The organism is Citrobacter sp. Cf088, from assembly GCF_030334295.1.
Lineage (GTDB): Bacteria > Pseudomonadota > Gammaproteobacteria > Enterobacterales > Enterobacteriaceae > Citrobacter > Citrobacter freundii.
The window spans coordinates 57,672-103,796 of the sequence record NZ_JAOWEE010000015.1 but is presented as its reverse complement, the minus strand read 5'-3'; the positions used below and the strand labels follow the sequence as shown (position 1 = coordinate 103,796).

42 protein-coding genes and 1 pseudogene (1 of these 43 cut by a window edge) are annotated in these 46,125 nt (G+C 52.6%); 21 read left to right on the top strand and 22 right to left on the bottom strand.

What is annotated here, in order from left to right; translation table 11 throughout:
* Positions 1 to 164 precede the first annotated feature (164 nt).
* Positions 165 to 602, bottom strand: a complete 438-nt coding sequence (locus tag OGV71_RS00545; RefSeq protein WP_194858090.1) for an acetyltransferase — start codon at positions 600 to 602, stop codon at positions 165 to 167.
* Between the two features lie 156 nt (positions 603 to 758).
* On the opposite strand from OGV71_RS00545, the gene metA reads away from it, so the two are divergent.
* The 4 genes from metA to aceK all read left to right on the top strand — a co-directional run bounded on the left by metA (position 759) and on the right by aceK (position 6,745).
* Positions 759 to 1,688 (top strand): homoserine O-acetyltransferase MetA, encoded by a 930-nt coding sequence (metA, locus tag OGV71_RS00540; RefSeq protein WP_086504753.1) that lies wholly within the window; start codon positions 759 to 761, stop codon positions 1,686 to 1,688.
* 268 nt (positions 1,689 to 1,956) lie between these two features.
* A complete protein-coding gene (gene aceB / locus OGV71_RS00535) occupies positions 1,957 to 3,558 on the top strand; it encodes a malate synthase A (RefSeq protein ID WP_086504754.1) in 1,602 nt (533 codons plus the stop codon).
* Positions 3,559 to 3,589: 31 nt separating this feature from the next.
* Positions 3,590 to 4,894, top strand: a complete 1,305-nt coding sequence (gene aceA, locus OGV71_RS00530; RefSeq protein ID WP_003031609.1) for an isocitrate lyase — start codon at positions 3,590 to 3,592, stop codon at positions 4,892 to 4,894.
* 102 nt (positions 4,895 to 4,996) lie between these two features.
* On the top strand, positions 4,997 to 6,745 hold the full coding sequence (gene aceK / locus OGV71_RS00525; protein ID WP_003031611.1) for a bifunctional isocitrate dehydrogenase kinase/phosphatase: 1,749 nt from the start codon (positions 4,997 to 4,999) through the stop codon (positions 6,743 to 6,745).
* Between the two features lie 21 nt (positions 6,746 to 6,766).
* Here the strand turns inward: aceK and iclR are convergent, their stop codons facing one another.
* On the bottom strand, positions 6,767 to 7,591 hold the full coding sequence (gene iclR, locus OGV71_RS00520) for a glyoxylate bypass operon transcriptional repressor IclR (RefSeq protein WP_003844677.1): 825 nt from the start codon (positions 7,589 to 7,591) through the stop codon (positions 6,767 to 6,769).
* 195 nt (positions 7,592 to 7,786) lie between these two features.
* On the opposite strand from iclR, the gene metH reads away from it, so the two are divergent.
* Complete coding sequence (gene metH / locus OGV71_RS00515; protein WP_204584282.1) at positions 7,787 to 11,470, top strand: methionine synthase; 3,684 nt, start codon at positions 7,787 to 7,789, stop codon at positions 11,468 to 11,470.
* 239 nt (positions 11,471 to 11,709) lie between these two features.
* On the top strand, positions 11,710 to 13,341 hold the full coding sequence (locus OGV71_RS00510) for a Na/Pi cotransporter family protein (protein WP_204584280.1): 1,632 nt from the start codon (positions 11,710 to 11,712) through the stop codon (positions 13,339 to 13,341).
* A 65-nt stretch (positions 13,342 to 13,406) separates the two neighbouring features.
* On the opposite strand, the gene pepE is transcribed toward OGV71_RS00510, so the two are convergent.
* Positions 13,407 to 14,096 carry a dipeptidase PepE gene (pepE, locus tag OGV71_RS00505; RefSeq protein WP_003841421.1) on the bottom strand — a complete coding sequence of 230 codons (690 nt, stop codon included), beginning with the start codon at positions 14,094 to 14,096 and terminating at the stop codon, positions 13,407 to 13,409.
* Positions 14,097 to 14,309: 213 nt separating this feature from the next.
* On the opposite strand from pepE, the gene OGV71_RS00500 reads away from it, so the two are divergent.
* Together OGV71_RS00500 and OGV71_RS00495 are read left to right on the top strand one after the other, a co-directional pair.
* On the top strand, positions 14,310 to 14,669 hold the full coding sequence (locus OGV71_RS00500) for a type II toxin-antitoxin system RelE/ParE family toxin (protein WP_044702260.1): 360 nt from the start codon (positions 14,310 to 14,312) through the stop codon (positions 14,667 to 14,669).
* Positions 14,659 to 14,976: a helix-turn-helix domain-containing protein gene (locus OGV71_RS00495; protein WP_204584278.1), complete on the top strand. Its 318-nt coding sequence runs from the start codon at positions 14,659 to 14,661 to the stop codon at positions 14,974 to 14,976. Before OGV71_RS00500 ends, OGV71_RS00495 begins: the two co-directional genes overlap by 11 nt.
* A 9-nt stretch (positions 14,977 to 14,985) precedes the next feature.
* Here the strand turns inward: OGV71_RS00495 and OGV71_RS00490 are convergent, their stop codons facing one another.
* Both OGV71_RS00490 and OGV71_RS00485 read right to left on the bottom strand, forming a co-directional pair.
* Positions 14,986 to 15,264, bottom strand: a complete 279-nt coding sequence (locus tag OGV71_RS00490) for an addiction module antidote protein (RefSeq protein WP_032948293.1) — start codon at positions 15,262 to 15,264, stop codon at positions 14,986 to 14,988.
* Positions 15,265 to 15,667: 403 nt separating this feature from the next.
* On the bottom strand, positions 15,668 to 15,829 hold the full coding sequence (locus tag OGV71_RS00485; protein ID WP_005132808.1) for a hypothetical protein: 162 nt from the start codon (positions 15,827 to 15,829) through the stop codon (positions 15,668 to 15,670).
* Positions 15,830 to 15,970: 141 nt separating this feature from the next.
* Here OGV71_RS00485 and OGV71_RS00480 point away from each other — a divergent pair, with 141 nt between their 5' ends.
* Positions 15,971 to 16,327, top strand: coding sequence for a hypothetical protein (locus OGV71_RS00480; protein ID WP_204584276.1), 357 nt, complete (start codon positions 15,971 to 15,973; stop codon positions 16,325 to 16,327).
* A gap of 45 nt (positions 16,328 to 16,372) precedes the next feature.
* On the opposite strand, the gene OGV71_RS00475 is transcribed toward OGV71_RS00480, so the two are convergent.
* The 8 genes from OGV71_RS00475 to OGV71_RS00440 form a co-directional block, all read right to left on the bottom strand.
* On the bottom strand, positions 16,373 to 17,185 hold the full coding sequence (locus OGV71_RS00475; RefSeq protein WP_286532346.1) for a shikimate 5-dehydrogenase: 813 nt from the start codon (positions 17,183 to 17,185) through the stop codon (positions 16,373 to 16,375).
* A gap of 1 nt (position 17,186) precedes the next feature.
* On the bottom strand, positions 17,187 to 18,410 hold the full coding sequence (sorE, locus tag OGV71_RS00470; RefSeq protein WP_204584272.1) for a zinc-binding dehydrogenase: 1,224 nt from the start codon (positions 18,408 to 18,410) through the stop codon (positions 17,187 to 17,189).
* 67 nt (positions 18,411 to 18,477) lie between these two features.
* Positions 18,478 to 19,302 (bottom strand): PTS system mannose/fructose/sorbose family transporter subunit IID, encoded by an 825-nt coding sequence (locus OGV71_RS00465; RefSeq protein WP_003031641.1) that lies wholly within the window; start codon positions 19,300 to 19,302, stop codon positions 18,478 to 18,480.
* 11 nt (positions 19,303 to 19,313) lie between these two features.
* Positions 19,314 to 20,111 carry a PTS mannose/fructose/sorbose transporter subunit IIC gene (locus OGV71_RS00460; RefSeq protein ID WP_003841402.1) on the bottom strand — a complete coding sequence of 266 codons (798 nt, stop codon included), beginning with the start codon at positions 20,109 to 20,111 and terminating at the stop codon, positions 19,314 to 19,316.
* Positions 20,112 to 20,176: 65 nt separating this feature from the next.
* The gene (locus OGV71_RS00455) at positions 20,177 to 20,671 is read right to left on the bottom strand and encodes a PTS sugar transporter subunit IIB (RefSeq protein ID WP_003031646.1); all 495 of its coding nucleotides are present in this window, start codon (positions 20,669 to 20,671) and stop codon (positions 20,177 to 20,179) included.
* Positions 20,671 to 21,078, bottom strand: coding sequence for a mannose/fructose/sorbose PTS transporter subunit IIA (locus OGV71_RS00450; protein ID WP_003031647.1), 408 nt, complete (start codon positions 21,076 to 21,078; stop codon positions 20,671 to 20,673). The genes OGV71_RS00455 and OGV71_RS00450 overlap by 1 nt, the downstream gene beginning before the upstream one ends.
* A 9-nt stretch (positions 21,079 to 21,087) precedes the next feature.
* On the bottom strand, positions 21,088 to 21,894 hold the full coding sequence (locus OGV71_RS00445) for an SDR family oxidoreductase (protein ID WP_003031649.1): 807 nt from the start codon (positions 21,892 to 21,894) through the stop codon (positions 21,088 to 21,090).
* A 70-nt stretch (positions 21,895 to 21,964) separates the two neighbouring features.
* Positions 21,965 to 22,918 carry a sugar-binding transcriptional regulator gene (locus OGV71_RS00440; RefSeq protein WP_071696333.1) on the bottom strand — a complete coding sequence of 318 codons (954 nt, stop codon included), beginning with the start codon at positions 22,916 to 22,918 and terminating at the stop codon, positions 21,965 to 21,967.
* Positions 22,919 to 23,387: 469 nt separating this feature from the next.
* On the opposite strand from OGV71_RS00440, the gene rluF reads away from it, so the two are divergent.
* Positions 23,388 to 24,269, top strand: a complete 882-nt coding sequence (rluF, locus tag OGV71_RS00435; protein ID WP_257651907.1) for a 23S rRNA pseudouridine(2604) synthase RluF — start codon at positions 23,388 to 23,390, stop codon at positions 24,267 to 24,269.
* Here rluF and OGV71_RS00430 read toward each other — a convergent pair.
* Positions 24,266 to 24,538, bottom strand: a complete 273-nt coding sequence (locus tag OGV71_RS00430; protein ID WP_003031655.1) for a YjbD family protein — start codon at positions 24,536 to 24,538, stop codon at positions 24,266 to 24,268. The two genes, rluF and OGV71_RS00430, sit on opposite strands and share 4 nt — an antisense overlap.
* Positions 24,539 to 24,730: 192 nt before the next feature.
* On the opposite strand from OGV71_RS00430, the pseudogene OGV71_RS00425 reads away from it, so the two are divergent.
* Together OGV71_RS00425 and OGV71_RS00420 are read left to right on the top strand one after the other, a co-directional pair.
* Positions 24,731 to 25,062, top strand: a pseudogene (locus OGV71_RS00425) (type II toxin-antitoxin system RelE/ParE family toxin).
* Positions 25,063 to 25,079: 17 nt separating this feature from the next.
* Entirely contained in the window at positions 25,080 to 25,418 is a 339-nt protein-coding gene (locus OGV71_RS00420) for a helix-turn-helix domain-containing protein (protein WP_003841397.1), read from the top strand.
* A gap of 20 nt (positions 25,419 to 25,438) precedes the next feature.
* Here the strand turns inward: OGV71_RS00420 and rtcR are convergent, their stop codons facing one another.
* On the bottom strand, positions 25,439 to 27,025 hold the full coding sequence (gene rtcR / locus OGV71_RS00415) for an RNA repair transcriptional activator RtcR (protein WP_204584268.1): 1,587 nt from the start codon (positions 27,023 to 27,025) through the stop codon (positions 25,439 to 25,441).
* A 448-nt stretch (positions 27,026 to 27,473) separates the two neighbouring features.
* Between rtcR and OGV71_RS00410 the strand changes: the two genes are divergently transcribed.
* Positions 27,474 to 28,601, top strand: coding sequence for a slipin family protein (locus tag OGV71_RS00410; RefSeq protein ID WP_096890493.1), 1,128 nt, complete (start codon positions 27,474 to 27,476; stop codon positions 28,599 to 28,601).
* Between the two features lie 5 nt (positions 28,602 to 28,606).
* Positions 28,607 to 29,392 carry a nucleotidyltransferase domain-containing protein gene (locus OGV71_RS00405; RefSeq protein ID WP_204584264.1) on the top strand — a complete coding sequence of 262 codons (786 nt, stop codon included), beginning with the start codon at positions 28,607 to 28,609 and terminating at the stop codon, positions 29,390 to 29,392.
* Positions 29,393 to 29,434: 42 nt separating this feature from the next.
* Here OGV71_RS00405 and lysC read toward each other — a convergent pair whose 3' ends face one another.
* A complete protein-coding gene (gene lysC, locus OGV71_RS00400; RefSeq protein WP_003031667.1) occupies positions 29,435 to 30,784 on the bottom strand; it encodes a lysine-sensitive aspartokinase 3 in 1,350 nt (449 codons plus the stop codon).
* 314 nt (positions 30,785 to 31,098) lie between these two features.
* Between lysC and pgi the strand changes: the two genes are divergently transcribed.
* From pgi to OGV71_RS00375, 5 genes are all read left to right on the top strand, one after another.
* On the top strand, positions 31,099 to 32,748 hold the full coding sequence (gene pgi / locus OGV71_RS00395; protein WP_003031668.1) for a glucose-6-phosphate isomerase: 1,650 nt from the start codon (positions 31,099 to 31,101) through the stop codon (positions 32,746 to 32,748).
* A 418-nt stretch (positions 32,749 to 33,166) separates the two neighbouring features.
* Positions 33,167 to 33,409 (top strand): exopolysaccharide production protein YjbE, encoded by a 243-nt coding sequence (gene yjbE / locus OGV71_RS00390; protein WP_003826562.1) that lies wholly within the window; start codon positions 33,167 to 33,169, stop codon positions 33,407 to 33,409.
* Positions 33,410 to 33,528: 119 nt separating this feature from the next.
* Positions 33,529 to 34,167: a YjbF family lipoprotein gene (locus tag OGV71_RS00385; RefSeq protein ID WP_204584262.1), complete on the top strand. Its 639-nt coding sequence runs from the start codon at positions 33,529 to 33,531 to the stop codon at positions 34,165 to 34,167.
* A complete protein-coding gene (locus OGV71_RS00380) occupies positions 34,164 to 34,901 on the top strand; it encodes a capsule biosynthesis GfcC family protein (protein ID WP_204584260.1) in 738 nt (245 codons plus the stop codon). The genes OGV71_RS00385 and OGV71_RS00380 overlap by 4 nt, the downstream gene beginning before the upstream one ends.
* The gene (locus tag OGV71_RS00375; RefSeq protein WP_171858410.1) at positions 34,901 to 36,997 is read left to right on the top strand and encodes a YjbH domain-containing protein; all 2,097 of its coding nucleotides are present in this window, start codon (positions 34,901 to 34,903) and stop codon (positions 36,995 to 36,997) included. Before OGV71_RS00380 ends, OGV71_RS00375 begins: the two co-directional genes overlap by 1 nt.
* 97 nt (positions 36,998 to 37,094) lie before the next feature.
* On the opposite strand, the gene OGV71_RS00370 is transcribed toward OGV71_RS00375, so the two are convergent.
* The gene (locus OGV71_RS00370) at positions 37,095 to 37,547 is read right to left on the bottom strand and encodes an acyltransferase (protein WP_032938205.1); all 453 of its coding nucleotides are present in this window, start codon (positions 37,545 to 37,547) and stop codon (positions 37,095 to 37,097) included.
* A gap of 138 nt (positions 37,548 to 37,685) precedes the next feature.
* Between OGV71_RS00370 and psiE the strand changes: the two genes are divergently transcribed.
* Positions 37,686 to 38,096 carry a phosphate-starvation-inducible protein PsiE gene (gene psiE / locus OGV71_RS00365; protein WP_003031674.1) on the top strand — a complete coding sequence of 137 codons (411 nt, stop codon included), beginning with the start codon at positions 37,686 to 37,688 and terminating at the stop codon, positions 38,094 to 38,096.
* A 75-nt stretch (positions 38,097 to 38,171) separates the two neighbouring features.
* On the opposite strand, the gene nhaC is transcribed toward psiE, so the two are convergent.
* The 5 genes from nhaC to malE all read right to left on the bottom strand — a co-directional run bounded on the left by nhaC (position 38,172) and on the right by malE (position 44,923).
* Complete coding sequence (nhaC, locus tag OGV71_RS00360; protein WP_032938203.1) at positions 38,172 to 39,623, bottom strand: Na+/H+ antiporter NhaC; 1,452 nt, start codon at positions 39,621 to 39,623, stop codon at positions 38,172 to 38,174.
* Positions 39,616 to 40,794, bottom strand: a complete 1,179-nt coding sequence (locus tag OGV71_RS00355; RefSeq protein WP_204584258.1) for a MalY/PatB family protein — start codon at positions 40,792 to 40,794, stop codon at positions 39,616 to 39,618. Before OGV71_RS00355 ends, nhaC begins: the two co-directional genes overlap by 8 nt.
* Positions 40,795 to 41,096: 302 nt before the next feature.
* Positions 41,097 to 41,987: a maltose ABC transporter permease MalG gene (gene malG / locus OGV71_RS00350; RefSeq protein WP_003031677.1), complete on the bottom strand. Its 891-nt coding sequence runs from the start codon at positions 41,985 to 41,987 to the stop codon at positions 41,097 to 41,099.
* A 14-nt stretch (positions 41,988 to 42,001) separates the two neighbouring features.
* The gene (gene malF, locus OGV71_RS00345; protein WP_204584357.1) at positions 42,002 to 43,546 is read right to left on the bottom strand and encodes a maltose ABC transporter permease MalF; all 1,545 of its coding nucleotides are present in this window, start codon (positions 43,544 to 43,546) and stop codon (positions 42,002 to 42,004) included.
* Between the two features lie 186 nt (positions 43,547 to 43,732).
* Positions 43,733 to 44,923, bottom strand: coding sequence for a maltose/maltodextrin ABC transporter substrate-binding protein MalE (gene malE, locus OGV71_RS00340; protein ID WP_003031680.1), 1,191 nt, complete (start codon positions 44,921 to 44,923; stop codon positions 43,733 to 43,735).
* 360 nt (positions 44,924 to 45,283) lie between these two features.
* Here malE and malK point away from each other — a divergent pair, with 360 nt between their 5' ends.
* A protein-coding gene (gene malK, locus OGV71_RS00335; protein WP_003031682.1) for a maltose/maltodextrin ABC transporter ATP-binding protein MalK crosses the window boundary here: on the top strand, positions 45,284 to 46,125 show its 5' portion. The gene runs 268 nt beyond the window's last position; 842 of the gene's 1,110 nt are visible here — the first part of the coding sequence; its start codon is at positions 45,284 to 45,286; the stop codon falls past the right edge of the window.

Genomic DNA, 46,125 nt, shown 5'->3' with positions numbered 1-46,125 from the left:
GGAGGGTGGCGGGCAGGACGCCCGCCATAAACTGGCAGGCATCAAATAAAGTGAAGAAGCCCATCCTGACGGATGGGCTTCTTTGCGTGTGTGCGGGGTAAAACCGCCGGGCTGAACGTATTGTGCAGGCCTGATCAGTGCAGCGCATCAGGCAATAAGTACGGCTACCCGTGTACGAGGTTGAGTAACGGGTATGCTCGTCCGAGATCGTCCACCTCTGTACGTCCCGTCACAGTAAATCCCATCTTCTTATAGAATCCAACTGCCTGCTCATTCTGTTCATTAACGTTGGTTGTCAGCGTTGAACTCATTGATAAAGCATGTTCAATTAGCAGTTTACCAACGCCACTACCACGCACATCCGGATCGACAAACAACGCATCCATATGCTGATCGCTCAGAAGCATAAAGGCGACAGGCTCATCTTGTTCTGTCACTGCAACCCATAGCGGAGCTTCTGGTAAAAATGAACTTACCAGCTCTTCCAGCTCAATCCGATACTCCGCAGAGAGGAAATGGTGCGTCGCATCGACAGAACGACACCAAATAGATATGAGCTTATCGCCTTCGTCCTTACGCGAACGACGAATGGTAAAGGGCATAGCATTCTCCTTTTATCTTTACTGCACTATTCTACAGCAAGGGCCGTGAAACTTTCTCAACTTGAGGATGCAGGCTCGACATTCGCATGATTCCTGGGTATCTTCAGCTATCTGGATGTCTAAACGTTTAAACGTATGTAGTGAGGTTATCAGGTTATGCCAATTCGCGTGCAGGACGAGCTACCCGCCGTCAATTTCTTGCGTGAGGAAAACGTCTTTGTGATGACGACATCCCGCGCTTCCGGTCAGGAAATTCGACCACTGAAGGTGCTCATCCTCAACCTGATGCCCAAGAAGATTGAAACGGAAAACCAGTTCCTGCGCTTACTGTCTAACTCACCGCTACAGGTAGATGTTCAGCTATTGCGCATCGATGCTCGCGAGTCACGTAACACCCCTACGGAGCATCTGAATAACTTTTACTGTAATTTCGAGGATATCTGCGAGCAGAACTTTGACGGACTGATCGTGACCGGCGCGCCGTTGGGTCTGGTTGAATTTAATGACGTGGCTTACTGGCCGCAGATTCAACAAGTGCTTGAATGGGCGAAAGATCACGTTACCTCAACGCTATTTGTTTGTTGGGCGGTGCAGGCCGCGCTGAATATCCTGTACGGAATTCCTAAGCAAACCCGTACGGACAAACTCTCAGGCGTCTATGAGCACCATATTCTGCATCCTCATGCGCTGCTGACGCGTGGATTCGATGATGCGTTCCTGGCTCCGCATTCGCGCTATGCCGATTTTCCTGCTGCGATTATTCGCGACTACACCGATCTCGAGATTTTTGCTGAAACCGAAGAGGGAGATGCCTACCTGTTTGCCAGCAAAGATAAACGAATTGCCTTTGTGACGGGCCATCCGGAATATGATGCCCATACGCTCGGCAGTGAGTATTTTCGTGACGTCGAAGCGGGCCTAACGCCGGAAGTGCCCTATAACTACTTCCCGAAAGATGACCCGCAAAACAAACCGCGGGCAACCTGGCGTAGCCACGGTAATCTGTTGTTTACCAACTGGCTCAACTATTACGTCTACCAGATCACGCCATATGATCTGCGTCACATGAATCCAACGCTGGATTAATCTTCTGTAGCAGACGATCCTTAAGCGTTTCAGCATATTGAATCAGGCACCTTCGGGTGCCTTTTTTATTTCCGAAACGCACCTCACGGTGTAATTAAATTTTATTTATATTGTTATCAATAGGTTAATTGATAATTAAATTAAAAATGGAAATTGTTTTTGATTTTGAAATTTAAATGAGTAGTCTTAGTTGTGCTGAACGAAAAGCGCACAACGATCCTTCGTTCGCATTGGGGATGTGTTTGGATCAATGACGAGGAACTACGCAATGAATCAACAGGCAACGACAACCGATGAACTGGTCTTCACCAGGGCGCGTGGCGAACAGGAGCAACAAATTCTGACCGCTGAAGCAGTAGAGTTTCTGACTGAACTGGTGACAAGATTTACGCCAAAACGCAATAAACTTCTGGCTGCACGTATTCAGCAGCAGCAGGATATTGATGACGGTAAGTTGCCTGATTTTATTTCGGAAACAGCTTCCATTCGTGAGGGTGACTGGAAGATTCGCGGTATTCCTGATGATTTACTGGATCGTCGCGTAGAGATAACCGGACCCGTTGAGCGCAAGATGGTTATCAACGCGCTGAACGCGAACGTCAAAGTCTTTATGGCTGACTTCGAAGATTCGCTGGCTCCTGAGTGGAGCAAAGTTATCGACGGGCAGATAAACCTGCGCGATGCGGTCAATGGCACCATTAGCTATACCAACGAAGCGGGTAAAATTTACCAGCTCAAACCTAATCCGGCTCTGTTGGTATGCCGCGTTCGTGGTCTGCATCTGCCGGAAAAACACGTCACCTGGCGTGGCGAATCCATCCCGGGCAGCCTGTTCGATTTTGCCCTCTATTTCTTCCACAACTACAAAACGTTGCTGGCAAAAGGTAGCGGCCCTTACTTCTACCTGCCAAAAACGCAGGCCTGGCAAGAAGCAGCATGGTGGAGCGAAGTGTTCAGCTATGCAGAAGATCGCTTTAACCTGCCGCGCGGCACCATCAAAGCGACTCTGCTGATTGAAACGCTGCCGGCCGTCTTCCAGATGGACGAAATTCTGCACGCCCTGCGTGACCATATTGTGGGTCTGAACTGCGGTCGCTGGGACTACATTTTCAGCTATATCAAAACGCTGAAGAACCATCCGGATCGCGTGCTACCGGACCGTCAGGTGGTGACGATGGATAAGCCATTCCTCAGCGCCTATTCGCGTCTGCTGATTAAAACCTGTCATAAACGTGGCGCATTCGCGATGGGCGGCATGGCAGCGTTCATTCCCAGCAAAGATGCGGAACGTAACAATCAGGTTCTGACCAAGGTAAAAGCGGACAAAGCGCTGGAAGCCAATAACGGTCATGACGGCACATGGATTGCCCATCCGGGACTGGCAGATACCGCAATGGCGGTGTTCAACGACGTGCTCGGTGAAAACAAAAATCAGCTGTTCGTGACCCGTGAAGAAGATGCGCCGATTACCGCAGAACAACTGCTGGCGCCTTGTGAAGGTGAGCGTACTGAAGAAGGCATGCGCGCCAACATTCGTGTTGCGGTGCAGTACATCGAAGCGTGGATCTCCGGTAACGGCTGCGTACCGATTTACGGTCTGATGGAAGATGCGGCCACTGCCGAAATCTCCCGTACCTCCATCTGGCAGTGGATCCACCACCAGAAGACGCTCAGCAACGGCAAGCCGGTTACCAAACCGCTGTTCCGTCAGATGCTGGCCGAAGAGATGCTGGTGATTCAGGACGAGCTGGGCGAACACCGCTACAGCAGCGGGCGTTTTGACGATGCCGCGCGCCTGATGGAGCAAATCACTACCTCTGATGAATTGATCGATTTCTTGACCCTGCCAGGCTACCGCCTGCTGGCGTAATCCACCACATAACAATATGGAGCATCTGCACATGAAAACCCGTACTCAACAAATCGAAGAATTACAGAAAGAATGGACTCAACCGCGCTGGGAAGGCATCACCCGTCCATATAGCGCGGAGGAAGTGGTGAAATTACGTGGCTCGGTCAACCCGGAATGCACGCTGGCTCAGCTTGGCGCGGCGAAAATGTGGCGTCTGCTGCACGGCGAATCGAAGAAAGGTTATATCAACAGCCTCGGCGCGCTGACTGGCGGTCAGGCGCTGCAGCAGGCGAAAGCCGGTATTGAAGCGGTCTACCTTTCAGGCTGGCAGGTGGCGGCAGATGCCAACCTGGCATCTAGCATGTACCCGGACCAATCGCTGTATCCGGCGAACTCCGTCCCGGCAGTGGTGGATCGGATCAACAACACATTCCGTCGCGCCGATCAGATCCAATGGTCAACCGGTATTGAACCGAACGATCCGCGCTATGTGGATTACTTCCTGCCGATCGTTGCCGATGCGGAAGCGGGTTTTGGCGGCGTACTGAACGCGTTTGAACTGATGAAATCGATGATTGAGGCTGGTGCAGCGGCCGTTCACTTCGAAGATCAGCTCGCATCGGTAAAAAAATGTGGTCACATGGGCGGCAAAGTTCTGGTGCCGACTCAGGAAGCTATCCAGAAACTGGTGGCCGCCCGTCTGGCAGCCGACGTCATGGGTGTTCCGACGCTGGTTATTGCGCGTACTGATGCTGACGCAGCCGATCTGATAACGTCTGACTGCGACCCATACGACAGCGAGTTCATCACCGGCGAACGTACCAGCGAAGGGTTCTACCGTACGCATGCGGGTATTGAGCAGGCGATCAGCCGTGGTCTGGCCTATGCACCTTATGCGGATCTGGTGTGGTGTGAAACCTCCACGCCGGATCTCGAACTGGCGAAGCGCTTTGCCGATGCGATTCACGCGAAATTCCCCGGCAAACTGCTGGCCTACAACTGTTCGCCGTCATTTAACTGGCAGAAAAACCTGGACGACAAAACTATTGCCAGCTTCCAGCAGCAACTGTCGGATATGGGTTACAAATACCAGTTCATTACCCTGGCGGGCATCCACAGCATGTGGTTCAACATGTTCGACCTCGCACACTCCTATGCGCAGGGTGAAGGCATGCGCCACTATGTTGAGAAGGTTCAGCAGCCAGAATTTGCGGCGGCTAAAGACGGTTACACCTTCGTGTCCCATCAGCAGGAAGTGGGTACAGGCTACTTCGACAAAGTAACTACTATCATTCAGGGCGGCGCTTCCTCGGTGACCGCGCTGACCGGCTCGACCGAAGAATCGCAGTTTTGATTAATGCCCGGTGGCGCTGTGCTTACCGGGCCTACGAAGGGATGTAGGCCGGATAAGCGAACGCGCCATCCGGCATGACGTTGTGCCGGATGGGAGAAGTCGATGACGCGTGGCCTGGAATTACTGATTGCTCAGACGATTTTGCAAGGTTTCGACGCCCAGTACGGGCGTTTTCTGGAAGTCACCTCCGGCGCGCAGCAGCGTTTTGAACATGCCGACTGGCATGCGGTTCAGCAGGCGATGAAAAGCCGTATTCACCTTTACGATCATCACGTAGGTCTGGTGGTGGAGCAGTTGCGCTGCATTACAGACGGCAAAAGTACCGACGCGGATTTTTTACTTCGCGTAAAAGAGCATTACACCCGGCTACTGCCGGATTACCCGCGCTTCGAGATTGCGGAGAGCTTTTTTAACTCCGTTTACTGTCGGTTATTTGACCACCGCTCGCTGACTCCCGAGCGGCTGTTTATTTTCAGTTCTCAGCCAGAGCGTCGTTTCCGCACGATCCCACGCCCGTTGGCGAAAGACTTTTTTCCTGATACCGGCTGGGAGTGGCTGCTAACTCGCGTCCTTAGCGATCTTCCCCTACGTCTTCCATGGCAGAATAAACATCGTGATATCCACTACATCATCGAACACCTGACCGAAACCCTGGGAACGGATGTGTTGCCAGGCTGCCATTTACAGGTGGCGAATGAACTGTTTTATCGTAACAAGGCCGCCTGGCTGGTCGGTAAGCTGATTACCCCTTCTGGAACGCTGCCGTTTTTACTGCCAATCCACCGGACAGACGAAGGTGAGTTGTTTGTCGATACCTGCCTGACCACGACGGCGGAGGCGAGCATTGTGTTTGGCTTCGCCCGCTCCTACTTTATGGTGTATGCCCCGCTGCCCGCGGCACTGGTGGAGTGGTTGCGCGAGATCCTGCCCGGTAAAACCACCGCTGAATTGTATATGGCGATTGGCTGTCAGAAGCATGCAAAAACGGAAAGTTATCGGGAGTATCTGCTCTACCTGGCCAACTGTGATGAGCAGTTTATTGAAGCGCCGGGGATTCGCGGTATGGTGATGCTGGTGTTTACCCTGCCGGGCTTTGACCGGGTGTTTAAAATCATTAAAGACAAATTTGCGCCGCAAAAAGAGATGTCTGCCGCCCACGTCCGCGCCTGTTATCAACTGGTCAAAGAGCACGATCGTGTGGGGCGGATGGCTGACACCCAGGAGTTCGAGAATTTTGTGCTGGATAAACGGCAAATCGATCCGGCGCTGATGGCGCTGTTATTGCAGGAAGCCCCGGAAAAAATTACCGATCTTGGCGATCAGATTGTCATTCGCCATCTGTATATCGAACGACGGATGGTGCCGCTGAATATCTGGCTGGAGCAGGTCGAAGGTCAACAACTGCGCGATGCCATTGAAGAGTACGGCAACGCGATTCGTCAGCTGGCCGCCGCCAATATTTTCCCCGGCGATATGCTGTTTAAGAACTTCGGCGTCACCCGTCACGGGCGCGTGGTGTTCTACGATTACGATGAAATCTGCTACATGACGGAGGTTAATTTCCGTCATATCCCGCCGCCACGCTACCCGGAAGATGAGATGAGCGCTGAGCCGTGGTACAGCGTATCGCCTGGAGATGTCTTCCCGGAAGAGTTTCGCCACTGGCTATGTGCCGACCCGCGTATCGGGCCGCTATTTGAAGAGATGCACGCTGAGTTGTTCAGCGCCGACTACTGGCGTGGTCTGCAAACGCGGATTAAAAACGGGCATGTGGAAGATGTTTACGCTTACCGACGCAAACAGCGTTTCAGCGTGCGTTATGAAACAGACCGTAGGCCGGGTAAGGCGTAGCTGCCACCCGGCAACCCCATCTTAACGAAATCCGCCGTACGCCAGCGTCACTTCTTTCGCCGCTTTGATCGCCATGGCGCCGAACTCGGTCACGCGATCGTCGGTAATACGCGAAATGGGTCCGGAGATGGAAATCGCGGCGAACGGCTCGCGGTGCTCGTCATAAATGCACGACGCCACGCAGCGCAGACCCAGCGCATGTTCCTCATCATCAAAGGAATAGCCGCGCTTGCGCGTCTGGGCCAAATCCTCTTTCAGATGCACTGGCGACACCAGCGTGGCGTGGGTATAAGCGTGTAGTCCTTTGCGGTGCAGCAACCCTGTCACCTGTTCTTCGCTCAGTTGGGATAAAAACGCTTTGCCCGCCCCGGAGGCGTGCATCGGCAGTTTGCCGCCGATAGGCGCGGACATGCGCATCAGTTGGGTGCACTGCACCTGGTCGATAATAATGGCCTGATGATCGCTTTGATCCAGCACGGCGAGGTTGACCGTCTCACCGGAGTCTTCCATCAGCTTGCGCAGGATCGGATGCACAATCGCCAGCAGATTACGACTTTGCAAAAAGCTGCTGCCGACGATAAACGCATGTGCGCCTACGGCCCAATGCCCTAATTCACCGACCTGGCGAACAAATCCCTGCTGCTGCATGGTGGTCAATAATCGGTGAGTCGTGGAGTTTGGCAGGCCGGCCTGCTGCGCCAGCTCGGTCAGCGCCACGCTGCCGTTGGATTCCGCAATCCACTCCAGTAGCTTCAGGCCGCGCGTCAGGGACTGAACCTGCCCGGTTGCGGGCGCAGTAGTAGCGGCGGGTTTTCTACCGCGTTTCGCGGGAACGGGGGCAACCATGGCAGACTCCTTTTCTGTATCGTGGAAATCATTTTCGTTTTATTCAATTATAATGCAAGAATTCCTGTACTGATCGGATGAGTGAAGCTGAACATGTCTCATGTTGGCCGTTGTTCTCTTTTCCGCCTCTCAGGTTTGTGCCAGTATGGCCTGTTGAGTTTTTTTCGGTCTGGTTGAGCGTTGTCGGGAGCGAGTGTGAGCAGCAAAGTAGAACAATTACGTCAGCAGTTAAATGAACGTATTCTGGTGCTGGACGGCGGTATGGGCACCATGATCCAGGGATATCGTCTGAGCGAAGAGGATTTCCGCGGCGAACGCTTTGCCGAATGGCCGTGCGATCTGAAAGGCAACAACGACCTGTTGGTGCTCAGCAAACCGGAGGTGATCGCCGCGATTCACAACGCCTACTTCGAGGCGGGCGCGGACATAATCGAAACCAACACCTTTAACTCCACGACTATCGCCATGGCGGATTACCAGATGGAATCCCTGTCGGCGGAAATCAACTTTGCGGCAGCCAAACTGGCGCGCGCGGCGGCAGATGAATGGACGGCACGCACGCCGAACAAACCGCGCTACGTCGCGGGCGTGCTTGGCCCAACCAACCGTACGGCGTCTATCTCGCCCGACGTCAACGACCCGGCTTACCGCAATATTACCTTTGATCAGCTGGTGGCCGCCTACCGCGAATCCACCAAAGCGCTGGTGGAAGGCGGCAGTGACCTGATCCTGATTGAAACCGTTTTCGATACCCTCAACGCCAAAGCCGCTATTTTCGCGGTTAAAACTGAATTCGAAGCGCTGGGCGTTGAGCTGCCGATTATGCTCTCCGGCACCATCACCGACGCTTCCGGGCGTACGCTCTCCGGCCAGACCACCGAAGCATTCTACAACTCCCTGCGCCACGCCGATGCGCTGACTTTTGGTCTGAACTGTGCCTTAGGCCCGGACGAACTGCGCCAGTACGTGCAGGAACTGTCGCGTATTGCCGAATGCTACGTTACCGCGCACCCGAACGCCGGGCTGCCGAACGCCTTTGGTGAGTACGATCTCGATGCCGACACCATGGCGGCGCAAATCCGCGAATGGGCCGAGGCGGGCTTCCTGAATATTGTTGGCGGCTGCTGCGGCACCACGCCGGAACACATCGCCGCCATGAGTCGCGCAGTGGACGGACTGCCGCCACGCCGCTTGCCGGAAATCCCGGTTGCCTGCCGCCTTTCCGGCCTTGAGCCGCTGAACATCGGCGACGACAGCCTGTTTGTGAACGTCGGCGAGCGTACCAACGTTACCGGTTCGGCGAAGTTTAAACGCCTGATCAAAGAAGAGAAATACAGCGAAGCGCTGGATGTCGCCCGTCAGCAGGTGGAAAGCGGCGCGCAGATCATCGATATCAACATGGATGAGGGGATGCTCGACGCCGAAGCGGCGATGGTTCGTTTCCTCAACCTGATTGCCGGTGAACCGGATATCGCCCGCGTGCCGATTATGATCGACTCCTCGAAATGGGAAGTAATCGAAAAAGGGCTGAAGTGCATTCAGGGTAAAGGCATCGTTAACTCCATCTCGATGAAAGAGGGGGTTGAGACCTTTATCCATCACGCGAAGCTGCTGCGTCGCTACGGTGCTGCAGTGGTGGTGATGGCCTTTGACGAGCAGGGCCAGGCCGACACCCGCGCGCGTAAAATTGAGATCTGCCGTCGGGCGTACAAGATTCTTACTGAAGAGGTGGGCTTCCCGCCGGAAGATATTATCTTTGACCCGAACATCTTTGCCGTCGCGACCGGGATTGATGAACACAACAACTACGCGCAGGACTTTATCGGGGCCTGTGAAGACATCAAACGCGAACTGCCGCACGCGCTGATCTCCGGCGGAGTTTCTAACGTTTCATTCTCGTTCCGTGGCAACGACCCAGTACGTGAAGCCATTCACGCAGTATTCCTCTACTACGCCATTCGCAACGGTATGGACATGGGGATCGTCAACGCCGGACAACTGGCAATTTACGACGACCTGCCCGCCGAGCTGCGCGATGCAGTTGAGGACGTGATCCTCAACCGCCGTGACGATGGCACCGAACGACTGCTGGAGCTTGCTGAGAAGTATCGCGGCAGTAAAACCGACGACACGGCGAATGCCCAGACGGCGGAGTGGCGCAGTTGGGACGTGAAAAAGCGCCTCGAATACTCGCTGGTGAAAGGCATAACCGAGTTTATTGAGCTGGATACCGAAGAAGCTCGCCAGCAGGCTGCGCGCCCGATCGAGGTGATTGAAGGACCGCTGATGGACGGCATGAACGTGGTTGGCGACCTGTTCGGCGAGGGCAAAATGTTCCTGCCGCAGGTGGTGAAATCCGCCCGCGTGATGAAGCAGGCGGTGGCGTACCTCGAACCGTACATTGAGGCCAGCAAAGAGAAAGGTTCCAGCAACGGCAAAATGGTCATCGCAACCGTGAAGGGCGACGTGCACGATATCGGTAAAAATATCGTCGGCGTAGTGCTGCAATGTAACAACTACGAAATCGTCGATCTTGGCGTGATGGTGCCCGCGGAGAAAATCCTCAGAACGGCGCGTGAAGTGAATGCCGATCTGATTGGCCTTTCCGGGCTGATTACCCCATCGCTGGACGAAATGGTCAACGTGGCGAAAGAGATGGAGCGTCAGGGCTTCACTATTCCGCTGCTGATTGGCGGCGCGACCACCTCGAAAGCGCACACCGCAGTGAAAATTGAGCAGAACTACAGCGGCCCGACGGTGTACGTGCAGAACGCCTCGCGTACCGTTGGCGTCGTCGCTGCGCTGCTCTCTGACACCCAGCGTGATGACTTTGTCGCCCGTACGCGTAAAGAGTATGAAACCGTGCGTATCCAGCATGCGCGTAAGAAACCGCGTACTCCGCCCGTAACGTTACAGGCTGCCCGCGACAACGATCTGGCCTTTGACTGGGAAAACTACACCCCGCCGGTGGCGCACCGTCTGGGCGTACAGGAAGTGGAAGCCAGCATCGAAACCCTGCGCAACTACATCGACTGGACGCCGTTCTTTATGACCTGGTCGTTGGCCGGGAAATATCCGCGAATCCTCGAAGATGAAGTAGTGGGCGAAGAGGCGAAGCGCCTGTTCAAAGATGCCAACGACATGCTGGATAAACTCAGCGCTGAGAAGACGCTGAATCCGCGTGGCGTGGTGGGTTTATTCCCGGCCAACCGCGTGGGTGACGACATCGAGATTTACCGTGACGAGACGCGTACGCACGTCATCAACGTGAGTCATCACCTGCGCCAGCAGACGGAAAAAGTCGGTTTCGCCAACTACTGCTTGTCTGACTTTGTTGCGCCGAAACTGAGCGGTAAAGCGGATTACATCGGTGCTTTTGCGGTCACTGGTGGTCTGGAAGAAGATGCGCTGGCGGACGCCTTCGAAGCCCAGCATGACGACTACAACAAGATCATGGTGAAAGCGATCGCTGACCGTCTGGCGGAAGCGTTTGCAGAATATCTGCATGAGCGCGTGCGTAAAGTCTACTGGGGCTATGCGGCGAATGAGAATCTCAGTAACGAGGAGCTGATCCGCGAAAACTACCAGGGGATTCGCCCGGCACCGGGCTATCCGGCGTGTCCGGAACACACCGAAAAAGCCACCATTTGGGAACTGCTGGACGTGGAGGCGCATACCGGGATGAAGCTCACCGAATCCTTCGCCATGTGGCCAGGTGCGTCGGTTTCCGGCTGGTATTTCAGTCATCCGGACAGCAAGTACTACGCTGTGGCGCAAATCCAGCGCGATCAGGTTGAAGATTATGCCTTCCGTAAAGGGATGAGCGTGGCAGAAGTGGAGCGCTGGTTAGCGCCGAACCTCGGCTACGACGCCGACTGATTCACAAAACTGTCATCTTTATTTACAACAAACAGGGCGCTCAATGAGTGCCCTGTCTCTTTATTACGTTTAAACCCTTATACTGAAAGAAGGTTCGCGAGCGCTGTTTGCCGGATGGCGGCGTAAACGCCTTATCCGGCCTACAAGGGACATTCTGTAGGCCTGATAAGCGCAACGCCATCAGGCACGCTATCTGCGCCGAGCCCAGGAACATATAACGATAAGGAGTACTTGATTCCGTGTTAACTCTGTTACACCTGCTTTCTGCCGTCGCGATGCTGGTTTGGGGGACGCATATTGTGCGTACCGGTGTGATGCGCGTCTTCGGCGCCCGCTTGCGTACCGTGCTCAGCCGTAGCGTTGAAAAGAAGCCGCTCGCCTTTTGTGCGGGTATCGGCGTGACGGCGCTGGTGCAAAGCAGCAACGCCACCACAATGCTGGTGACCTCGTTTGTAGCACAAGATCTCGTGGCGCTGACTCCTGCGCTGGTGATTGTGCTCGGTGCCGACGTGGGGACCGCGCTGATGGCGCGTATCCTGACCTTCGATCTCTCCTGGCTGTCGCCACTGCTGATTTTTATCGGCGTGATCTTCTTTCTCGGCCGTAAGCAGTCCCGCGTGGGGCAACTGGGGCGGGTCGGTATTGGACTGGGGCTGATTTTACTGGCGCTGGAGCTGATTGTGCAGGCAGTAACGCCGATCACTCAGGCTAATGGCGTACAGGTTATTTTCGCCTCACTTACCGGCGATATCATGCTGGATGCGCTGATTGGCGCCATGTTTGCGATTATCAGTTACTCCAGCCTGGCGGCGGTACTGCTGACGGCAACGCTGACCGCGGCGGGCATTATCTCGTTCCCGGTAGCGTTGTGTCTGGTGATTGGCGCCAACCTCGGCTCTGGTCTGTTGGCGATGCTCAACAACAGTGCTGCGAATGCTGCTGCCCGTCGTGTGGCGCTCGGCAGCCTGCTGTTTAAGCTGGTGGGCAGCCTGATTATCCTGCCGTTTGTTCATCCGCTGGCCAATCTGATGGGTGAACTACCGCTGCCGAAATCTGAACTGGTTATCTACTTCCACGTCTTCTACAACCTGGTGCGCTGCGTGGCGATGGTGCCGTTCGCCGAACCGATGGCGCGTTTTTGTAAGCGCATCATCCGCGATGAGCCGGAGCTGGATGCACATCTGAAGCCCAAACATCTGGACGTCAGTGCGCTGGATACGCCGACGCTCGCTCTGGCTAATGCCGCTCGTGAAGCGCTGCGTATTGGCGACGCAATGGAGCAGATGATGGACGGGTTGAAGAAGGTGATGCACGGCGAGCCGCGCGAAGAGAAAGAGTTGCGCAGGATGGCGGATGACATCAACGTGCTGTATACGGCGATTAAGCTCTATCTGGCGCGGATGCCAAAGGATGAACTGGCGGAAGAGGAATCACGCCGTTGGGCGGAGATTATCGAAATGTCGCTCAACCTCGAACAGGCTTCCGATATCGTTGAACGTATGGGCAGCGAGATTGCCGATAAGTCGCTGGCCGCCCGTCGGGCATTCTCGGTAGAAGGGCTGAAAGAGCTGGATGCACTTTACGATCAGCTGCTCAGCAATCTGCAGCTGGCGATGTCGGTGTTCTTCTCGGGCGATGTGACCAGTGCCCGTCGTCTACGCCGCAGCAAGCACCGTTTCCGTATTCTCAACCGTCGTTATTCGCATGCGCACGTTGACCGACTGCATCAGCAGAACGTGCAAAGCATCGAGACCAGTTCCCTGCACCTGGCGCTGTTGGGCGATATGCAGCGTCTGAACTCGCTGTTTTGCTCCGTGGCCTACAGCGTGCTGGAACAACCGGATGAAGACGATGAGCGGGATGATTATTGAGTGAGGTGAAGCGGTAGGCCGGATAAGGCATTTATGCCGCCATCCGGCATCAGACAACAAATCAACTAAAAGCAGTGGCCTGCTTCAACAGCAACCGCCTCTTCACCCGCTTTAAAGATATACGTGGTGTTCGGGCCGCCGAGCACGGACTTACCGTTACTCACCTTGATCCAGTTACCTTCCGGCAAGCCAATCACCGTCAGCTCCGGTGCCACAACCAGCAGTTCGCGGATACGCTGTTCACGCGTTTCGCCTTTGTGGCCTTCCGGCAGCGCGTTGGTGAAATGTGGGTTAATCTGCAGCGGGAACAGACCCAGCGCATCAAAGCCTTTGGGATCGACAATCGGCATGTCGTTGGTGGTGCGGATGGTCTGGCAGGCAAGGTTGGAACCCGCGCTCCAGCCGATGTACAGCGCACCGCGTTTGACGACATCCACGATCGGCGCCAGCAACCCGCGCTCACGACTCTCTTTCAGCAACTGGAAGGTATTCCCGCCGCCGACAATCACCAGCTCGGCGTTTTCAATGGCTGCAATTGGATCGGCAACGGTATGAATACCGGTAACGTTAACGCCCATTGGCGCAAAGATGGCTGCCGTTTTCGCCGTGTACTCATCCCAGGTTTGCGTCACGCCGGCGAACGGAATAAACACCGCCGTACGGCGACCATTCAGTTGCTCTGCGATCAGCGGCAGCGCATGTTCCATCCAGCCTTTGCCCGGCAGCGTCGAGTTACTCAATAAAAGCAGTTCCATCATTTCTCCATGTAATCAGAAAATTACAAACCGCGCTAATGCTACCACTATCAGCCTGACGCCTTACTGATATGGCTCACGATGTTGGAAGTGAGGTTCTGGAAAGCGCCTCGCAGACTGGCGTTTTATTTCGGCTGAAAGGGAGATTGTTGATTTATTCTTCTGGTGGGTAATGGTGTTTTATACCTAAATGGATATAATCAAGAGGAAAGGATGACGAAACCACTTTACTGGGTTGGGCAGGCCAGAAAAGACCTGATTGCAATGCCAGAACACGTTCGGGATACGTTTGGGTTTGCTCTTTGGCTTGCGCAGCAGGGTAAACAGCATTCACAGACTAAACCATTAAAAGGATTTGGTGGAGCGGGGGTTCTGGAAGTCGTTGAGGATTATCACGGCAACGCCTGGCGGGCGGTTTACACCATCCAGTTGAAAAATGCGGTTTATGTTCTCCATGTTTTTCAGAAGAAGTCCGTTTCCGGGAAAGCAACCCCGAAACCTGAAATTGACCTGATTTATCAGCGGCTCAAGGCTGCACAGCGCCATGCGCAGGAGAGTGGATATGTCACATGATGTCGAAACCAGTAGCGGTAATGTTTACGCCGATTTAGGTGCGTATGACGCAGAACAGATGCAGTTGAAAGCGCAGCTGGCAATGGTGATTGGTGAGATTTTGCAACGCAAAGGGTTAACGCAGCAGCAGTCCGCGCAGCTACTGGGAATGACGCAGCCTAAACTTTCCAACCTGCTACGTGGTCAGTTTCGTGGTATCAGTGAAGTAAAGATGCTCGAATGCCTGGTGAGACTGGGTCGTGATGTAGAGATTGTTGTTGGGAAAGAGGGCAATATGTCAGGAAAGCTGAAAGTGAAATTTGGCTGATATCCAATTTCAAACCTTAACTGTCAATCCAATACCGAGCGCCTTCATCACCGCCAGCGTGGTTTTCAGCGTCGGGTTTCCTTTCTCACTAAACGAGCGGTAGAGTTGTTCGCGGGATAATCCCGTTTCTGCCGCGATGTTCGCCATTCCCTTAGCGCGTGCCACCACGCCCAACGCTTTTGCAATGTACGTTGCATCGCCTGTTTCGAGGGCATCCGCCATAAATACAGCAATTTCTTCATCATCAACCAGCGCAGCAGCGGGATCGTACTGAGTAAGCTTATTCATGGCGGAAGGTCTCCTGATAGTCCAGTGAACGGGCGAGCATTCTCCAATAGGTTTAACATCGCCAGCTAAACCATTCGCCAGTCGAAAAAGTCGTGCGGCAATGAGCGTTTTGGCCCTGCGATCCAGTAGATTCTGTTCCCAGCGTTGGAAAACCGTGGTCTGAAGAATTTCCATGATTACGTTCCATGTATTTTATAAACTACATTATGAATTGACAAGTTGAAAGTAGAGAATAAAAAACTGGGATGTAAGAGGAAATGCTGGTGGGCGTAAACAGGAAAGCGCCTCGCAGTAATGCGTAATTTTCCAGGATGCTGCGGTTTATACGAGAAACGGTAACAGGGGAAAGGGGCTGCTTTGTGCTCTAAGCAGATCTCCAGAAAACGATACATAATGCCGATCGCTAGACTTCGATCCCTTTCTGCTTCAGCTCTTTTCTAATCACACGTTTAATCCAGGCTGCCAACGATTCATCGCCAGCCTGCCGCTGTGCTTCTTCCATCGCTTTGCGCAGTTCCGGATCCAGACGGAATTGAAACGGGGGATTGCCTCTTCTTTCGTTCATGTGTGTTGATACCTTAATTACACAAGAGTAGTGTGAGTATGTGTGATGACACATTACTCTCACACACCAAAAATGACAACGCCCCGAAAGTGCGGGAACACGATCAGGGCGTCTAACCACAACATTATACGAGGTAATGCTATGGCTGATGCTAATAGTATCACTAACGCCTGTTTTGCGTCTTCTTCTCTCATACCGCAAGCCGATCTGTTTTATTCTCCACTCGCCGAGGCGTTTCGCCATCTTGATTGTCGCCATCTCACCACCGAAGAAAATCTGGCGCTATCGTTTGGCTGTGAAGAGGTGCTGGCAGGGTTGTACCAGACGCTGAATTTTATGGGCGAAAGCCTGCTGACTATGTCAGGTGAAAGTCAGGGACATTTTTCCCATGAGAGCGTATGCCAGTTAGGACACAGTCTGGTAAACATCAGCCAGTTGATTCCCGCGCTGGCGCGGTTGGAAGCGAAAGCCGATCAGACGCTGTTTGCTGTTGCGTAGAACTTAAAAAAGAGCGCCCATCCCCGGCGCTCTGTTCCTGCTCCTTTACCCCGCCCGCGCAAATTCTGCTGCTTCGGCAATCAGCGCGTCATCCGGGCGCACGTCGGTGTACATGGCGAATTGCTCTACGGCCTGTAAGGCAATCACCTCTGCGCCGCTGATGGTCTTTTTACCCAACTGCTGTGCCAGCTTAATCACCGGCGTTTCCGGCGGCAGAGCGACCACGTCAAACACTATGCTGGCGGTCGCAACCATCGCTTCGCTGTAGGCCAGTTCATCACACTCTTTCCCGCCCGCCATGCCGACGGGCGTCACGTTGACCAGAATATCGCAGGCAATTCCATCCGGCTGCGGCTGCCACTGGAAACCGTACTGCTTTGCCAGCGTAGTGCCGCTCTCTCGATTACGTGCGGCAATGATTACATCCGTAAACCCCGCATCGCGAAAGGCGGCAATCACCGCTTTGCCCATGCCGCCGCTGCCGCGAATCATGACGCGTGCGCTGCTATTGAGCTGGTGGCTGGCAATCAGACTTTTTACCGCAATATAGTCGGTGTTAAATCCCGTCAGCGTGCCGTTGTCATTGACGATGGTGTTGACGGAATCAATCGCTTTTGCGGAAGGGTCGATGGCATCCAGAAACGGCATGCAACTTTCTTTGAACGGCATTGAGACCGCGCAACCGCGGATCCCTAGCGCGCGAACGCCTTTTACCGCAGCCTCAATATCCTGCGTAGTAAAGGCTTTGTAGATAAAGTTTAACCCTAACTTCTCATACAGATAGTTGTGAAATCGCGTGCCGAAGTTACCGGGGCGACCGGCAAGCGACATGCACAACTGGGTATCGCGGTTAATCATGTTAAATCTCCCGGGCATGAGACAATACGTACTGTTCGGCTTCCTGCGACCAGACCCCCTGATGACGCTCCAGGATATCGCGCAAGGCTGGATCATCAATCTGCGTGAGCGCGGTTAATGGTAAGGCTTTGCCGGTGTAAACCAGTTTTTTCCCGCCGCCGACTGTTGGCAGTTCCAGCGTTGTTTCACCTGCCGCATTTAACCCCAGAATGTGCGTCACCACTTTTGCCGCCTGAACTTTCTTCTCTTCGATCAGTTTTACCGCCGCGCGCATGTCGTCGGTATTGCCGCCAGACGTCCCAACATAATGGGTGAAGGCGTAGTGTACGTCGTAGAAGTTAATCGGCGCGCTAAACTGCTTATCCTGCGGACCAGCAAAGAAGTTCATGCAACCATCGGCAGCCAGCAGGGAAGAGGCCAGCGTAACCAGCTGTTCGTTGGGCACAAACACAAAGATGTCATCAAACCCGTGCCCGCCGCTCAGCGCCATCAAGGTGTCATAACTCGCATCCTGGGCGTGGAGATAATGGATCAACGTTTGTGGTTCTGATGGATAGTGCTTGCGGGCGTAGCTCAACTTGTCGTTATTGGTGTCGGTTACCACCAGCAGCGCCGGGTTAACCGGGCCATGCAGTGCATAGTCGATCGCCAGTAGTCCCATCGGACCGGTGCCGCCGAGTATCAGTGTATGTCCCTGCGGACGAATGCCCATCTTATGGTTATAAGAGCCTTCCTGCAGGTGATAGTTGGCGTTGAATGCGCCAATCACGCAGGATAGCGGCTCAACCAGCGAACCTTCAAAATAGGTTTCACCTTCGTAGGCCAACAGGCAGTCCTGCTCCATGACTTCATCAGGAATGATGACGTGCGTGGCTTCACCGCCCACCCACGGGAAGGAGTAGCCGGGACAGTCCGGGCGATCCGGCAGTTGCAGGTTAGCCTGAATGACATAGCGCTGGCCGGGCTGAAACTTATGCTGCCATTTTTTGCCTACGGCAATAATGTCGCCGCAAAACTCATGACCGATGATGATCGGGTTGGTGGCCACATCGTCCGGCACCTTTTTGTGGTTCTCGCCCTGGTTAGCCTCTTTCCAGGAAGAAAGGCACAGGCTGTCGGTTACGACTGAGGCCAGAATTTCGTCATCCCGCATTTCAGGAAGGTCGAAAGTTTCCAGGCGCAGATCGCGTTTACCATAAAGACGTAAAGCTGTTGTTGTTTGCATTGTTACCACCTCTTCCTCTTTCGAAGACTATTTGTTGAAGTTGCCCCGGCATTGCCGGAGCGAAAAATCAGGACAGGAAGCCCAGTGCGTTACCGATAATTCCCAGCGCAAACAGGGCGAATATTAGCCATACCGGATTAATTTTCTTGTTGAGCAGACGCACCATCAGCAGCGTCAGACCCAACGCCAGCAGGCCGGGGCAGAGTTGGTCGAGAATGTTCTGCACGGTCATGGTGACGGTGGTGCCGTCTGCGCCAGGCGTTTGCGATACCACCAGCGGCACGTTGATGCTGGTCCATTTGGTGACCAATACTCCCATCACAAACAGGCCGAGAATCGATGCGCCTTCGGTCAGTTTCTGTAGCAGGTTGCCGCCCATGTCGCTGACGATGTTGACCCCTTTACGAAAGCCAAGCTGTAAGCCGTACCACTTCATTGCCAGACGTACTGCATTGAAAATAAAGAAGAACAATAGTGGGCCGAGAATGTTGCCGGACAGCGCCAGCGATGCGCCGAGCGCGGCGGTAATCGGGCGCAGCGTTCCCCATACCAGCGGATCGCCGACGCCGGCCAGCGGACCCATCAGCCCAACTTTGATACCGTTGATGGCACCGTCGTCAATTTCCGCACCGTTGGCGCGAGCTTCTTCCATCGCGGCGGTCACGCCAATCACCGGGCCGCAAACGGCAGGTGTGGTATTGAAGAACACCAGGTGCCGTTTGAGTGCTGCAACCTGGTCTTCTTTCAGCGGATACAGGCGCTTGATGGCAGGGATCATGTCGTAGCAAAAGCCCAACCCATGAATGCGTTCAAAGTTGAATGACGCCTGTTGCAGGTTGGAGCGAACGAACATGCTAAACAGGTCGGATTTGGTCAGTTTTTTCTGTTCCATGGCTGGCTCCATTAGTCATCAAGCTGATCGATAGCTTGAGAAGAGGCGGGTTGCGCCTGCGGTTCGGCTTTACGCCACTGTGGGTTCAACTGGATGTAGACCAGCGCGATAATCACGCCAACCCCACCGAAAGCCAGCAGGCTCAAATCGAGATAACCCCCAGCGATAAACCCGAGGAAGAAGAAGGGCATCAGGTACTTCACCCCCATCATGCGCAGCACCATGGCGTAGCCGACCACCACGATAAAGCCACCGGCAATCTGCAATCCGCGGGTGACGAATTCCGGAATGGCATTGAGCATATTGCTGACCATATCGGCGCTGACAAACAGCGAGACGATTAATGCAGGAATGGCAACGCGCAGCGCCTGTACACCGAGAGCGGAAACGTGCAGCATGTCGATGGTACGAAAGCGGGCGTCTTCGGCGGCTTTATCCGCCGCGTGCTGGAACACCACGGTGATGGTACGGGCGAATACCGTCAGTACCTGGCCTGCCGCCGCCACCGGCAGGGCGATGGCGATACCGGTAGCAATGCTTTGCTGACCGACGATAACCAGAATGGCAGAGATAATACTGGCGAGCGCCGAATCGGGAGACTGCGCTGCGCCGACGTTCATCCAACCCAGAGCGATTAACTCCAGCGTGCCGCCGAGCATAATCCCGGTTTTTAAATCACCGAGGATCAGGCCGATAACGGTACAAGCAATTAGCGGACGGTGGGTCTGGAACTCATCCAGCACGCTGCCCATTCCGGCAATACAGGAAAATAGGAATATGGCGATAATTTGTAGGGTACTTATTTCCATAATATGTCACCTTGTGAATGTGATCATCCCTGCCTGTTAAAGCATAAGTACACAGGCATTTTTATTTATTCAGCGAACGATTGTTCTTCTATTTTTTCGAGAATATTAATAGATGGATCGGATGCGACGACGCGTAAATCCAGCGTGACACCCAGTTTATCTAACTCACGAAACGCATGAATATCGTCGTTATCTAAAGAAACGGCTTTGGTTAATTGTTTTTTACCTGGTCGCCAGGCCATGCCGCCAATATTTAATGTGGTGATTTTTACCCCTTGTTTTACCATTGCTAATGCATCCTGCGGGCGGGTAAATAGATAAAAAACGGTTTCGTTCTGGTATTGCGGATTATGGTAAACTGCGACCGCCTTTTCGATATTAACAACGTTCACTTTCATTCCCGGCGGGGCGGCCTGACGTAATAATGTACGACGTACTTCATCGTTATAAACGTCGTCATTACAGATAATAATCCGTTGGGCATTTGCCACCTTCGACCAGACGGTGGTGACCTGACCGTGGATCAGGCGGTCATCAATACGAGCAAGGGTAATGTTCATCAGAAATCCTCTTCGGCCGTTTCCAGATGTTTCCAGACGACACAGGTTTGTTGAGCAATGGTCGTCAGGTGTTCGCACAGTTCATCCACATTCATGCTGCTTTGGTTGTCTACCAGCTCCAGCGCCAACGGCAGTGATAACCCGCTAATGACCCGTATCGCCGGATTGTGCATTGCCAGCGTCGCGGCAGCATTCCAGGGACTGCCACACTGCAAATCGACGGCAATCAGCCATTCATCGCCAGTGTGAATACTTACTAACTTTTTCAGCTTTTCCACGATGTCGCTGGCGTTCTCTCCGGGGACAAATGCCACGGCTTCAACGTTGGCATCACCGTAGACCATCTGTACCGATTCCAGCATGGCGCAGGCCAGTTTGCCGTGAGCACAGAAGATTGCATTGACCATAAAACCTCCTTAACCGCGCGTTTTTCCGCCAGCAATGTTAGTGGTTACTCCGGTTATGTAACTGGCGCGCTCAGACAAAAGATAACAAACAAAATCAGCGACTTCGCTTAAGCGCCCTGAGCGACCAATTGGGATCGCGTTCTTGGTGTAGCCCTCGCGCAGCTGTTCGACGGTGATGTTGCGAGTCCAGGCCAGCGCTTCTTCATATTCGGGGGTACGCAGTCCGGTTTTTTCCAGAATGCCAGGTGCAATGCCCACCACACGAATGCCGTGTTTGCCCAACTCTTTCGACCAGGAACGGGTAAAGCTATTCAATGCGGCTTTGGTGGCGGCATAGCAACTTTGGCCCTCTGAACCTTCCAGCCCGCTTTCTGAAGAGACATTCACAATCACGCCGTTACGCTGTTTTACCATTTGGCGTGCCGCTGCTTGCGACATTAAGAACACACCTTTCTGGTTGATATTCACCATTTTTTCAAAAGCGGCTTCGTTGAGTTCATATTGCCCGGCGGGGGCTTTTTCATCGACCAGCAGCCGCGGAAAATTAACGCCTGCGTTATTCACCAAACCATCGATACGCCCATAGCGGTGGATAATTTCGGTAACGGTATGATTAACTTCTTTGGCGCTGGAAATATCTGTCGGCCAGAAATGATATCCATTATGGCCTTCATATTTACCGTCACCACCGTGAATATCCGCCATTTGCACATTAGCGCCCTGCGCTAATAACTCTTCAACAATCGCCAGCCCAATACCGGATGCACCACCGGTAACAATAATGACTTTGCCCTGCAAGTTTAACCACGTTTGCATAATTAACTCCCGATTTCAGATAAGGGGATCCCACATAAAATTAATTATGGCAGGACCAATTAGAATTTATTTACTTCAACAATAATTCAGCGGTATGGCTGTTGGTGACTAAACAGTTAATATAATTCCCACGTAATGCGCCTAATATCCCACTGTATTTTTCTTCACCCATTGCAATGCCAATGGAGTAACGCGTCTGTTTTAATTTATTGGTTTCGATGGAGAGCGTCTTTTCACTCATATTGGTTTCTACGGTTACACCGTTGATATCGTAAAAGCGCGAGCAAATGTCTCCGGCGACCCGGCGAGCATGCAGGTCATCACTCTCTTCACTGCCGTAAAAAGCGTGCCAGTTGGCGCCATCACGTATTGCCGGAGATCCAATCCCGACCAGCGCGATGTCCAGATTATCCCAATAAGCGGAAATCGATTTAAAATGTCGTGACTGCATGATCCCGTTACGGATCAGCGGGTTTTCCAGCAGTGCCGGGAAATCTGCCAGGTGTGATTCCCCTTTAAGCTTTGCCGCAGCGCCGTAGGTTAGCGTATTGACGTGGTAGCGGCTTTCAAGCTTGCCGGACGGTCCGCCGATAATCGGCACGCAGATCAGCTGGCGCGACTGGCTGGCAGGGGATAACCCTTCCACCAGTCCCCGTACCGCGCGGCCCCATGAGAACCCGATAATGTCCCCAGGTTCCAGTAAGCGTTCCAGCAACTGTGCGCCGTGCACACCCATCATTGCGAGTTGTTCGTCTTCCTGTTCGCTGTCGCAGGAGACCACCACCGCTTCTTTCAAGCCAAATTTCTGTTTTAGCTGCTGTTCCAGCCACAGATTTTCGTTGTAGTCGTAATTAATGGCGATGGTGACGATACCCTGCTCGCGTCCACGTTTTAGCAAACGGCTGATCGTGGTGCGGTAAATACCCAGCTCGCGGGCGATTTGCGCTTGTGTCATATCCTGTTCGTAATACAGCTGCGCTATCTTTACGATTAGGCGGATATCATCGCTGTTTTCCGTCGCCATTTTTGGACTCCTGCACATTTGTGCAAATCACGAAATTGTCTTCTTGATCTGATATAACCCCAACTGTTCTCCATCTCAAAGCTATTTTCACTTATTTCAGTGCCCTGTAATGACCGATTGTGTTGCACATTTGATGTGGTGATGGCGTGCTGTCGGCACAGATGTGCTTGTCTCTCTAATGTATTGATTCTGCTTGTTTTCACCCAACAAAATTGCAGGGATGGATCGCTGACACTTTTGTGTCAAAAGGTGTGACGGATCACAAATAGCGCGTGGGCAGTCGAACACGATTATTTTTTATCGTCCGCAAGGTAGGGTATATTTCGCTTTTAATACACAAAAGCATTCAAGTTGTATCAAGGCGGCAAGGGAACGAATTCCTGGGAGCATAGATAACTATGTGACCAGGGTGAGTGAGGGCAGCCAACGCAGAGACGGCTTGAAGGATGAAGTGTATACAGGAGAAATTATGCTGCCCGACTCATCCATCCGATTAAATAAATACATCAGTGAAAGCGGAATCTGCTCGCGTCGCGAGGCGGATCGCTTTATCGAACAAGGGAATGTCTTCCTGAATGGTAAACGCGCCACCATCGGCGATCAGGTGATGCCTGGCGACGTCGTAAAAGTGAATGGTCGGTTGATTGAGCCGCGTGAAGCGGAAGATCTGGTTTTTATCGCGCTGAACAAGCCGGTAGGAATTGTCAGCACCACCGAAGACAGCGAACGCGACAACATTGTTGATTTCGTGAATCACAGCAAGCGCGTGTTCCCCATTGGCCGTCTGGATAAAGATTCCCAGGGGCTAATCTTTCTGACCAACCACGGCGACCTGGTGAATAAAATCCTGCGTGCCGGTAACGATCACGAAAAAGAGTATCTGGTGACGGTAGATAAGCCGGTCACTGATGACTTTATCCGTGGTATGGGGGCTGGTGTGCCAATCCTCGGTACCGTCACCAAGAAATGTAAGGTGAAGAAAGAAGCGCCGTTTGTGTTTCGCATCACGCTGATTCAGGGGCTGAACCGTCAGATCCGTCGTATGTGCGAACACTTTGGCTATGAAGTTACCAAGCTTGAGCGCACACGCATCATGAACGTGAGTTTGTCCGGTTTGCCACTGGGTGAATGGCGTGACCTGACGGATGACGAACTGATCGATCTGTTCAAGCTGATTGAGAATTCATCATCAGAAGCTAAACCGAAGTCGAAAGCGAAGCCAAAAGCCGCCACCGCAGGCATCAAGCGCCCGGTAGTGAAAATCGAAAAATCGGCGGAGAAAGAGAAATCGCGCCCGGCGGCAAACGGCAAGCGTTTTACCTCGCCGGGGCGTAAGAAGAAAGGACGTTAACGTCTGCCGCGCGTTGGCGTATTCGCCGACCAGGAGAATGACGCCTCTGAATCCGGTTTATAAGCCTGCTTTTTCTTCAATTGGCGGGCTTTTTTAGCTTCTGCTTCGCGCAAGGCCATCAGTTTATCGATGTACTCTTTCTTGATGCTGTTTGTTTCAGCGTTGGTCAGCAGGCGACCATGTGCAATGCGCGCGCGGTCAAGCAGCGTTTTCAGTTCACGCTGTTCGCGCTCGGTCATCTCTTTTTGGGTAATGCGGGGGAGTGCCATACGGGTGCCCTCTGTTAGCCGATATCCTCAGTGTACGGTAATTCGTGCAGAATAAAACTAATCCTGAAAGAGCCTCGCAAAATATAGCTTGTTGAAGTGACGGAATTTCTATTCTGATTTAGCGTAATGACAGGAAAACGTGTGGGTTACAACATTTTATTGTTTGTATAAAATTTTATACAAGGATGTGTTATGCTTTCAATAAGGCGAGCCTTAAAGCCCATTGTCTGGATTGGCAGTTCATTTGATGATTTACGAAGCTTTCCTGAAGATATACGTAAAACCGCTGGTTTTCACATCGTTTACAGGCGGGATTAGAAGCAGCTGACTGGAAGCCGATGCCAGAGATAGGTCGCGGTGTTGAGGAGGTAAGGCTCAGGTATGAATCTGGCGCATACCGAATCATCTACATTGCTCGCTATGCTAACGCGGTCTATGTATTGCATTGCTTCAATAAAAAGACAAAACGTACTTCTGAGCACGATAACCACATTGCTAAAGTTAGATATCGAACGGCTTTGTAAGAAGACAGGAATCAGAAATGAACAATACCGTTGATAATAAGGTTCGCCATGTAACCTCTCCGGATGTCAATATTTTTGCCGAACTGGGGTTTGCAGAAGCGGAAGCGAAGAGCCTAAAGCATGATGCTGAATGTGAGGTAGAACAACTCATTCTCCTGAAGCAGCAGTTGATGCAAGAAATTTCCGGATGGATTCATGAAAACCATCTGAAACAAGCGGAAGCTGCTGTGAAACTGAATATTTCCCGGCCCCGTGTTTCAGATGTTGTTAATCAGAAAACCAACAAATTTACCCTTGATGCGCTGGTCATGATGCTGGTGAAATTAGGAAAACCAGTAACAGTTCAGATTGGGTAATATTAGATTTAGATATTGTTTCATTGTATCTGATCGCTGTGAGCGCTTTCCCAGCTTAGCCCAAAGCGGGCCAGATATTTGCGCAGGCGGTCTGCATCGTTAGGATTGGCTTTTTTCTGCCGCGAGACGGCAAAAAGCTCGCGTCCGGCTTCCGACAGCGACGCGCAGCGGCGGCACACTTCCAGTACCGTTTCTAACTGGCGGCGATCGAACAGGTCAATGTCTATATTAAGTTCAGGCTGCGGAGTGGCTATCTGCCAACTCTCCTTTAGCAGCGCAATCTCTTCTTCGACAAGGGATAAGGTGATGCGACCTTGTTCGGCAAGCGTCGCCATGCGCGCGATGGATGAACTTAGCTCGCGAAAGTTGCCGCGCCATTGCGCCTGTGGGGAGCAGGCAAATGCCAGATAGGAAGCGCGGGCTTCTTTATCGAAACGGATTTGCGTCTGTTTGCTGCTGGAGAAACGTTGCAGCTCATACTCGACGTTCGGCGCGATATCTTCCCGCCGCTGCGCCAGACCGGGCAGAGCGAAGCTCCACATATTGATACGCGCGTAGAGATCCTCGCGAAAGCGGCCTTCAGATACCCATTGCCGCATGTCGCGATGGGTGCCGGCAATCAACTGAAAATCGCTGTGTACTTCTTTGTCCGACCCAAACGGAAAAAAGGTTTTTTCTTCAATCGCTTTTAGCAGCATGGCCTGCTCATCCAGCCCTAATTCGGCGATCTCATCGAGAAACAGCACGCCGCCATCGGCCTCTCGCAGCAATCCGCTACGCGCCGTGAGCGCACCGGTAAACGCCCCCTTCACATGGCCGAACAGCGTGGACATCGCATTTTCGCCGCGCAGGGTTGCGCAGTTAACCGCCACCAGTTTTCCCGCTACCAGATGCCGCGACTGGCGTAGCTGGAAAATGCGTTTCGCGAGGAAGGATTTGCCCGCGCCGGTAGGGCCGGTGAGCAGGATCGGGTCGGTCGAACGCAGAGCGACCCGCTCAATGCGATCGATCAGTTTATTGAAGGTGGCGTTGTGCGTATCAATCCCGGCTTTCAGAAAAGAGACTGACTGCTGCTGTTCGCGCTGAAAACGGCTGGTGAGCGTGGCGTAGCGGCTTAAATCGAGATCGATAACCGAGCAGACGCCAGCGGCGACGGCCTCATCTGATGAACCGCGTGGCGCCGGGCCGGTTTGCAGCAGGCTGGCGGGCAGGTAGCGGGCTTCCGTCAGCAAAAACCAGCAGATTTGTGCCACGTGAGTCCCGGTGGTGATGTGCACCAGATACTCTTCGTTTTCCGTATCAAATTCATAATGCGTGGCAAAGTCGAGAAACGCGGCGTAGACCTCTTCAAAGTCCCACGGATCGTTAATGGTGACGGCATGCGGACGAACCTGGGTGTGCGGCGAAAGCAGCGCGACGTCTTCAATCAACCGTTGCGCCATGCTCTCATCGCGTGGCTGGTGGAGGAGTTCCAGCCTGTCGACAGGGAAATCGGGTTGTTGGCATAGCCCAACCGTGGGTCGCCACTTCTTAAACCGATTGGCCCGCTTGCCGCGCTTATCGAGCACCGTTCCCAGTACGCCAATCACTACCCGCCGTTTTTTCATGGTTTATCCAAAAAGATAAATAAGAGAATAAAAGATAAAAAAATTAACCCGTCGAGACAACCGCCATTATTGGCATCAATAATTAAAATTATAAAAATCAATTAATTAAAAATTAAATATGCCTGTTTTAATTCCTGGCACGCTTCTGGCAATAACACTTGCGTCAATCACGCTGAAAGCGCAGGGGGTTAAACCCCGCCGGCACGTCAGGAACGGCACAGGCTGTTTTCCGGGCGCGTTCCGTCAGCCGATGACACACAGTGGGTTCGATTCCCAATTTCATCCCCGAATGAAAACTGGTTGTTAATCATAGAAATAAAGCGGAGTGATGCGCAGTTAGCACGCTCCAGAACAGGCTGCCGGTAAAGATGCCGTGCGGCAGGCAAAAGGGAATTCCCCTGCCGCTTCGCCCCTGCACCCGCGCCTGAACGATATTAAGGAATATAAAATGGCTAAGAAAATCACTATCCAAAAAGCGCAGTTAGGTCTTTTATCCCGAGAGGGTGATTACTATCAGGTGTTGGAAGCGGGTCAGCATCGTTTACCGTGGTTTAGCACCCCGGAAGTGCTGATCGTCAATAGGGATGGCGGCGAAGTACCGCAGGCATTAGCGGAGTATTTACGCCGCTTTCAGCCCGAGTGGGTGGCGCGTTTCTGCCTGGTCGCGGATACGATGGATACCGAAGCCGCGGCGCTGTATATCAACGGCGTTTTGCAGGAGATCCTGCCACCGGCATCGCGCCGTCTGTACTGGAGAGCCGACGAAGCGTTAACGCTGGTACGTATGGATACGCGCGAGGTTCAGGTGCCAACGGACGTCATGAATGCAGTATTACAGCCCCGTCGCAGCGGTGCGGTGAAAGGTCGCGAAGCAATCTTAACGGTGCAGGTTCCGGCGTGGCACGTCGGTGTGCTGAAAATTGACGGTGAAACTCAGGCGCTGTTGCCGCCGGGGTTAACAGCATACTGGAAGGTAAACCATCTGATTGAAGCGGAAGTGGTGGATACCCGTTTGCAGGTGCTGGAGGTTGGCGGTCAGGAGATCCTGACCAAAGATAAGGTCAACCTGCGTTTGAACCTGGCGGCGAACTGGCGTTATCGCGATGTGCTGCTGGCATTTGGTCAACTGACTAAACCGCTGGATCACCTGTACCGGGAATTGCAGTTTGCGCTGCGTGAAGCGGTGGGAACGCGCACGCTGGACGAATTGCTGGAAGATAAGCAGGTGATCGATGAAGTGGTGAGCGCGCAGGTGAAAGCCCGTATGACGCCGTTTGGTATTGAAGTGGCTTCACTGGGGGTGAAGGATATTGTCCTGCCCGGCGATATGAAGGCTATTTTATCGCAACTGGTTGAAGCGGAAAAATCCGCCCAGGCCAACGTGATCCGACGTCGTGAAGAGACGGCCGCCACGCGATCGCTGTTAAATACGGCAAAAGTGATGGAAAACAACCCGGTAGCGCTGCGCTTAAAAGAACTGGAAACCCTCGAAAGAGTTGCTGAGCGTATCGATAAAATCTCGGTGTTCGGGGGCCTGGATCAGGTGCTGCACGGCCTTGTGAACATAAAAGGATAAGAATAATGAGCTACAACACAGTGGACGGCGCAATGCGTAAAAGGGTATTGCGCCAGCTAAAAGAGGTTGAGCAGCGCTATGGCGTCAGGGTGCTGTATGCCTGTGAATCCGGCAGCCGTGGCTGGGGATTTGCCTCGCCGGACAGCGACTACGACGTGCGATTTCTCTATGTTCATCCCCCTGAATGGTATCTGCGGGTCGAAGCGCCACGCGATGTTATCGAGCTGCCGATAGATGATGAGCTGGACGTGTGCGGCTGGGAATGGCGCAAGGCGCTGGGGTTACTCAAAGGCGCAAACCCGACGCTTATCGAGTGGCTGGATTCGCCGGTGGTCTACCAGCAGGATGAAGTGACCGTTTCGGCGCTGAAAGCGTTGGTGCCCAAATGGTTTTCTCCGCTACGTGCCCGCTGGCACTACTACTCGATGGCGCGGAAAAACTTCCGCGGTTATTTGCAGGGTGACGACGTGCGATTGAAGAAGTACTTCTACGTTCTGCGACCCCTGTTGGCGGTGCGTTGGGTGGAAGCGGGCAAGGGCGTACCGCCGATGCGTTTTGCCGACCTGCTGGCGGGAAGTGAACTGGATGCGCCATTGCGTCATGAAATTGATGAGCTGTTGGAGCGCAAGCAGTGTGCGGGTGAAGCGGAATACGGCCCGCGCCGTCCACTGTTGCATGCGTTTATCCGCGCCGAGCTGGAAAGAGGAGAGATTCCACCGGCGTTACCGGATTGCCGGGAAGGCGATGTCAGGGAGCTGGACAGATTGTTATATGAAACGGTGATGCGCTGAAAATGCCCGATGGCCTAAGAACCATCGGGCGTTGACGTCTACTTATTCAAACAAGTTATGGTGTAGCTTCTGTACAACCTGCTCGGCTTCAGTACCGGGTACCAGGAAGCACAGGTTATGGCTGGACGCGCCGTAGCAAATCATTCGAATGTTGAATGGCTCCAGTACGCCGAACACCTCTTTACCCACGCCACAGGCTTTGGACAGGTCATTGCCAATCAACGCCACCAGCGCCAGGCCTTCTTCCACTTCAACCCGACACAGGGCAGACAGTTCCATCAGCAGAGACTGTGTTAACAGTGTATCGCCGGTGGACGTTGAACCGGTGGTATCCAGCGTCAGCGCGACGCTGACTTCGGATGTGGTAATTAAATCGACCGAGATATTGTGGCGTGCCAGGATGCCGAACACTTCCGCCAAAAAGCCGCGAGAGTGCAGCATATTCAGGCTATGCAGTGTCAGCAGCGTCTGCTTACGGCGTAATGCCAGCGCCCGGAACAGCGGTGGATTCGCGGTTTTATTACATACCAGCGTACCGCCTGCTTTTGGATCCTTACTGGAGCCCACAAACACAGGAATATCGCTACGTACGGCTGGCAACAGGGTTGCCGGGTGCAAAACTTTCGCGCCAAAGGTCGCCATTTCCGCGGCCTCTTCAAAGGCGATTTCATCAATACGCTGCGCAGCCGGAACCACGCGCGGATCGGTCGTGTAGATGCCGGGAACGTCGGTCCAGATATCAACGCGCGTTGCGTGTAGGGCTTCTGCCAGTAAGGCGGCGGTATAATCGCTGCCGCCGCGTCCCAGCGTGGTGGTGCGGCCCTTGCCTTCACTGCCGATAAAGCCCTGAGTAATCACCAGACCTTCGCTCAGACGCGGGGCCAACTGGAGCGTTGCCAGTTCAGCCAGCGCCGTGACGTCGGGTTCTGCACGACCAAAACGATCGTTGGTGCGCATCACTTTACGCACGTCAAACCACTGCGCTTGCACGTTGCGTTCACGCAGGATCTCGACGAACAGCAGGGTAGACATCAGTTCACCGTGGCTGACCAGTTCGTCGGTCAGCGCGGTTGAGGTCGCCAGTGACGCCGCTTCTGCCAGTGTGGTGATGTTTTCCAGCAGACGTTCGATCTCTTCACGGATCACGTTTGGATAACGCAGGCGTTCCAGAATATTGAACTGAATTTGACGAATGGCATCGAGTTTTTCGAAGCGCGCGGTTGGCTCCAGCCCTTCAGCCAGTGCGACCAGCAGGTTGGTGATTCCCGCAGAAGCGGAAAGTACCACCACACGGACGTTAGCATCAGAAAGCACTACATCAGCGCTGCGATTCATGGCATCAAAATCCGCCACGCTGGTACCACCAAACTTGGAGACAACTACATCAGTCATAACTACCTCGTGTCAGGGAATGAATAGAGCGACCATGGCACATAAGGCAGAACGAAAACCGGTGCAGGCGCAAATGCAAATACCGTATTTATAAATAAAATGTGTAGCTTGCACTGTCAACGCTGGGATTATGCGGATTTTTCATGCTGCAACTGCGTTGAGTAACGGTACTAATAACAACGCTGATAACCGCTATACTTTTTAGCCACGTTTGGCGGATGCCCTGGCAATGGCATTAAAACAATCACACTTTTCTGTGACTGGCGTTACAATCGATCTCAGTCACAATTCTCAAAATCAGAAGAGTATTGCTAATGAAAAACATCAATCCAACGCAGACCTCAGCCTGGCAGGCACTACAAAAACACTTTGAAGAAATGAAAGACGTTACTATCGCGGATCTTTTCGCGAAAGATAGCGATCGTTTCACTAAGTTTTCCGCGACGTTTGACGATCTGATGCTGGTGGATTTCTCCAAAAACCGCATCACTGAAGAGACGCTGGCTAAACTGCAGGATCTGGCGAAAGAAACCGATTTGGCGGGTGCCATCAAGTCCATGTTCTCCGGTGAGAAAATCAACCGTACTGAAGACCGTGCCGTGCTGCACGTGGCGCTGCGTAACCGTAGCAATACGCCGATCATCGTTGACGGCAAAGATGTGATGCCGGAAGTGAATGCGGTACTGGAGAAGATGAAATCTTTCTCTGAAGCGATCATCTCCGGGAGCTGGAAAGGCTATACCGGCAAAGCCATCACTGATGTAGTAAACATCGGTATCGGCGGTTCTGACCTTGGCCCGTTCATGGTGACCGAAGCGCTGCGTCCGTATAAAAATCACCTGAACATGCACTTTGTGTCGAACGTCGATGGTACGCACATCGCCGAAGTGCTGAAAAAAGTGAACCCGGAAACCACGCTGTTCCTGGTCGCTTCCAAAACCTTCACCACCCAGGAAACCATGACCAACGCCCACAGCGCGCGCGACTGGTTCCTGGCGACCGCTGGCGACAACAAGCACGTAGCCAAACACTTCGCAGCGCTTTCCACTAACGGTAAAGCGGTTGGCGAGTTTGGTATTGATACTGCCAATATGTTCGAGTTCTGGGACTGGGTTGGCGGTCGTTACTCCCTGTGGTCTGCAATCGGTCTGTCCATCATCCTGTCCGTAGGCTTCGACAACTTTGTTGAGCTGCTCTCCGGCGCGCATGCGATGGACAAACACTTCTCCACCACCCCGGCTGAGAAAAACCTGCCGGTGCTGCTGGCGCTGATCGGTATCTGGTACAACAACTTCTTCGGTGCCGAAACCGAAGCGATTCTGCCATATGACCAGTATATGCACCGTTTCGCGGCCTACTTCCAGCAGGGCAACATGGAATCCAACGGTAAATACGTTGACCGTAACGGCAATGCGGTGGATTACCAGACTGGCCCAATCATCTGGGGTGAGCCGGGTACTAACGGCCAGCATGCGTTCTACCAGCTGATCCACCAGGGTACCAAAATGGTGCCGTGCGATTTCATCGCGCCGGCAATCACCCACAATCCGCTGTCGGATCACCATCCGAAACTGCTGTCTAACTTCTTCGCGCAAACCGAAGCGCTGGCTTTTGGTAAATCTCGTGAAGTGGTTGAGCAGGAATATCGCGACCAGGGTAAAGATCCGGCTACGCTTGAGCACGTTGTGCCGTTCAAAGTGTTCGAAGGTAACCGTCCAACGAACTCCATTCTGCTGCGCGAAATCACGCCGTTCAGCCTGGGTGCGCTGATTGCGCTGTACGAACACAAAATCTTCACTCAGGGCGCGATCCTGAACATCTTCACCTTTGACCAGTGGGGCGTTGAGCTGGGCAAACAGCTGGCGAACCGCATTCTGCCAGAGCTGAACGATGATAAAACTGTTTCTTCCCATGATGTTTCTACTAATGGGTTGATTAACCGTTACAAAGCCTGGCGCGCCTGATGGCGCTGCGCTTATCCGGCCTACAGGCACATATCCTGTAGGCCGGATAAGGCGTTTCGCCGCCATCCGGCATTAATGAAATAAAAAAGCCGATATTAATATCGGCTTTTTATAAGATTACTCCAGGATATCTACGTTTTTACTTCACCCTTTAATTGAGCTTAATCCTAAAATAATTTATTCAACGTTATCCTGTTTCTGATATTTTCAGATTTACCGGATATTGTATTTTTATTATTATATTTTAACTCTTTGAATTAAGTTGTTTTTATTATTTGTTGTTAATCATATTTTCTCTCGTTATCTAATTGTCCTAAATTCCCTCTCGACCTAATTTGCATACTTCGCTTGTGTATACTCGATCTCGCCCGAAATTCTTTTGGGTAAATCTCCATTCATACAATGAAGGGAATTTGTGATGAAAAAAGTTCTGTATGGCCTTTGGGCTATATCTGCGCTTGCGGCGACCTCTGTCTATGCCGCCCCCGTTCAGGTGGGTGAGGCTGCAGGGTCGGCTGCTGCGTCGGTTTCGGCAGGAAGTTCCTCCGCAACCAGCGTGAGCACCGTAAGTTCTGCGGTGGGGGTTGCCCTGGCGGCGACCGGCGGCGGCGATGGTTCTAATACCGGAACCACAACCACCACAACCACCAGTACCCAGTAATAAAGGTACGTTTAATTCTAACCACACTTCGGTGTGGTTATTTTGGAATTGCCAAAAGTCTGTGGGATTTGTAGGCCGGGTAAGCGTCGCGCCACCCGGCAATAATGCGGAGAAACGTCGTGAAGCGACCAGCGATCATAATGGTTTGCCTGCTACTGCAGGCGTGCTCAGCCACTACCGAAGGGCTGGGTCATTCGCTGTGGGATAGCGTGTTTGGTACTCCCGGCGTACAGATGACGGACGATGAAATTCAAAACATGCCTTACGCCAGCCAGTACATGCAGCTCAACGGCGGTCCCCAACTGTTTGTGGTACTCGCGTTTGCAGAAAACGGACAGCAGAAGTGGGTGACTCAGGATCGGGCTATTCTCGTCACGCAGCATGGGCGCATTGTGAAAACACACCTTGGCGGGGACAACCTAATCGAGGTGAATAATCTGGCGACAGACCCGCTCATCAAGCCAAATCAGATAGTCGACGGCGCAACTTGGACCCGCACGATGGGCTGGACTGAACATCAGCAGGTACGCTATGCCACCGCGCGCTCGGTTTTCACATGGGATGGCGCAGACACCATCAAAGTCGGCAGCGATAACACGCCGGTACGGATCCTTGATGAAGAGGTCACCACCGATCAAACGCGCTGGCATAACCGCTACTGGGTAGACAGTGAGGGCATGATTCGCCAGTCGGAACAGTATCTTGGCGCAGGTTTCTTCCCGGTGAAAACCACGCTGATCAAGGCGGCGAAACCATGATGAAACGAATGATTACCGCGCTGACATTCAGCCTGTGCGCGGCATCTGTTTTTGCTGCGGGCAGCGTAAAAGTGATTACGACAGGTAGCACAGAAGCAAAAACGCTGACCGGGGCTGAACATCTGCTCGACCTGGTTGGACAGCCGCGGTTGAGCAATAGCTGGTGGCCAGGCGCGGTTATCAGCGAAGAGCGGGCAACAACTGAGGCACAACGTCAGCAGCAGGCATTACTGGCTCGTCTGGCGACGTTGAGCGCTGAAGCAAGCGGTGAGGATGCTGGCGCTATCAACGCATTACGCCAGCAAATTCAGGCGCTGAAGGTGGCCGGTAGACAGACGATTAATCTCGACCCGGATGTAGTGCGTACCAGTGAGCCAGGCAACCCGCCGTTGCAGGGTAATTACACACTGTGGGTCGGACCGCAGCCCACGGATATCACGCTGTTTGGTTTGCTAAGCCACACAGGTAAACAGCCGTTTATACCCGGACGTGATGTTGCCAGCTATCTCGATGGGCAGCATCGGCTCAGCGGCGCGGATCGTAGCTACGCCTGGGTTGTCTATCCCGACGGACGCACACAAAAAGTACCGGTCGCCTACTGGAACAAACGTCACATTGAGCCGATGCCCGGCAGCATCATTTTTGTCGGGCTGTCGGACTCTGTCTGGAGCAGCACCCCGGATGAAATCAATGCCGACATTCTTCGCACCCTGACCCAGCGGATACCCGAATAATGAGAAAAACTTATCTGCTCAGCCTGTTGGCGCTGGGTATTAGTGCGGCCTGTCACGGTGAAACGTATCCTGCACCGATTGGTCCTTCCCAGTCCGATTTTGGCGGCGTGGGGCTGCTGCAAACCCCAACCGCACGCATGGCGCGTGAGGGCGAAATGAGCCTTAACTACCGCGATAACGATCAGTACCGCTATTACTCTGCGTCGGTGCAGCTCTTCCCGTGGCTGGAAACCACGCTGCGCTATACCGATGTGCGTACCAAACAATACAGTAGCGTGGAGTCGTTTTCTGGCGATCAGACTTACAAGGATAAAGCTTTTGATCTCAAACTACGTCTGTGGGAAGAGAGCTACTGGATGCCGCAGGTGGCAGTTGGCGCGCGAGATATTGGCGGAACGGGCCTGTTCGATGCGGAGTATATTGTGGCGAACAAAGCCTGGGGACCGTTTGATTTCTCACTCGGTCTTGGCTGGGGATATCTCGGGACCAGCGGCAACGTCAGCAATCCGTTTTGCTCATACAGCGATAAATTCTGTCATCGCGATAACAGTTACAAGCAGGCGGGTTCCATTGACGGCAGCCAGATGTTCCACGGCCCGGCGTCGCTGTTTGGCGGCGTGGAATATCAGACACCCTGGCAGCCGCTGCGTCTGAAACTGGAGTATGAGGGTAATAATTACCAGCAGGATTTTGCGGGCAAGCTGGATCAGAAGAGCAAGTTTAACGTCGGCGCTATTTATCGCGTCACCGATTGGGCCGACGTTAACCTCAGCTATGAGCGCGGCAACACCTTTATGTTTGGGGTCACGCTGCGGACTAACTTTAACGATCTGCGACCACACTATAACGACAACGCCCGCCCGAAATATCAGCCGCAGCCGCAGGATGCTATCCTGCAACATTCGGTGGTGGCGAATCAGCTAACGCTGCTGAAATACAATGCCGGGCTGGCGGATCCTAAAATCCAGGTGCAGGGCGATACGCTGTATGTAACAGGCGAACAGGTGAAATACCGTGATTCGCGCGAGGGGATCGAGCGTGCCAACCGGATCGTGATGAACGATCTTCCTGACGGGATCCGCACGATCCGTATTACGGAAAATCGCCTTAACTTGCCGCAGGTGACGACCGAAACAGAGGTTTCCAGCCTCAAGCGCCATCTGGAAGGCGAGCCCTTGGGCCATGAGACTCAACTGGCGCAAAAACGCGTGGAGCCCGTGGTGCCGAAAACGACCGAGCAGGGCTGGTATATCGATAAGTCGCGCTTCGATTTCCATATCGATCCGGTGCTAAACCAGTCGGTGGGTGGCCCGGAAAATTTCTATATGTATCAGTTGGGCGTGATGGGTACGGCGGATTGGTGGGTGACCGATCATCTGCTGACCACCGGGAGTTTGTTCGCCAACCTCGCCAATAACTATGACAAGTTTAACTACACCAACCCGCCGCAGGATTCGCATTTGCCGCGTGTGCGTACCCATGTACGTGACTACGTGCAAAACGATGTTTACGTGAATAACCTGCAGGCCAACTACTTCCAGTCACTCGGCAACGGCTTTTACGGACAGGTTTACGGCGGCTATCTGGAGACCATGTACGGCGGGGCGGGGGCAGAAGTGCTGTATCGCCCGCTGGACAGCAACTGGGCGTTTGGTGTTGATGCCAACTACGTGAAACAGCGTGACTGGCGTAGCGCGCAGGACATGATGAAATTCACCGACTACAGCGTGAAGACCGGGCATTTGACCGCGTACTGGAATCCTTCTTTCGCCCAGGATGTGCTGGTGAAAGCCAGCGTGGGTCAGTATCTGGCCGGGGATAAGGGCGGAACGTTGGAGATCGCCAAACGCTTCGACAGCGGTGTCGTGGTGGGTGGTTATGCGACTATCACTAACGCCTCGCCGGATGAGTATGGCGAGGGTGATTTTACTAAAGGGGTGTACGTTTCCGTGCCGCTGGATCTGTTCTCGTCTGGTCCGACCCGCAGCCGTGCGGCGATTGGCTGGACGCCGTTAACACGTGATGGCGGTCAGCAGCTTGGGCGTAAGTTTGGTCTGTACGATATGACCAGCGATCGCAGCGTGAATTTTCGGTAATCGAGCCGTTTGCCAGCCGGATGGCGCTACGCTTATCCGGCCTACAAAGTGCCTGTATTGCAGGCCGGATAAGGTATTTAAGCCGTCATCAGGGAAGTTACAGGCGACGCAATAATTTTGCCGGGTTTCCCGCGTACACGCCTTTCTCGGTGATTGATTTGGTCACTACGCTTCCTGCGCCGATGACCGCGCCATCGCAGACAGTGACCGCCAGAATGGTCGCTCCACTGCCGATCGAAACATCGTCGCCAATCGTAATTCTTCCCCAACTGTTGCGGTCGGCGTTGGGTTTACCTTCGCGGAACATATCGTTGGCGAACATCACGCCATGCCCGATAAAACAGCGGGAACCGATGGTGACATATTCGCAGATGAAGGTGTGCGACTGAATTTTGCTGTCTGCGCCAATCTGCGTGCTGCCCTGGATTTCAACAAATGGTCCGACAAAAACGTTGTCTCCCAATGTGCAATCGTAGAGATTGGCAGGTTCATAAATCACCACGTTCTCACCGCAGGTAACGTTGCGGACAGCGGATTGTCTAAGCTGCATAATTCATCCTGTGAAATGTATCGTGGCATTCATCATTCTCCGTTGACCTTTCTTGCACAAAATATAAACAAAAAATGTAGATCTCTGTCACATTTTTGCGTTATACAGGAACCTCGCCACTGAGTAAGAGGTGCTGCTATGACGTCGCTATCTCGTCCGCGCGTGGAGTTTATCTCCACTATTTTACAGACCGTGTTGAATCTGGGACTGCTGAGTCTGGGCCTGATCCTGGTTGTATTCCTCGGGAAAGAAACGCTGCATCTGGCGGACGTGCTGTTCGCCCCGGAACAAACCAGCAAGTATGAGCTGGTGGAAGGGCTGGTGGTTTACTTCCTCTACTTTGAATTTATCGCGTTGATTGTGAAGTACTTTCAGTCAGGGTTTCACTTTCCGTTGCGCTACTTTGTCTATATCGGGATCACCGCGATTGTGCGGTTGATCATTGTCGATCATAAAGCGCCGATGGATGTGCTGATCTATTCTGCAGCGATCCTGCTGCTGGTGATCACCCTGTGGCTGTGTAATTCCAAACGGCTGAAGCGAGAGTAAAAGACAACACGCCGCAATCGGGCTGCGGCGTGTAGACGTAGTTAATTATTGGCAAATATCTTAATCAGGCTGGTACTACTTGCTTTCATTTGCTGCTTCCATCATGAGCTGTTGCTGCTTTTCTTTGGATAAGCGAGCAATGCCAAAACCAGTGAAACCCCATAACGTCGCAAAGAAAATGCCACTCCAGCAGAGAATCGCCCACGGAAGATAGCTTAATGTTGCAACACCAAGCGTACCTGCCATGTAGGCTCCCGCCGCAGTCCAGGGCAGAATCGGCTCGAATATGGTGGCAGAGTCTTCTACTGTCCTTGCCAGATTTTTTGGGTGTAGCCCGCGCTCAATATAAGCGCTTCGTAGCATTTCAATCGGAATCAGGATTGAGATCTGACCATTACAGGTCACGCTAATCATTGTTAAACCACAGGCAATAGTCGCAAGAATCATGGTTCCTGTGGAATGAACTAGTTTAAGTAGGTTGTGGACAATGACTTCTAAAGCACCGCTCAGAGCCAATGTTCCCGCAAATGAAAGGGCGCAGAAACAAATCAGCAGCGTACTCATCATCGAGTTCATGCCACCACGGTTAAGCAAATTACCCAGTAGGGGATTAACATCTTTATCGGCAAGCATTGAAACGTTAAATCCGTCTACGGCGCTTTTTACAATATCGTGCAGAGTGAAACCCTGAATGACGCTGGCGTTGATCATGGCAACCAGTGCCGAAACTAACATAATTGGAATGGTTGGTTTCTTGGTAATCGAGCCGTACAGGACAATAGCAATGGGTAACAGTAACAACAAATTAAAATGGTAAATACCCTTTAATCCCTCTGTAATTAACTGAACTTTATCGGGAACGGTTGAGCCGCCGAGATCGCCATTCATACCATAGAGAGTCATGACAACAGCAGAAAGGATCAAGGAAGGAAGGGTTGTGTAAAGTAAATGAGCGATATGTTCATAGAGATCTATCTGGGCGGCCATCGCTGCCAGGTTAGTGTCACCAGAAAGGGGAGACAGTTTGTCCCCGAAGTAAGCTCCCGCCACAATAGCGCCAGCAGTTGCTGCCAGATTAGCCTCCATTCCGATGGCCACGCCCATAAACGCTACACCGACTGTGCCCGCTGAGCCCCAGGATGTTCCTGTGCACACAGAGACGACTGCAGTGACAAGCAGGGCTGTCACATAGATCATTGAAGGGTTTATCAGATTAAGGCCGTAATAAATCATCAGCGGAATAGTACCGCCTATCATCCATGTCCCAATCAGTAGGCCCACGCTGATCAAAATTAAGAGAGCGGGCATCGTTTTGGCGATTTTCTGCGAAATTGATTCAAGGATTGCGTTGTAGCCGTACCCCAAACGCTTAACCAATAGTGCCGCAATGACGGTCGAAAGGACCATTAATGGCTCAGGTGGTAGATCGAAAGCCGCATAACCAACCCCCAGCAATAAGACCATCGCCAGTATCGGTAACATTGATTCCACCAGAGTTGGTGTTCTTGGAGTATTGTTATTATTCATGGAGGGAAACTCCTATAGTGTAGGGTATGCTCTGATAAATCCGTTCAAATGCTTCTTTAAGAATGGTTCTCGGCGTGGCAATGTTCACACGGAAAAAACCAAGTCCTTCATCGCCAAAATCTGATCCCCAACTCATCTCAACACCTGCGAGCGAAACAAACCAATGGCGTAGCTGCTCTTCGCTGATGTTCATCGCTCGGTAGTCAATCCACAACATGTAAGTTCCGCCACCAGAGGCTAAAACCCAGTCTGGAAAATGAGTCTGGCAAAAGGATTGAACCCAACTCCTGTTTTCGGCTAAATAATCTTTTAATGCTGCTAACCAAGAATCACCATGGCGGTAAGCACAGAGAAATGCAGGAACAGAGAAATAACCAGGATTATGGATACCTGCTGCAATAAGAGCTGATTTAAACTTTTCTCGATACTTATCATTAGCAATAACAATATTGGCGATTTCAAGTCCGGCCATATTGAATGTTTTTGCCGGAGATGTACAAATAAACGAGTTTTGTGCAACGTATGAACTTATCGAAGAAATTGTTTGATGTTGTTTTTTGATGAAATTGAAGTCTGCATGAACATCATCAGAAATAATAAAAACGTTGTATTTCTCTGCTAATGAAGCTATTTTTCTTAGATTATCTTCTGACCAGATTGTTCCTGTTGGATTATGCGGCGATATTAGAATGAAACAACAAGCCGTTTTAAACTTATCTTCGAGATCCGCAAAGTCTATTTCATAGGAGCGGTTACGATAAAGCAACGCACTTTCCAGCAATACTCTATGGTTGACTTCAACTGCATGGCTAATAGGATGATAGGCTGGTGCCAGGCTGACAATAGCATCTCCCGGTTGGGTAAAATTCTGGATATATAATGAAACGGCTTGTACCACTCGTGGGCAAAAAACAATGTGTTCAGGGTTGACCTTCCACGAGTAATGGCGTTGATACCACTGTGCTGTCACTTGCTGCCAGTCATCACTTAATAATGTATAACCGTAGATACCTTTCTGATTTGCGACTGATAATTCAGAAACTATAAAATCAGCTACCGGGATATCCATATCAGCTACAGATAGAGGGATGATTTCACGCCCCTTGTTATTATATTTAGCGCTATAGGTTCCGTCGCGTGAAATAACTTTATCAAAATTATAAACTTTCATATTTGTTACTCGCCCGATTTCATCTTTAGAGTAATGTAATATTTCGAGGGTGGAAGTGTTATTCTGTATTTTGTTTTCGTCATTATGAAAATTTGCATATGTGATGCTTATCACAAAGATGTTAACTATCTGTCAATAAAAATAATCCGGCGAGTGTAAACGTTTTACATCGCTTAACCGCCTGGAATTTACATAAAAAAAGGGCGCTCCGTAGAGCGCCGAATAACAGTCACAGGTTGGGATAACATAAGTTGAGGGTTGCAGTGGCATTGCCCGTTGCCGGGCAGTTACTTCGGTAAAACTTAACCTTTCACACCACCTGCCGTCAGTCCGTTGACCAGCCAGCGCTGCGCCAGCAAGAACACCAGAGTGATCGGAATGGCTGAAAGTACAGCTGCGGCGGCAAAGTCGCCCCACAAATAGTTCTGTGGATTGAGGTACTGCTGCATACCTACCGCGAGGGTATAGCTGTTCACATCACGCAGCAGCAGTGACGCGACCGGTACTTCGGTAATAGCGGCAATGAAAGACAGAATAAACACGACCGCCAGAATCGGAACGGAAAGTGGTAGCAGCACCAGGCGGAATGCCTGCCACGGCGTTGCGCCATCCAGCGCGGCCGCTTCTTCCAGCGAACCGTCGATGGTTTCGAAATAACCCTTAATCGTCCATACATGCAGCGCAATACCGCCAAGATAGGCGAAGATCACGCCGCCGTGCGTGTTCAGGCCGATAAACGGAATGTACTGACCCAGGCGGTCAAACAAAGCATATAACGCGACCAGAGACAGCACCGCCGGGAACATCTGGAAAATCAGCATCCCTTTCAGCAGGGTTGCTTTGCCCGGGAAACGCATACGCGCAAAGGCGTAAGCACAGGTGGTGGAAAGCGTCACGATACCGATCGCGGTAATGCTGGCCACTTTCACCGAGTTCCACAGCCATAACAATACCGGGAATGGCGGTGGCGTCACGCGGCCATCCGCGTGTTCAACGCTAAAGCCCAGTGCCAGTTTCCAGTGTTCCCAGGAGATGTTTTCCGGGATCAAACTGCCGGTGGCAAAGTTACCTTCGCGTAGCGAGATAGCGATAACCATCAGCAACGGGAACATGATCGCCGCGATGAAAATCAGCAGCAGCAGGTGCGTTGTTAAGAGACGCAGTTTCTGAGATTTGGGTTGTACCATAGCCATGTTCGTTGTCTCCCTTAATCAAACTTCATACGTGTGGCTTTCAGGTTCACAATCGCCAGCGCGCCGACCAGCAGGAAGATCAGCGTGGCAATCGCCGCCGCCAGACCGAAGTCCTGACCACCGCCGCCTTCAAAGGCAATACGGTAGGTGTAGCTCACGAGCAGGTCGGTATAACCGGCTGGCGTGGTGGTGCCGAGTCGGTCCGGGCCACCGTTGGTCAACAGCTGAATCAGCACGAAGTTGTTAAAGTTAAAGGCGAAGCTGGCGATCATCAGCGGTGTCAGCGGCTTAATCAGCAGCGGTAGCGTTATCTTAAAGAAGTTCTGGAACGGACCTGCACCATCCATCGCCGAGGCTTCATACAGATCGTCAGGAATCGCTTTCAGCAGACCCATGCACAGGATCATCATGTATGGATAACCGAGCCAGGTGTTGACGATAATAATCATCGAACGCGCGGTGGTTGGGTCGCTGAACCAGGCCGGTTTGATACCAAACAGTGCGCTCAGCATCATGTTGATTTCACCAAAGCTCTGGTTGAATAAGCCCTTGAAAATCAGAATCGAGATAAACGACGGTACGGCATACGGAAGAATCAGCAGGACACGGTAAATCGCTTTGCCTTTGAGAGACTCCCACTGTACGAGACAGGCCAGCACCATCCCCACAGCAACGGTGAGGATCACCGTCAGAACGGAGAAGACCACCGTCCAGACAAAGATGGCGAAGAACGGTTTCTGGATGCCTTCGTCGGTAAACACGCGAGTGAAGTTATCCCAGCCGATGGCAACGGTATAGCCTGGACTGAGTTTTTCGCTACCCCAGCTATCGTCAGCGTTAATCGCCTGATAATAACCAATATCGTTATTGGCGCGGTATTTTACGCCGCTCTGGCTGTTGGTGAGCGTACCGTCATCAGCGAGCGTATAAAGTGGCTGCGTGCCGGAAAACTGGCGCAGTGAACTCATAATCACTTTGCTTTCATCCGGCAGGATGGCGGTCAATTGGGTTAATGCCTGGCGATTTTGCGTGATGATGCGCAGCGTTGCACGCTCGCCCGCTGGCAGCGCTTCGGCTTCTTTCAACTGCAGTTTCTGTTCGCCGCCAAATTTAAAGGCGTCGGAGAGATAATTCTTGCCGGTTTCACCGTCGGTGAGAGCCAGTTGCCACTCATCACCCGCCGGATACAGGCCAAAGTTGTAGGTTTTCCCAGCCTGATACGAACGATCCATCAGGACTTCCTGAGCGCGTTCAAAGGTCAGTTGGTTGGTACTGCTGTAGTTGGTAAAGGCAATGGCGATCGTACAAATCAGCGGAAACAGGACAAACAGCCCCATACCGGCAACGCCCGGGTAAACATAGCGCCAGGCATAGGCTTTACGGTTAGCGAAAATATACAGGCCAGCAGAGCTTAAAATCAGCGTCATGATGGCAAACAGGTACTCCCCCTGAGCGTACATCAAAACAACAAGGTAACCGACCAGCAGCCCAAGCAGACCCATCACTGACCATTTCAGCGTGTCGCTTTGCCACCAGTGTTTCTTTTTAATGACATCCATGGGGATCTTCCTCTTTACGCTTTATCCTTCGCACTACCTCTTTGTTGGCTGCGGAAGCTCACCCCAGTCACTTACTTATGTAAGCTCCTGGGGATTTGCCTCCTTGCCGCCTCGATGTAGCGCGAATGATTTCGCGTAACAACGTATTCAATAAACCTGATTCCCTAAGAGATAAGGGAAACCGTATTACTTGGTGATACGACCTTGTGCATCTTTCAGCGCGGCATCGACGGTCTGACGGCCGCTGGCTGCGTTGATCACTGCGGTACGAACGGCATACCAGAATGCGGACATCTGTGGGATGTTCGGCATGATTTCGCCTTTCTGGGCGTTATCCATGGTGGCGGCGATGCGTGGGTCTTTTGCTAACTGATCCTGGAAGGATTTCAGCGCAACGGCGCCCAGCGGCTTGTCCTTGTTCACTTCATCCAGACCCTGATCGGTCAGCAGGTAGTTTTCGAGGAACTCTTTCGCCAGTTCTTTGTTCGGGCTGGCGGCGTTGATACCGGCGCTCAGAACGCCAACAAACGGTTTAGAAGCTTTGCCTTTGAAGGTTGGCAGCAGCGTGACGCCGTAGTTGATTTTGCTCTTGTCGATGTTGGACCACGCCCACGGACCGTTGATGGTCATCGCGGTATCGCCCTTGTTAAAGGCCGCTTCGGCGATGGAGTAATCCGTATCCGCGTTCATATGTTTGTTCTTGATCAGGTCAACCAGGAAGGTCAGGCCCGCTTTCGCGCCGGCGTTATCCACGCCCACGTCTTTCACATCGTACTTGCCGTTTTCAAACTTGAATGCGTAACCGCCGTCGGCGGCAATCAGCGGCCAGGTGAAGTACGGCTCTTGCAGGTTGAACATCAGCGCGGATTTACCTTTCGCCTTCAGCTCTTTATCCAGTGCAGGAATTTCTTCCCAGGTTTTGGGTGGGTTTGGCACGAGGTCTTTGTTGTAAATCAGCGACAGCGCTTCAACCGCGATCGGGTAGGCAATCAGTTTGCCGTTATAGCGTACGGCATCCCAGGTGAACGGATAGAGTTTGTCCTGGAACGCTTTGTCAGGCGTGATTTCAGCCAGCAGGCCAGACTGAGCGTAACCGCCAAAACGGTCATGAGCCCAGAAGATGATGTCCGGGCCGTCGCCGGTCGCGGCAACCTGCGGGAATTTCTCTTCCAGTTTGTCCGGGTGCTCAATAGTGACTTTGATCCCGGTGTCTTTCTCGAATTTTTTGCCCACTTCAGCGAGGCCGTTATAGCCTTTGTCGCCGTTAATCCAGATAACCAGCTTACCTTCTTCAATCTTGGCGAGAGCCGAGGCGGAAAACATCATCGTCGTCAATGCAGACAATGCGAGGATGCGTGCGCCAGTTTTGATTTTCATAGTTCCCATCCTGTTTGGTGATTTTGCAGAGGTGGCTTAACGGTTACTAGTTTCTTTATACGACAACCTCTTTCCATCCTCCTTACCCCTACGCCCCACCCGCTCTTTATGTGATCTGTGTTACATAAATGTGAGTATTGCGTACTGGCGCACATAAAAACCCACCGATTTTTGCAGGCTGCATCACGAAATTCCTCTGGGGCGGGTAGCCCGGGTCTCAGACGCTGCTCTCTCATCCTCCCGCCTCCTCCCCCATAAAAAAGCCGGGGGGTGGAGGATTCACGCAGTCAAGTGATCGCGCATAGTCAGCCCATCATGAATGTTGCTGTCGATGACAGGTTGTAACGAAGGGAGAAGGGCATGGCGAGCGTACAGCTGCGAAATGTAACGAAAGCCTGGGGTGACGTGGTGGTATCGAAAGATATCAATCTCGACATTCACGAAGGGGAATTCGTGGTGTTTGTCGGACCGTCAGGCTGCGGTAAGTCGACCTTGCTGCGTATGATCGCCGGGCTTGAAACCATCACCAGTGGTGACTTGTTTATCGGGGAAACCCGGATGAACGACATTCCGCCCGCCGAACGCGGTGTGGGCATGGTCTTTCAGTCCTATGCGTTATACCCCCATTTATCTGTCGCGGAAAACATGTCATTCGGCCTCAAACTGGCCGGGGCGAAAAAAGAGGTGATGAACCAGCGTGTGAACCAGGTTGCGGAAGTTCTGCAACTGGCACACCTGCTGGAGCGTAAACCAAAAGCGCTTTCCGGCGGACAACGTCAGCGTGTGGCGATTGGCCGTACGCTGGTCGCCGAACCGCGTGTATTTCTGCTGGACGAACCGCTGTCAAACCTCGACGCCGCGCTGCGCGTGCAGATGCGTATTGAAATCTCCCGCCTGCATAAACGTCTTGGTCGCACGATGATTTACGTCACCCACGATCAGGTCGAAGCGATGACCCTGGCTGACAAAATTGTGGTGCTGGATGCCGGTCGCGTAGCGCAGGTCGGTAAACCGCTGGAGCTATACCACTACCCGGCTGACCGCTTTGTTGCCGGGTTTATTGGCTCGCCGAAGATGAACTTCCTGCCGGTGAAAGTCACCGGGACGGCCATCGATCAGGTGCAGGTTGAACTGCCTAACCGCCAGCAAATATGGCTCCCGGTAGACAGCCATGCGGTGCAGGTTGGCGCCAACATGTCTTT

Coding starts and splice junctions, on each gene's coding strand:
- aceB (WP_086504754.1), top strand. CDS start 1,957: ATGAATCAACAGGCAACGACAACCGATGAACTGGTCTTCACCAGGGCG.
- OGV71_RS00405 (WP_204584264.1), top strand. CDS start 28,607: ATGAGCTACAACACAGTGGACGGCGCAATGCGTAAAAGGGTATTGCGC.
- OGV71_RS00490 (WP_032948293.1), bottom strand. CDS start 15,264: ATGAATAAGCTTACTCAGTACGATCCCGCTGCTGCGCTGGTTGATGAT.
- OGV71_RS00500 (WP_044702260.1), top strand. CDS start 14,310: ATGACGAAACCACTTTACTGGGTTGGGCAGGCCAGAAAAGACCTGATT.
- OGV71_RS00410 (WP_096890493.1), top strand. CDS start 27,474: ATGGCTAAGAAAATCACTATCCAAAAAGCGCAGTTAGGTCTTTTATCC.
- rluF (WP_257651907.1), top strand. CDS start 23,388: ATGCTGCCCGACTCATCCATCCGATTAAATAAATACATCAGTGAAAGC.
- OGV71_RS00420 (WP_003841397.1), top strand. CDS start 25,080: ATGAACAATACCGTTGATAATAAGGTTCGCCATGTAACCTCTCCGGAT.
- OGV71_RS00475 (WP_286532346.1), bottom strand. CDS start 17,185: ATGATTAACCGCGATACCCAGTTGTGCATGTCGCTTGCCGGTCGCCCC.
- OGV71_RS00480 (WP_204584276.1), top strand. CDS start 15,971: ATGGCTGATGCTAATAGTATCACTAACGCCTGTTTTGCGTCTTCTTCT.
- OGV71_RS00465 (WP_003031641.1), bottom strand. CDS start 19,302: ATGGAACAGAAAAAACTGACCAAATCCGACCTGTTTAGCATGTTCGTT.
- iclR (WP_003844677.1), bottom strand. CDS start 7,591: ATGGTTGCCCCCGTTCCCGCGAAACGCGGTAGAAAACCCGCCGCTACT.
- OGV71_RS00440 (WP_071696333.1), bottom strand. CDS start 22,918: ATGGCGACGGAAAACAGCGATGATATCCGCCTAATCGTAAAGATAGCG.
- malE (WP_003031680.1), bottom strand. CDS start 44,923: ATGAAAATCAAAACTGGCGCACGCATCCTCGCATTGTCTGCATTGACG.
- rtcR (WP_204584268.1), bottom strand. CDS start 27,025: ATGAAAAAACGGCGGGTAGTGATTGGCGTACTGGGAACGGTGCTCGAT.
- OGV71_RS00545 (WP_194858090.1), bottom strand. CDS start 602: ATGCCCTTTACCATTCGTCGTTCGCGTAAGGACGAAGGCGATAAGCTC.
- malG (WP_003031677.1), bottom strand. CDS start 41,987: ATGGCTATGGTACAACCCAAATCTCAGAAACTGCGTCTCTTAACAACG.
- OGV71_RS00450 (WP_003031647.1), bottom strand. CDS start 21,078: ATGGTCAATGCAATCTTCTGTGCTCACGGCAAACTGGCCTGCGCCATG.
- pepE (WP_003841421.1), bottom strand. CDS start 14,096: ATGGAACTGCTTTTATTGAGTAACTCGACGCTGCCGGGCAAAGGCTGG.
- OGV71_RS00380 (WP_204584260.1), top strand. CDS start 34,164: ATGATGAAACGAATGATTACCGCGCTGACATTCAGCCTGTGCGCGGCA.
- nhaC (WP_032938203.1), bottom strand. CDS start 39,623: ATGAATAATAACAATACTCCAAGAACACCAACTCTGGTGGAATCAATG.
- metA (WP_086504753.1), top strand. CDS start 759: ATGCCAATTCGCGTGCAGGACGAGCTACCCGCCGTCAATTTCTTGCGT.
- pgi (WP_003031668.1), top strand. CDS start 31,099: ATGAAAAACATCAATCCAACGCAGACCTCAGCCTGGCAGGCACTACAA.
- aceK (WP_003031611.1), top strand. CDS start 4,997: ATGACGCGTGGCCTGGAATTACTGATTGCTCAGACGATTTTGCAAGGT.
- OGV71_RS00370 (WP_032938205.1), bottom strand. CDS start 37,547: ATGCAGCTTAGACAATCCGCTGTCCGCAACGTTACCTGCGGTGAGAAC.
- psiE (WP_003031674.1), top strand. CDS start 37,686: ATGACGTCGCTATCTCGTCCGCGCGTGGAGTTTATCTCCACTATTTTA.
- OGV71_RS00495 (WP_204584278.1), top strand. CDS start 14,659: ATGTCACATGATGTCGAAACCAGTAGCGGTAATGTTTACGCCGATTTA.
- lysC (WP_003031667.1), bottom strand. CDS start 30,784: ATGACTGATGTAGTTGTCTCCAAGTTTGGTGGTACCAGCGTGGCGGAT.
- sorE (WP_204584272.1), bottom strand. CDS start 18,410: ATGCAAACAACAACAGCTTTACGTCTTTATGGTAAACGCGATCTGCGC.
- OGV71_RS00375 (WP_171858410.1), top strand. CDS start 34,901: ATGAGAAAAACTTATCTGCTCAGCCTGTTGGCGCTGGGTATTAGTGCG.
- OGV71_RS00485 (WP_005132808.1), bottom strand. CDS start 15,829: ATGAACGAAAGAAGAGGCAATCCCCCGTTTCAATTCCGTCTGGATCCG.
- yjbE (WP_003826562.1), top strand. CDS start 33,167: ATGAAAAAAGTTCTGTATGGCCTTTGGGCTATATCTGCGCTTGCGGCG.
- OGV71_RS00430 (WP_003031655.1), bottom strand. CDS start 24,538: ATGGCACTCCCCCGCATTACCCAAAAAGAGATGACCGAGCGCGAACAG.
- OGV71_RS00455 (WP_003031646.1), bottom strand. CDS start 20,671: ATGAACATTACCCTTGCTCGTATTGATGACCGCCTGATCCACGGTCAG.
- aceA (WP_003031609.1), top strand. CDS start 3,590: ATGAAAACCCGTACTCAACAAATCGAAGAATTACAGAAAGAATGGACT.
- OGV71_RS00460 (WP_003841402.1), bottom strand. CDS start 20,111: ATGGAAATAAGTACCCTACAAATTATCGCCATATTCCTATTTTCCTGT.
- OGV71_RS00355 (WP_204584258.1), bottom strand. CDS start 40,794: ATGAAAGTTTATAATTTTGATAAAGTTATTTCACGCGACGGAACCTAT.
- OGV71_RS00445 (WP_003031649.1), bottom strand. CDS start 21,894: ATGCAAACGTGGTTAAACTTGCAGGGCAAAGTCATTATTGTTACCGGT.
- malF (WP_204584357.1), bottom strand. CDS start 43,546: ATGGATGTCATTAAAAAGAAACACTGGTGGCAAAGCGACACGCTGAAA.